Below are 55,409 nucleotides of genomic sequence, written 5' to 3'. Positions count from 1 at the left end.
TGCCACCCAGTATGGCCTCGTCAATCGTGATGGGCAGCGTAATATGGATGTCGTCGCCGTGGCGATCAAAGACCGGATGACTGGCCACCGAAACAGTTACCAGAGCATCGCCCGGAGGGCCTTCGCCATATCCCGGGGCCCCTTTGCCCCTCAGGCGGATGGTTTGACCCTCGGTAATTCCAGCCGGGATCTTCACTTCGATCCGGTCGCCGTCTGGCAAGGTCAGTTTCTGACTGGCACCGAACACGGCATCCAGAAAGCTGATCTGCAGCGAATAGTTCAGGTTGTGCCCCGGCGCGTGAAACTCATGGCCGCGCTGGCCGCCAAACCCGCCGCGCCCGCGCATGAATTCGGCGAAGATGTCGGACATGTCGTCCGGGTCTGCCTGACGTCCGCGATACGGGTTGCCAGCGGCTTCGGCATATTCACGGTAATACTGCTGTTGCGGGCGTTCCTGACCCGAGGCGTCAATCTCGCCATTGTCGAAACGCGCGCGGGTTTCCGGGTCTTTCAGCAGATCGTATGCGGCGGCGGCAGCTTTGAACTTTGCCTCAGCCTCGGCATCACCGGGCTTTAGGTCCGGATGGCATTCCTTGGCAATGCGCCGATAGGCTTTCTTGATCTCGGCGGCGCTGGCGTCTTTGGCCACGCCAAGAACGGAATAGGGATCGTCGCTCATCTCACACTCATGGCTCAGGGACAGGTCTGATCTTGATGAATGTCTTCTACCATGCGATTTCAACGGGTCAAAAGGAAGAGGCGATTGAATTGCCTCGTAAAATCCTGCAGGTCTGTTAACATCTGCATGTTTCTAATTGTTGATTGACGGAGATCGTCACATGTCGCGTAGAATTAAATCGGCTTTGGCCTTGCTGGCGGGGAATGCCATTGGGTTGTTGCTTGCCTCGCTGATACTGTCAGGATTTGCGATCAAGCCGATCTCTTTCATCGTCGTTGTAATCGTCTTCACCGTGGTGCAGCTGATTGCCGAACCCCTGATCCTGAAGCTGGGTGAAAAGAAAGCGCCTGCGCTGAAGGGCGGGATTGCTTTGATCGTGACCTTTGTAGGCCTGTTGGTGACTGATCTGATAACCGCTGGGCTGACCGTAGGTGGAGTTGCGAACCTGTTGGGAGCAACGCTGTTGGTCTGGCTGGGGGCGCTGATCGCCAGCGTTGTGCTGCCGATCTACGTGTTCAAAGAACTGCGCGAAGCCAAGAAGTAATCACAGCGCGTTCAGGCTGGCCTCGATGGCTTGCCACAGTTCTTCTACAGGTTCGCATCCGACGGACAGGCGGATGAAAGCGGGATCGACATCGTCGCCCCATCGCGCGCGACGTTCGGCTGAACTGTGGACCCCTCCGAAAGAAGTGGCGGGGCGCAGAAGGGGGCAAGCGTTGATGAAGGCTTCGGCTTTCTCTTCACTTTCCAGTGTCAGGGACAGCAGAAACCCGAAGCGTGCCGTCTGTGACTGTGCCAGTTTGTGGGATGGATCGCCCGGCAGACCTGGATAGCGGACCTGTTTCACTGTGGGATGTGACGCCAAACGTTCGGCCAACACCTGCGCCGAGCTGCACATACGGTCAAAGCGTACATCCAGCGTTTCCAGCCCGCGATGCAGCAGCCACGCCTCATGCGGTCCGGGGATTGATCCGGACACTTTTCGCCATTCCTCGACCCGTTCCATGATATCGTTGTTGCGGCTGGCCACATGGCCCATCAGCATGTCGGAATGCCCGCCCATCGCCTTGGTATCTGACGATACAACCACATCGATGCCCAGTTCCAGTGGGCGTTGACCCAGCGGGGTCATCGTCGTGTTGTCGGCAATGGTCACTCCCCCGGCTGCGCGCGCCTGTTCAGCAACCACTGCCAGATCGATCATATCCAAACCGGGGTTCGAGGGGCTTTCTACAAAGACAACATCGAACCCGTCAAAACCGCCGTTGGTAAAGGCGGCAGTGGGTCGTTCCTCAACGGTCACGCCCAGACCTGAAAGGAAACGATCCGCCAGCAGGCGTGTCACGTAGTACCCGTCCGACGGGATCAGCAGGCGTGATCCGGCCTTCAGGGTCGCGAACAACGCTGCCGAGATCGCTGCCATCCCCGAAGGGAATGTCAGGCAGGGTGCGTCCTCCAGATGGGCCAGAACATGTTCCAGATGCTCCCAGGTTGGGTTGTCGACGCGGCCATAGGTGCGCAAACCTTCCGTCACGCCGGGCAGGTGGTACATGCTGCTTTGGGTCAGTGGCAGGGTTACCGGCTCACCGGCGTTCAACGCGTTGCCGCGCAGGTGCAGCATCTCTCCGGTTTTAGAAGCCATAGCTCAGCGCCCCGGAATTTCGTCGCGGGGCGGGGCGGGTTCCCAGTTCTCGATGATCTCGACCGCCTCTTGCGCGGTGTCGACGAACCGGAACAGGTCGAGGTCTTCTTCCGAGATGGTGCCGGCATCGGCCAGCGCTTCCCAATTGATGACCTTTTCCCAGAATTCGCGGCCAAACAGCAGGAAGGGCACGCGGTCCATCCGCCCGGTCTGGATCAGGGTCAGGGATTCGAACAGTTCATCCATGGTGCCAAAACCGCCGGGGAAGATGGTGATGGCGCGGGCGCGCATCAGGAAATGCATCTTGCGAATGGCAAAGTAATGGAAGTTGAAGCTGAGGTCCGGCGTCACATAGAGGTTCGGCGCCTGTTCATGCGGCAGCACGATATTCAAGCCGATCGAACACCCACCCGCGTCCTGCGCGCCACGGTTTCCGGCCTCCATCACACCGGGACCACCGCCGGTGACGATGACGTTCTCACGGCATCCGGTTTCGTTTGACTTTTCGGTCATTAGCCGCGCGAACTCACGCGCCTCATCGTAATATTGTGACAACCCGGCCAAAGTCTCTGTTCGCGCCGTGTGTTTCTGCGACGGTTCCGGAATGCGCGCGCCGCCGAACATCACAATGGTCGAGGTGATCTCGCGCTCGGTCATGATCATCTCGGGCTTCAGCAATTCCAGTTGCAGACGCACCGGGCGCAATTCGTCCCGGCACAAGAATTCGTCATCGGCAAAGGCAAGGCGATAGGCAGGTGAACGCGTCTGCGGCGTGTCCGGAACCTCACTCGCGGTCGAGCGGTCGGTCTGCGCGTCGCGGAACGGATTGTGGCGGTCTTCTCTCATAGGTGATCGATCCCTGCTTGCGTGTTCATGAAACAGCTATAGGGTTCGCGATCAGAGCGCCAGTCACGGAAAGACAAGAATGAATTGGAAAAGTGAAATTTCAAAAGCCCGCGACCGTATCGCCGGATATGCACAAGTGACCCCAGTGATGGAAAGCCGCATTCCGGGCTATCCGATCGAGCTAAAACTCGAGCACATGCAGCACACTGGCAGTTTCAAGGCACGGGGCGCGTTCAACACATTGCTCAGCATGGACGTGCCACAGGCAGGCGTTGTGGCCGCGTCCGGGGGCAACCATGGTGCGGCGGCTGCTTATGCTGCGCAGACGCTGGGCTATCCCGCCAAGATATTCGTACCGGAACTGGCAGGTCCGTCGAAAATCGCGCTGATCCGGCAAACTGGCGCGGATCTAAGCGTCGTGTCCGGCGAATACGCCAACGCGCTGACCGCGGCGCAAGAACATGAGGCAGCTACTGGTGCCATGCAAATTCACGCCTATGACGCCCCGGCGACAGTGGCGGGGCAAGGGACCTGTTTTGCCGAATGGGATGCTCAGGGGGTGCAGGCCGATACGGTTCTGGTTGCTGTGGGTGGCGGAGGTCTTATTGCCGGTGCGCTGGCGTGGTTTGACGGCGCGCGCAAGGTCGTTGCAGTCGAACCTGAAACCTCGTGCGCGCTGAACGCTGCGTTACAGGCGGGTAAGCCGGTGGATGTATCTGTCTCGGGTATCGCTGCAAATGCGCTGGGCGCGCGGCGGATCGGACAGATCTGTTTCGATCTGGCGCAAGGCATGAGCTCGGTTCTGGTATCGGATGACGCGATTGCGGATGCGCAAAAGGCGCTTTGGCAGAGCCACCGCATTTTGGTGGAGCCCGCAGGCGCAGCAGCCTTGGCTGCATTGACGTCGGGTGTCTACCAGCCTGAACCGGATGAGCGTGTTGCCGTTCTGCTGTGCGGCGCAAATATTGCACCGGACCCGTTTGCAGGGTGAATTATCGGCTTGTGAACGGGTAGGGCGGATTTTATCTATAATCCATGTCCGCTACGATTTCCGACACGATCTACCAAAACCTGAGCCAGCAAATCATCACCGGAGAGCTTGAGGCCGGGGAAAAGCTGCGGCAAGACCATATTGCCCGCCAATTTGACACCAGTCACGTCCCTGTACGTGAAGCCCTGTTGCGGCTTGAGGCGCATGGATTGGCCCGGCATGAGCCTCGCCGCGGGATGCGCGTCACCGCGCTGGACCCGGCAGAAGTGCGTGAGGTGATAGAAATGCGAGTGGCGTTAGAGACCCTTGCGTTGCAGCAATCCGTGCAGAACATGTCTCCGGTCGCGTTGGACAAGATCGATCGCGCACGCATCGCCTGTGATGAGGCGCAGACGATGCCGCAATGGGAAGCTTTGAACCGAGCGTTCCATCGTGCCATTCTGACACCTTGTGGCCTACCCCGGCTTTTGCACGCCATTGACGATCTGCATATCGCAAGCGCGCGCCACCTGTTCGCACATTGGCGATCAAAATGGGTACAGCAGGTAGACAAGGATCACGCCGCGCTGGTTCAGGCGCTCAGGCGCAGGGATCTGAGCACCGCCAAGGGCATCCTGACCCGCCATATACGCCGCGCCAGCTGACGAAAGGCCGTTTCAGACGCAAAATGATCCATGTTCGTCGCATTGCACCATTGTTTCCACTTGCGTATAGGCCAAACCGACACGAACAGATTCTGTAGGGAGACGCCCCATGTCCAACGCGCAACTGGAAGCCGCCATCGAAGCCGCCTGGGAGGCGCGCGACACAATCACGCCCGCCACCACCGGCGAACAGCGTGAAGCGATCGAGGATACGCTGAACGCGCTGGACAGCGGATCGCTGCGTGTTGCGGAAAAGCTTGAAAATGGCGACTGGCAAGTGAACCAGTGGGCCAAGAAAGCGGTTCTGCTGGGCTTTCGCATCAAGGATATGGAAATCCAGTCCGGTGGTCCGCAGGCTGGCGGCTGGTGGGACAAGGTGGACAGCAAGTTCGCCGGTTGGGACGCAAACCAATGGCAAGCCGCCGGGTTCCGCGCCGTGCCGAACTGCGTTGTCCGCAAGTCTGCCTATATCGCACCCGGCGCTGTTCTGATGCCGTCTTTTGTGAACCTGGGCGCTTATGTCGATGAAGGCACCATGGTTGATACATGGGCCACCGTTGGATCCTGTGCGCAGATCGGCAAGAACGTTCACCTGTCGGGGGGCGTCGGCATCGGTGGTGTCCTTGAGCCCATGCAGGCCGGACCGACCATCATCGAAGACAATTGCTTTATCGGTGCCCGTTCCGAAGTGGTCGAGGGTTGTATCGTACGCGAAGGTTCGGTTCTGGGCATGGGCGTGTTCATCGGCAAATCCACCAAAATCGTGGATCGCGAAACCGGCGAAGTCATGTATGGCGAAGTGCCGCCCTATTCGGTGGTTGTCGCCGGTTCGATGCCTTCAAAGAACAACATCAGCTTGTACTGCGCCGTGATCGTGAAACGGGTGGATGAAAAGACCCGCTCGAAAACGGGCATCAACGAATTGCTGCGCGACTAAATGGGCGCATATTCTTAAAGAAGGGCTGTAGCTTGTGCTGCAGCCCTTTTTTTGAGCCTTATGCCTTCACCGGATAGCGGTCTGGTTCTTCAAAAACGTCAATCACACGAGAACCCGCTTTGATCTTGCCACCGTGTTCGACACCCGAAGGGATCGAATAGCTGTCGCCCGGGCGGTATATTCTGGTCTCGGTGCCGATGGTCAGTTCGACCTCACCCTCGACGACAGTGCCCCATTGGGCTTTGTGAGAATGTGCGGGCAGTTCAAAATCCTTGAGAAAAGTAAAAAACGCCACCAGCCCAGCATCCGACCGGATCACAGCGGTCTGAACTACATCTTCGGGGAAAGGGACGTCGAGGCTGGGAAATGCTGTGATGAAATCGGGATATGTCATGAAATGGTCCTGTGTTGTCATGGTTCGGCTGTTTACCGGTACTATGGACGCCAGATTGCCCGTCTGCAATTCTGGGCTTCTTGACCGTCGGCGGGCACGCAGCTATGGCCCTGCGCATGGAAAAGCAAAAGAAACCTTCGCGTCAGCAAGTTTATACTCTTCTGGTCCAGATCGGTCGCAAGGATGGTGACGGGCTGCCCGAAGGGGCGACCGGCGCGGCGTTGATCTGCTATGCCAGCGGAGTCGACGAGGCCGAGGCCGTGCGCGAAACGGTGGCCATTCTGAAGCAAGCCGATACAGCGCCGCTGGATGTCACCGGGTATGGCACTTTGGCGGAACGCGAAGCGCAAGGGCATGACATAGAGCCGGACGAGCGTGCCCTAATGCAACGCGCATTGGACGAAAACGCCGTGATCGTCGCGCAGATGACACCGTTTTATGGCGACGAGGCTGAAGCCTAGTTTCGTGTACCGAACCACTTGCGGTAAATTTCGTCGTAAGTTCCATCTTCGCGCAGTGACAGCAAAGCCTGATTGACGTCCTCGACCAGCGGCGATCCGGTCGGGAAGGCGATGCCATAGTTTTCGCGCAGGAAGATGCCGCCTGTCATGGACGCAATACGCCGCCCCTCATGCGAGGCGAAATAGGACAGGACTGGCGCGTCAAATACGACTGCGTCAAGTTCCTCGGCCTTGAAGGCGTCCAGCATCTGCTCCAGTCCGGGATAGCCGGTGAATTCGATCTCACGCCGGTTTAGAAAACTTGCCGCGGTCGAGTTGGAAATGGTGCCGACATTTTTGCCGTAAAGATCGTTGACCGAGTTCACGCTGCCGGTAATCGCGTCTACCGTCATGACCGAGGTTATGCGTGCGGTGAAAACCGACACAATGAACAGCGACGACACAACCAGCACGACCCCCAACATTCGCCCAAATGGGGTGCGGGGCATCCGCTCTTCGAAGCCGCCATTCACAACCAAGTTGAGCGCCCACCAGAATGACGGGAACCAGGCTTCGTTCAGTTTGCGGTCGAAATAAGGTTGGGCGCGGCGCTCAAAGCTCCACATCAACATGCCGCCGCCCAGTAGAATGGCAAAGGCCAGACCGATAGCAATGAAGAGTTCTTTGGACAGCAACGCCTGCAACAGCGAGGGCCGACGAACCGCGTCTGACGGCACCATGATCTGCAGCCCGGCCTCAAAGATCGGCTGACTGAAATCCATCTGTGTTTCACGCATCGCCGTGATCGAGATATTGGCGATGGCTAGGTCGGCAGACCCGTCTTGTACGGCACCCAGCATTTCGGAAAAGGCGTCCACACGGTTGACGGAATAGTCCCAGCCCAGCGACTCGGCCAGTGCCGCAAGCAAGTCCATCGAGAAACCCGTTTCATCCCCGTCCTCGACATAGGAAAACGGGGGGCGTGTCACGGTCGTGACGGAAAGGGTCTGTGCCAGGCTCTGCTGTGCGATGACGGCGAAAGTCAGGCAGATCAGAGCGTAAAACGCGCGTTTCATTTTCTTTTCACCTGTTTCGCGGCCCTGTAACGCGATTGTGTGACACACGGCAAGGTGGTCGCTGGGTAAATTGCCATGTTTTGTTGGGGTCTCGCTTTGACACGTCCGGCGTCGGAAGATTGATTTTTTTGTGGATTGGGGTTGGAAAACCGGGCAATTCGTTGAATCTGTGCGCGAACCCGCGAAAGACAAAGCTCCAGAGGCCTCCGCATGACCGACCCCGTTCAATTGACAGCCGACCTGATTCGTTGCCCATCGGTCACACCGGAAGAGGGCGGCGCGCTTGAATTGCTCGACTCGGTTCTGACTGGGGCGGGCTTTGAGTGCACACGTGTCGACCGTGGCGGCATCAGTAACCTGTTCGCGCGGTGGGGCCAGAAAGGCCACGCGCGCAGCTTCGGGTTCAACGGCCACACAGATGTTGTTCCGGTAGGCGACGAAGAGGCTTGGACGATGCCGCCTTTCGGGGCCGAGGTGCGGGACGGTGTGATGTACGGGCGCGGTACCACCGATATGAAATCCGGGGTCGCGGCGTTTGCTGCGGCTGCGATAGACTTCGTGCGCGACACACCGCCGGACGGGGCCGTCATCCTGGCGATTACCGGCGATGAAGAAGGTGATGCGCTGGATGGCACCACCGCCTTGCTCGACTATATGAGCAGCGCAGATGAGCGCATGTCGGTCTGCCTGGTAGGTGAGCCCACATGCCCGAACACGATGGGCGAGATGATGAAGATCGGCCGTCGCGGTTCGATGACGGCATGGTTCACGATCACTGGCGTTCAGGGGCATTCGGCCTATCCGCATCGGGCTAAGAACCCACTGCCTGCGATGGCGCGGCTGATGGATCGGTTGGCAAGTCACGAACTGGATCAGGGCACGGATCACTTCGACGCCTCAACTTTGGCAGTGGTCACGATCGACACGGGGAACGCTGCCACCAACGTGATCCCAGCCCGGAGCAGTGGCGCGGTCAATATTCGTTTCAACGATCTGCATTCCGGTGCGAGCCTAAGCGATTGGTTGCAATCAGAGGCGGATCAGGTGGCTGCCGAGTACGGCGTTGAGGTGGACGTAAGAATCAAGATTTCTGGGGAAAGCTTTCTGACCCCGCCGGGGCCACTGTCTGATCTGGTGGCCAAGGCGGTCGAAGCGGAAACCGGTGTCACGCCCGAGTTGTCCACAACAGGAGGCACATCGGATGCGCGTTTCGTCAAAAATCACTGCCCGGTGGTTGAGTTTGGGCTGGTCGGGCGCACCATGCATCAGGTGGATGAATGCGTCGAGGTGGCACAGGTCGAACAGCTCAAGTCGATCTACACGCGCATCCTGACGGAATACTTTGCCTGACCCATGCCGCGCACATTGGTGATCATGGTCAAGGAACCCCATCCGGGTCGGGTGAAAACACGGTTGGGTCGCGACATCGGCATGGTGGGTGCAGCATGGTGGTTCCGGCATCAGACCCGGTCGTTGATCCGGCGTCTGCGGGATCCACGCTGGCAGATCGTATTGGCGGTGTCCCCGGATGCAGAGGGTCTGAACAGTCGGGTCTGGCCGGCTGATTTGCCGCGCGCCGCACAGGGGCGTGGCGATCTGGGGGATCGGATGGGGCGAATGCTGCGGGGCATGCCCAAAGGTCCGGTTTGCCTGATCGGTGCCGATATTCCGGGAATTTCGCGGGCTCACATTGCCAGCGCTTTTGGTGCACTGGGGCGGTCTCAAATGGTCTTTGGCCCTGCACCGGATGGCGGTTACTGGTTGGTTGGCGCGCAACGCTATGCGGCTTTGCCAGCAGGTCTGTTTCGCAATGTGCGCTGGTCGACGGAACACGCTTTGGCGGACACGTTGGCCACGGTTCCCGGCGCGCGGGTCTCGTTGCTGGATCACCTGCGCGATGTGGATACGGTGGCCGATCTGAAAGCCTGAAGTTTTTTGATCATGACGCGGTCGCAAACGCGTGATAGGCCGAAGATATGACTCGCATCCCCACCAAGCAGGAGGTCCTGGACTGGATCTCGGCGAACCCCACTCTGACGTCGAAACGCGATATTGCCAAGGCCTTTGGCATCAAGGGCGCAGATCGGATTGATCTCAAGCGCATCCTCAAAGAACTTGAGGCCGAAGGGCATCTTGAAAAGCGCAAGCGCAGCTATCGCGACCCGGATCGCCTGCCGCCGGTCAGCGTTTTGCAGGTCAGGGCACCGAACCAAGATGGAGACCTGTTTGCCCGTCCGCTGGAGTGGCATGGTGAGGGGGTCGAGCCCATCGTGCTGATCATTGCCCGCGCCAGTGATCCGGCGCTGGGCGAGGGCGACCGCATTCTGGCGCGTCTGACCGTGGTGCATGAAGAAGATCATAACTATGAAGCTCGCCTGATCCGCCGCATCGGAACCAACCCGCGCAAAATCGTCGGCATCTTCCGCAAGGGCGCCGAAGGGGGGCGGATCGTGCCCATCGACAAGGCCGGATCCACCGAATGGCTGGTTGCCGACGGGGCACTGCTGGGCGCTAAAGACGGCGAGTTGGTCGAAGCTGAGCAGGCGGGACCCAAAAACCGCATGGGTCTGCCGCGTGCGCGCATTGTTGAACGTTTGGGTGATCCGACCGCGCCCAAGGCTGTGTCACTGATCGCGATTCATCAGCACGGCATTCCGGATGACTTCCCTGACAAGGTGATTGCCGAGGCGGACAAGGCCAAGCCAGTTGGTTTGAAGGGCCGCGAAGACCTTAGGGAAATGCCTTTGCTCACCATCGACCCTTCGGACGCGCGGGATCATGACGATGCATGCTATGCGCACGCCGATGACGACCCGAAGAACCCGGGCGGGCACGTGATCTGGGTCGCCATTGCAGATGTCGCCGCTTATGTGCAGCCCGGAACTGCCCTGGATCGTGAGGCGCGAAAGCGGGGCAACTCAAGCTATTTTCCTGATCGGGTGGTTCCGATGCTGCCGGATCGTTTGTCGGGCGATTTGTGTTCCCTGCACGAGGGTGTGCCGCGTGCCTGTATCGCTGTGCGGATGCAGATCGACGGAGATGGGAACAAGATTGGACATCGCTTTGTCCGCGGACTGATGCGGTCGGCTGCCTCGCTGAATTACTCAGAAGTACAAGAGGCCATTGACGGCACTCCGAATGATCGCACCGGGCCGTTGCTGGAGCCAGTGTTAAAACCGCTCTATGCCGCGTACGCTGCCTTGAAAAAGGCCCGCGCGGTGCGGCAGCCGCTAGAGCTTGATTTGCCCGAACGTAAGATCGTTCTGTCAGAAACCGGCGAAGTGACGAGCGTGGCGTTCCGCGACCGTTTGGATGCCCATAAGCTGATCGAGGAGTTCATGATCCTCGCCAATGTCGCCGCTGCTGAAACCCTGATTGCCAAGCGCCGCCCGCTATTGTTCCGTGTGCACGAGGAACCCGCGCCTGAGAAGCTTGAAAGCTTGCGGGAAACAGCACAGGCGGCGGGTTTGAACCTGGCCAAGGGGCAGGTATTGCAGACCCGGCATCTGAACGCATTGTTGAACGCGGCTGCGGGGACAGAGGACGCCGAACTCATCAATCTGACCACTCTGCGGTCAATGGCGCAGGCTTATTATAACCCCGAGAACTTCGGGCATTTCGGATTGGCGCTGCGGAACTATGCGCATTTCACATCACCCATCCGCCGCTATGCCGACCTGATCGTACATCGCGCTCTGATCTCGGCCCATGGCTGGGCCAAGGACGGGCTGACTGAAGATGAAATTATGCGCTTGGACGAAATCGCCACGCACATTTCGGACACAGAGCGCCGTTCGATGATGGCGGAACGGGACACAACCGATCGTTATCTGGCCGCCTATCTAAGCGAGCGGGTGGGCAATGAGTTCTCTGGCCGGATCAGCGGCATCGCCCGTTTCGGGGCCTTCGTGAAGATGGACGAAACCGGCGCGGACGGGCTGGTGCCGGTGCGGTCTTTGGGGCGCGAGTTCTTTCATTTCGACCGCGAGGCCGGGACACTGATGGGGTCGGACACCGGCCTGATCATCGCGATCGGTCAGCGTGTCACCGTTCGCTTGACCGAAGCAACACCTGTTACTGGCGGTCTGGAACTGGAACTTTTGTCGATCGACGATCAGGCGCTGCCGCGCGGACGGGGTCATTCCAAGCGGGCGACCCGCCGAAAGGCTGTCAGCACCAAGCGCAAGAAGGACAAGATCAAGCGCAAGGTGGAACGCAAGCGCCGTCAGAGGTGATAGGTCAGCGCCCGGGCGATCAGCCACCCGTGGCGGTTCGGATCTATCTGATGCGGGTCGTCGAACAGAACGGCGCGGGTCCCGTCAATGCGATCTTCATTCGGGAAGGCAGAGGTGAAATCACCCATCAATCGGCTTTGACAATGCACGAACAGTGCAAAACTGGCCGACTTGTGTGCCCCCAGCCGGATCGTTGATCCTTTGGGCGCAAGATACGCAGGTTGGCCCCAGCGCAGCTCCTCTCGCAGCGGGGTGGCCGCGGGCAGAGTTGTTGCCGTATCAATGATCAGGTCACGCAGCGCAAAGGCCCCTGCGCGCGCGGGCGGTGCCAGGGCCTCGAATGCTGCGGCGACTTTGGGGTTATCAAAAGGTTTCAAACGGGTATCGCCTGTTCCATCCGGTCCACGTAACTGTTCAACACCTTATCCTGTTTGATGCGCTGGGTCAGCGGGGTATCCGCAGGCGTTGCGCGCATTGCAGCCAGCATCGGACCGACGCTCATATCCGCAGACGTCGGCCTGTCCCCCAGCAAGAACGAGGATTGCCAAAGATAGGCCGAGATCGCCTCAAGATCGCGTTCAACCCTGTCCAACCGTTCGGACAGCGAGAACCGCCCAATCCCTTGAGACGTAATCCCCTTCAGAACAGATTTTCGGATTGCGTTGGACGCAGGCTTGCGGATCAGGGCCGGTATCCCGGTAAAGAAGGTTTCGCGTAGGATCGGCCACACGTCGTCATTGCCCCAACGGTCCAGAACGATGTGAAAATACAGGTGTTCTTCGGCCATGCGTACCAAAGCGCGGGAATGCGCCTTTTCCACATCGGTCAGCCCCTGATCGAAATTTGCGCCGTTGGTTTCCAGCCAGTCGCGGATCAGGTCGCTGTCGGGGATCAGACGCTCGGGTGTGCGCAGAACGGGTAGTTTCTGATGCGGCATCTTTCGGGGATCAAGCATGTCAGAGCGCTGCCATTTCCGGCCGGAATGTTGCAGCATCAAAGCCGTCTTGACGCAGAACGGGCTGGCACTGAACAGGCCGAAGGCAGAAGGATAGGTGAGAAGGGTCAGCATCACTGGGCTCCGTTTGTGGGGATGCTTGATACGTAGTCGGCACTGATGACAGTTTCTGACATTAGGTTTAAGCTAGGGTGCATCATGTCTCGCACCGCCCGACTCTTCCAATTGATGCAGGCCCTGCGTTCTGGCCCGTCGCCCAAAACCTCAGCGCAACTGGCGCAGGATCTGGATGTGTCTGCCCGGACCATCCATCGCGATATCGATGCGCTGCGTGGTCTGGGGGCCGTGATCGACGGCGAAGCGGGGTTTGGGTTTACTCTGATCGAGGATGCAACATTGCCCCCGCTGGGCTTCACCGATGATGAGCTTGAGGCGCTGGTTCTGGGCCTGCGTGAAGTTCAGGTTATTGGTGATCCGGCTTTGGCAGAAGCTGCCAATGCTGCCCTTCGAAAGTTGCAGGGCCGCTTGCCCGCGCGTCAGTCGCACCGATTGAGTCACGCAATTTTGGCGGCCACCCGGTTTGACCGACCCCCGGCACCGACGATTGACGCGGCAACACTAAGACAGGCGGCTTGGGATGAGCGTGCAGTAGAGTTTTCCTATACCGACGCAAAGGGAGAGGCCACGCGGCGGCGCGTAGATCCGCTTAGCATCGTCTATATGGACCGTTCGAACGTGTTACTCAGCTGGTGTCATCTGAGGCAGGATTTCCGCGTTTTTCGCCTCGACCGGATGCAGGATATGTGTGTGACGGATCAAAGCTTTAGGCCAAACCGGGTGCCGATGCTGCGCGATGTGCTGGCCCGCATACGCGCAGACCGGGAAGCACAAGACTGCGAGGCAGGTACCTGAGCGCTTTGTGATTTACCGATTTTGCGCTACCCTAAGGGTGAGCAGTAATCAGGAAAAATCGGTATGCATAAATGCGTAGGCGGCGTCATGACCGTCGCATTATGGGCATCCATGGTGCAGGCGGACACAACAAAAACTGGAAAATGGTCGGGCGGCAATATGCTTGGCGAAACGATACAGCTGGCCTCGGCAGACTTGGCTGTTTCGCTTCGACCCGTTCCGCGACCATCAATCGAGGCGCTGCAGGTGTCTGCGGCGGCGGCAGCGCGGTTTCAGGTTTGGCTGAGCGCGTTTCAGGATAGGGCGCGACAGCAGGGCATATCGCAAGGAACGCTGTCTAAGGTGTTTTCGGACATAACGTTTGACGAAGACATTATCGCGCGGGATCGAAATCAGGCGGAATTCTCGAAACCGATCTGGGAATATCTCGATTCCGCCGTCTCGGATACGCGCCTGTCCAATGGTCGGGCCGCAATGCAACGGCACCGGCAGGTGCTGAAGCAGATCGAGGCTGAATACGGAGTCGAGAAAGAGGTGGTCACGGCAATCTGGGGGCTGGAAACCTCGTTTGGGTCCTACCGTGGCAGTAGCCGCACGCTCAGGTCTTTGGCGACACTGGCTTTTGATGCACGGCGTGCTCAGTTCTTCGAAACTCAGTTAATCGCTGCCCTAAGGATCGTGCAGGAAGGCGATGTAAGCGCCGCAAATATGTTGGGCAGTTGGGCGGGCGCGATGGGCCACACGCAGTTCATGCCGACCTCGTATTTGGATCATGCGGTCGACTTTGACGGAGATGGCCGTCGCGACATTTGGTCAGACGATCCAACGGATGCATTGGCCTCGGCGGCGTCGTATCTGGCACAACACGGCTGGACTAAGGGGCAACCTTGGGGTGTCGAAGTGCGATTGCCTGCGGATTTCGATTACGCTTCGGCCCGGCGCGACTTCACCCGGATGCCGTCCGCATGGGCTGCACAGGGTGTTGTGGGAACTGACGGCAACGCTGTTGCGGATCATGGTCAGGCCGCGATTCTGCTTCCCGCAGGCGGGCGGGGTGTTGCCTTGATGATCTTCGACAATTTCAAAGTGATCGAGGCGTATAACGGGGCCGACGCGTATGTGATCGGAATCGGGCATCTGTCCGACCGGCTGGCCGGAGGTGTACCGTTTCGATCCGACTGGCCGCGCGCTGACCGCGTGTTGAGTTTCACCGAAAAAAAGGAACTGCAAACCCGCCTGACCAATGCCGGGTTTGATACAAAGGGTATAGATGGGCGGGCTGGGCCGAACACGATCAGCGCGGTGCGCGCATACCAACTGGCGCAAGGTTTGCGGCCAGATGGGTATCCAACTGAGGAACTATTGGAGCGGCTGCGATAAGGCAGTCGTAAAACCCAGGCCCGGCTCAGTTTCAAACGCAGGCGCTGACTGCGTCTTTTACGATTTGGCATTGTGAAGCCTCCTGTCTGCCACCACTCACACGGCAGACAGGAGGTAGACCCTGCGGGATGGCAGGTTGCGATACAGGCCGAGGTAATATTCTTCCGAATCGCATTCGAATATTTGAAGTTGACGTGGGTGAAATCAAGTTTTTTGTCGCGCGTAAACTTATGGTAGCTGTTGGCAAGAGGTCTCGTAACTATTGACGACTGTCTTCTCAAAGGTGGCAACGTGCAGAGTTCTACGTCTGGGTTTGCAGTAAGAAACGTAAGTTTGAAGCCAAATAAGAAAAGGGACGCTGTTCAAAGCGTCCCCTGACTTTACAATTGCGAAATGGCTTACGAGGCCGCTTTCATCAATCCTTGTGCGATAATCTCGGCCTGTGCCTCATCCAGCGATTTACGGATTCGCACGAACATCTCGTCGATATCTGCGGGGGTCAGGATCAGCGGGGGTGATATGATCATCCGATCGCCGACATGGCGCATGATCAGGTTGTTGGCAAAGCATCGGTCGCGACAGATATAGCCGACAGTGCCTGGCTCGGACGCGAATTTGGCGCGGCTGGCCTTGTCTGGTGTCAACGCGATTGAGGCCATCATGCCGACGATCTTTGCCTCACCGACCAACGGGTGTTCGGCCAGAGCCTCCCATTTTTCCTTCAGGTAAGGGGCAGCTACATCGCGTACATGCTCGACGATTTTCTCTTCTTCAAGAATGCGCAGATTTTCCAAAGCTACGGCAGCGGCGACCGGATGGCCGGAATAGGTGTAGCCGTGGTTGAACTCGGTGCCGCCGATCACTTGGGCAATCTCGTCGTTTACGATTGATCCGCCGATGGGCGCATAACCCGAGCTCAGGCCCTTGGCGATGGTCATGATGTGCGGCTTGATCCCGACGGTTTGCGAACCGAACCAATTGCCGGTACGGCCAAATCCGCAGATGACCTCGTCGGCGATCAAAAGGATGTCGTACATGTCACAGATACGCTGGATTTCCGGCCAATAGGTATCCGGCGCGACGATCACGCCCCCTGCGCCCTGCACGGGTTCGGCGATAAAGGCTGCAACGCGGTCTTCGCCCAGTTCCAGAATGGCTTCTTCCAGTTCGCGTGCGCGGGCCAGTCCGAATTCCTCGGGCGACATGTCACCACCTTCGGCCCACCAATTGGGTTGGTTGATGTGGTGAATGTTTGGAATCGGGATGCCGCCTTGCGCGTGCATTCCTGCCATACCTCCCAACGAGGCCGAGCCCACGGAAGACCCGTGGTAGGCATTATGGCGGCTAATGATGATGTTCTTATTCGGCTGGCCTTTTTCGGCCCAGTAAGTTCGGACCAGACGGATATTGGTGTCGTTGGCCTCGGACCCGCCCGCCGCAAAGAAGACGTGGTTCAGATCGCCAGGCGCCAGCTCGGCAATCTTTGCGGCCAATGCAATGGCTGGAACGTGTGTCGTTTTAAAGAACGTGTTGTAATAGGGCAGTTCACGCATCTGACGTGCGGCTACTTCGGCCAGTTCGTCGCGACCGTAACCGATATTGACGCACCACAAGCCAGCCATGGCGTCAAGAATCTCTTCGCCCTCGCTATCGGTCAGATAGACCCCCTTGGCGCGAGTGATCACGCGTGCGCCTTCCTGACCCAGCGCGTCGTTGGCAGAAAATGGATGAAGGTGATGCGCGGCGTCCAGTGCCTGTAGTTCGGCGGTTGGCATATGGTTGGTGATGGTGGACATCTGAGGCTCTCCCACAAAAGCAGTGGTGATCACAATATGATCAAATTTTTGACTGTCAATCGAATCGGACGAAATCAGCCTGATGTGAGCGACTCCGAGATCAATTCCATACCCTGTTCAATGTCCTGAGCGGTAGCTTTTGCCGCCTTTTCAGCGTCTCCGTTTCGTAATGCGCTGATTATATCCTTATGCCGATCAGGCAGGCTTTGCGTGCCAAAGCGACCGCACACCACACGCAGAGACGGGCCAAATCGCAGCCACAGTCTTTCGGCAAGATCACTGAGAATCGCTGCATTGGCGTGGGAATATAGCGATTCATGAAAGGCCTGGTTCAAACGCAGATAGCCCCCAACGTCGCCATCTGCGATCATATGATCCAGCTGTTTGTCGATACGCTCAAGATGATCTATGTCGTCTGCCTGTAAATTCGCAGTGGCGAGTCTGGAAAGCTCTGATTCTATTGAGATTCTGGCGAAAATCATCTGCTCAATGTCGTCGGAGGTCAAAAGCGGAACGCTAACGCGGCGGTTGCCTTGAAATACCAAGGCCCCGTCCGAAATCAGCCTACGGATTGCCTCGCGGACCGGGGTCATTCCAACACCCAGCGAATCAGTCAGACCCTGGATTGTGACGGGTTGCCCAGGGACCAATTCCCCAAACAGGATCTGCGACCTGAGGGTTTGATAAACCTGCTCGTGCGCGGGCTGTTTCCCGCTTTCGGCTTGCGGCGAAGATGCCTTATTTTTGATCAAATCCAATTGGTTCATCCTATTTCGACTAACCCTGACTTGTCAGGTGACAGGCCTCGTGAAACCATACGCTGGATCGGGGGAAAACGCAAAACTTGATCAAATCCAAAAAAACGGGAAAATAGCCGTACACTTGCAGGGAGAAGAATATGACAATCAAAACGCTGACCATGACAGCGGTCATCGCATTGGGGACTTCAGCGGCTTTCGCTGAAGAGGTGCGTGTCTACAACTGGTCCGACTACATCGACGAAGAGCTTCTGAGCAAATTCGAGGAAGAAACTGGTCTGACCCTCATCTACGACGTGTTTGACAGCAACGAGGTTCTGGAAACCAAGATGCTGGCTGGTGGTTCGGGCTATGACGTGGTGGTGCCTTCTGGCACGTTCCTTCAACGTCAAATTCAGGCAGGGGCGTTTCAGGAACTGGATGCGGCCAAATTGTCGAATGCGGGCAACCTTTGGGACGTTATTCAAGAGCGAACTGCTGGATATGACCCAAACAACGCCTATTCGATTAACTATATGTGGGGCACCACGGGCATTGGTGTGAATGTCGACAAGGTCAAAGAAGCCTTGGGCGACGATGTGGCACTGAACAGCATGGATCTGGTTTTGAAGCCAGAGAACATGGAAAAACTGGCGGCGTGTGGTGTTCATTTCCTTGATGCGCCAGCCGAAATGATACCAATGACCTTGCAGTACATCGGTGAGGACCCCGACAGCCACGATCCGGATGTGATCAAAAAAGTTGAAGACGTTCTGACAAGCGTTCGCCCTCATATCCAGAAATTCCACAGTTCGGAATATATCAACGCGCTGGCGAATGGCGATATTTGCGTTGCCGTGGGTTGGTCAGGTGACATCCTGCAGGCACGAGACCGCGCAGCCGAAGCCGAGAACGGTGTGAACATCGAATATCATCCGTTCGCGGAAGGATCGCTGATGTGGTTTGACCAAATGGCGATCCCGGCGGATGCACCGAATCCGGAAGGCGCGCATAAGTTCCTGAATTTCATCCTGGATGCCAACAACATGGCTGCCGCGTCCAATTACGTCTACTACGCCAACGGCAACGAAGCTTCGCAGGAGTTCCTCGAGGAAGACGTGATCGGCGATCCGGCGATTTATCCGGATGAGGCCACGATGCAAAACCTGTACATCACGACGCCATATCCCGCGAAAACGCAGCGCGTCGTGACTCGTCTTTGGACCAAGATCAAGTCAGGTACCTGATCGGAGTGAACAAGCGCGGGGCGGTCAGGAAACCGCCCCGCTGCAATATTGTCCTTTAAGACAAGCGGGGGCTGCTTTGAATTCTGACGTCTTTGAGCCATGGGAAGACCCACAGGCGAAACCTTTGATCCAGTTCCAGAATGTGACCAAGCGCTTCGGCGAGTTCACAGCGATCGACAACCTGTCGCTGGATATTTTCGAACGTGAGTTCTTTGCGCTGCTCGGCCCGTCAGGGTGCGGCAAGACAACGATGATGCGGATGCTTGCCGGGTTCGAGACCCCGACCGAAGGCCATATTCTACTGGGCGGTCAGGATATCGACCCGATCCCACCGAACAAGCGGGCCGTGAACATGATGTTTCAGTCATATGCCCTTTTCCCGCATCTCAGCGTCTGGGAAAACATCGCGTTTGGTCTGCGCCGGGACAACATGCCGAAACATGACCTGGATGAGCGTGTTGAAGAGATGTTGCGTCTGACACGGTTGGAGCAGTTTGCCCGCCGTAAGCCGCATCAGATTTCAGGTGGACAACGACAGCGCGTGGCTTTGGCGCGCTCGCTGGCGAAGGCTCCAAAACTTCTGCTGTTGGACGAACCGTTGGGCGCGCTCGACAAGAAACTGCGCCAAGATACGCAGTTCGAATTGATGGATATTCAAGAGAAAACGGGCACGACTTTCGTGATCGTCACCCACGACCAGGAAGAAGCCATGACCGTTGCTAGCCGCGTGGCAGTGATGGATCAGGGGCAGCTGATGCAGGTTGCCACGCCCGACCGGATTTATGAAAACCCGGCTTCGGTCTATGTCGCTGATTTCATTGGAGATGTGAACATTATCGAAGGCCGTGCAGCCCCATCGGGGGAGGATACTTATCAGATTGATTGGGCCGAAGGTCAGGCCCCTTTGACGGCGTCATCGTCAACCGGATTCTCGAACGGTCAGTCTTGTCATCTGGCGATCCGCCCTGAAAAAGTGACTATCTCTGCCGAGCGGCCGGCCGATGCGGTCAACGCCGTTCAGGGCAAGGTTCATGACATTGCCTATCTGGGCAATCTGTCCACCTATCACGTCGAACTGCAAAATGGCACAATCATCAAGGCGCAGACGGCCAACACCCGCCGCATCTCGCGCCGTTCGTTCACCTGGGAAGACCCGGTCTGGCTGTCCTGGACAGCGACGGCTGCGGTTTTGTTGGCCAACTGATGCGCCGCGCTGTTCTGATCGCCATCCCTTATGTCTGGCTGTTGGCATTGTTTCTGGTGCCGTTCTTCATTGTCTTGAAGATTTCACTGTCGGACACGGCGCTTGCCATTCCGCCCTATACTCCGACTTTGGACTTTTCAGCCGGTTGGGCGGGGATCAAAGATTTCTTCAGTCAGCTGGATTTTGAGAATTATGTCTGGCTCACCGAAGACGATTTGTATTGGAAAGCCTACCTGTCCAGCGTCAAGATCGCTTTGATCTCGACCTTCCTGACGCTGTTAGTTGGCTACCCTATTGCCTATGGCATGGCACGTGCACCCCAGGAATGGCGTCCGACGCTGATGATGCTGGTTATCCTGCCCTTCTGGACCTCATTCCTAATCCGGGTTTACGCGTGGATGGGTATTCTTTCGAACGAAGGGTACCTGAATCAGATTTTGCTTTGGACGGGTCTCATCTCGACCCCGCTGACGATCCTGAACACCTCGACCGCTGTCTATATCGGCATCGTTTACACCTATCTGCCCTTCATGATCCTGCCTATCTACTCGGCTTTGGAGCGCTTAGATGGATCACTGATCGAGGCAGCCGAAGACCTGGGATGTTCCCGTTTGCAAGCGTTCTGGCTGGTGACGATTCCGCTGTCCAAACCAGGCATAATCGCGGGTTGCTTCCTAGTGATGATCCCGGTGATCGGTGAGTTTGTGATCCCTTCGCTTCTGGGCGGTTCAGGTACGCTGATGATTGGTAAGGTTCTGTGGGAGGAGTTCTTCTCGAACCGAGACTGGCCGGTGGCCAGTGCTGTGGCCATCGTGTTGCTGTTGATCCTGGTGATTCCCATTGTGCTGTTCCAGCGGAACCAGCAGAAACAGGCGGAGGCCGACGGATGAACAGATTAAGTTGGTTCAATACGGTTTCGCTGACGTTGGGATTTGCGTTCCTGTATATCCCTATGATCATCCTGATCGTTTTCAGCTTTAATGAAAGCAAGCTGGTCACGGTCTGGGCCGGGTTTTCTACCAAATGGTACGGAGAGCTTCTTCAGAACGAGGCGTTTTTGGATGCTGCCTGGGTCACGATCCGGGTCGCGGTGTTTTCGTCGACACTGGCAACGATTCTGGGAACGGCTGCCGCTTATGTGCTTGTCCGAAGCGGGCGGTTCTTTGGCCGGACGCTGTTTTCCGGCATGATCTATGCACCGTTGGTGATGCCCGAAGTGATCACCGGTCTGTCACTGTTGCTGCTGTTTATCGGGATCGGTCTGGATCGAGGAATCCTGACTATCGTTCTGGCCCATACGACCTTTTCGATGTGTTTCGTTTCGGTTGTTGTGTCCTCGCGCCTCATCACTTTTGATCGCTCGTTGGAGGAAGCTGCGCTGGATTTGGGATGTTCACCGGCGCAGGCGTTCCGCCTTGTCACCCTGCCGATCATCGCACCGGCGGTGATCTCGGGTTGGTTGCTGGCCTTCACCTTGTCGCTGGACGATCTGGTGATTGCCTCTTTCACCTCGGGGCCGTCGGCCACGACATTGCCGATCAAGATCTTCTCGGCCGTGCGCCTTGGCGTCAGTCCGGAAATCAACGCGTTGTCCACGATCATGATTGCCGTGGTGACAGTTGGGGTGATTACGGCCTCGCTTGTGACCAAACGGGCGATGGTCAGGCAGCGGCAGGATGAGATGGCCGCGGCACGCACCGAATGAAGCGGGTATTTCCCGACTACGCTTATAGCGACGCACCACGCGACGGCTGTTGGTGGGACGAAACAGTGCCTGCCTTGGATTGGCTAGAGTTTCAGGGCAACACGAAGGTGGATGTCGCGGTTGTTGGTGGCGGGTTTACTGGCGTTTCCGCTGCCCTGCATTTGGCTGAAGCCGCTTCAGTTGCGGTCTTCGAAGCTGGTCCGCCGGGGTGGGGTGCATCGGGGCGAAATGGCGGTTTCTGCTGTCTCGGTGGGTCCAAACTAAGCCCAGCGGCAATGGAGCGGCGCTTTGGGCGTGATGCAACGCGGGCCTATGCAACTGCGGAAGAGGATGCGGTGAACCTGGTCGCCGCTCTTCTTGACCAGCATGGGATAGCAGCGGACAGACATTCCAGCGGAGAAACCCAATTGGCGCATTCGAACCACGCCATGGACGTGTTGCGCAGAAACCAAGATGAGATGGGCGTGCTGCATGATGCAGCAGACTTACCCGGGTTGGGATTGGGCGGTCCCTTTTTGGGTGGGTACACGCACCCGGTTGGCTTTGGCCTGAACCCTCGCAAATATTTGTTTGGGCTTGCGAAAGCAGCGGAAGCTTTGGGTGTGCGCCTGTTTCAAAACAGCCCGGTGCAGCGTATCGACAAAACTGCATCAGGATTTGCTTTGAAAACACATACTGGGCAGGTCCACGCAGAAATCGTGCTGATCTGCACCAACGGGTATTCCAGCGAAGACATTCCGGATTGGATGTCGGGGCGGTACATGCCTGCCCAGTCTACGGTTATGGTTACGCGACCGCTCAGCCAGGCCGAGCAAATGGCACAGGGCTGGACGTCGGACCAGATGTGTTACGACACGCGTAACCTTCTGCATTACTTCCGCCTGATGCCGGACGGGCGATTTCTGTTTGGCATGCGGGGCGGGCTGCGGTCCTCAGTGCAGACAGAAGCATCCATACGGGCAAAGGTTCAGCAGGATTTCAAAAAGATGTTTCCGGCCTGGTCACAGGTTGAAGCCACGCATCTTTGGTCCGGATTGGTGTGCATGTCCCGTGCGCTGACGCCTTATGTCGGTCCCATACCCGAGCAGCCGGGCATGTACGCTGGCTTTGCATACCACGGCAACGGCGTCGCTATGGGAACCTATTGTGGCCGAGCCTTGGCAAGGCTGGCGTTGGGGCAGAATGCCGGCTTGCCCACGCTCATGAGTCAAACACCTCAGCGGTTTCCAATGGGACGTTGGCGGCGGGCAATCATGCCGCCAGCCTATGCCCTGATGGCTCTTGCGGATCTTAGATAAAGCCGACGATCACAAAGCAGCCGTTTCCAGCCTCAGACCTTCTGCATAATCGGGCGCGCCATTCTCCGCGCGCCACAGACAATAGCTTGCCATACGCCAGGCGTACCAGGGTTTGAGGTGCTGATAGCGGGCTACGATTTCCGCATTATCATAGGCGGACAAAAACTGGTTTTCCTCTGCTTTTGAAAGAGGTGCCCCCCGGTACAGCCGTTGCATGGCAGGCGACAGGAACAAGGCAAGGTCTTCGGTTGGGTCGCCACGGGCAGGGCATTGCCAGTCGATCAATGTCAGGCCGTCAGTTGCAACCAAAATGTTGCCTGCAACAGGATCACCGTGGATCAAACATGTCCGTTCCGTGGGCGCGACCTCTATCGTTGGTTGCTGTTCAAACAACCTGTGCTGTGCCTCCGAGGTGCAGCCTTGTAGAATGCGACACCCGTGGGCCTTTAGATCGGCACTGCCGTTACATCCGGCCGGGGCCGGGACAGAAAGCACAAGGTCATGCAATCGTCGCAACAACCTGCCAACCGTATCGGTGCCCTTCTGCCAGGGTGTTCCGGGGGCGTGGTCATAAAAGACCCAATGTGCGTCCTTGTGCCGCCCTGCTGCACGCAAACGCGGCACGAAGCCTTCCGGGCCAAGGGCCTCCAGGCACCGCGCCTCGAGTTCAGCGTCATTACGAAACAGCGGATTGCGAAGCGTGGTGCTGTAAAGCTTCAGCACCTTGTCGCCTCCGTCCTCTAGAACTTTCCAAACTTGATTGGTGCGTCCACCATACAGCGTTTCAAAACGCGGGCATGTGCTGACTAGCCCCTGAGCGCAGAGGTGGTCAACCAGATCGCGAGGAGGTGCAGGCGTTTCGGGCAGAGGTTCCGTCACTTCTTTTAGCGAGTCGATTTGCAAAGCTTTGGACGCTCCTGTGCCGCAGATCAAGCACCAGTTCGAACGGCGTTCACCTTGCCTGCGGAAATCACCTGCCCGCCGCTGAGGGTCAATAGCACTGAGTTGCCCCCAACCTGTGCTTCTACAACGCGGTTATAGGCAGCAGCTGGCGTTTGAGACAGCGGTTCTCCATTCTTGTGGCTTTCCAGTGTAGCAGTGTAGTTGCCGGTGCCTATCGGATCGCCCGATGCGGTCACGCCGGCCCACACAAACTCGGATTGTGCTGGGGACACTGTCATTCTATCGAGAACGGTTCCGTTTTCGTCGCGTATTACCAGTTTGGCAGTGTCGGCCTTTGGATCAGCCTGAGCAAACAGTGTCTTGGGCTGACCGTCAAAATGGAAAGCAGTTGTTGATCGGACGTCCATGCCGACCCAGCTTGCAAGCTCATTCAGATTGACGCTGCCCAAAGTGCTGGCCAAAGACGACAAGTGATCATTGGTTTGAACTTGTTGTTCGACCATCGAGAACTGGGCCAGCTGCGATGCGTACTGAGTCGAGTCCATGGGTTCTAACGGATCCTGATTCTGTGCTTGGGCAGTGAGCATTAGCAAGAAGGTCTCAAAGTCAGATGTGATCGCAGAGGTCTGTGTATTCTCTGCGGATTGCTGAGAGGTCGATGCTTGTGTGGTGGTGACGGGAGTGATCATCGGTCAAAACCTCATGTCGATGCCCCGGCCTGGGACCTGAATTTGTTGCAGAGATACGATTTGAGCATCCGAATCGCTTTGCGGGTCATCGAACGCAGATCCGGACTCGGGTGTATCGGTGCCAACCGCCTGGCCATCCGCATCGGAAGATGTGCCCAAATCAAAGTTCAATTCACCGTATCCCAGTTTCTGAAACTCTTCCGCAAGTACGGATAAATGGCGTCGCATCAGCTCCAGGGTCTCGGGGCGTTCGGTGGCAATTGTCATATGCATGCCGTCGTCGCGCCCGTTCAGAACAATGGAAACTCGCCCCAACTCTTCAGGGTTCAGCGCTATCTCCATTGCTCCGGATCCCGCACGACCCTGAATCGACGCCGCAAGTTGACCAGCGATTGCTCGTGCGATTTCGGCGCGGGCAAAAGTTGACTGTCCAGAAAGGTGTTGCGTCGTTTCACGCGGAGCGGTTTGGAGTGGTTTGTCCTTGGCAACAACTGTGGTTTCAGCGCCCTGATCAAAGACCGCGTGTTCCTTCTCGACAAGCTCTGCCATCATTTGAAGCTGTGCAACAGGCGGCGCGTGGGCCGGTTTTGTTGATTTGATTGTTGCGGGCGTGACCTCAGACCGCTGCGTGGGCTCAATGCTTTGAGATGTTGGGGCGGTTTCCGGGGCGTTGAACGTGCCTTTTGCCATAGTCAGGTGGTCAATCGGTCGGCTCTCCTTTGCGACCGCGACAGGCGTCACGTGCTGGTTCAAAGCAGGCAGTACCTGACCTTTCTTGGATCGCGTTAATGCGGGTGCAGGAGCATCAACCGGGTCGGGCTGGCTTGTTGTCGATGAAAACTTTGGCCGTTCCGGGTCATTTTCAGCGGATGCACTAGGATCACCTGCCGATGCCGGTGTGTTACTTGAAAGCCCTCCTTCAGCCACAGGCTGACTATACGCGACATGTGTTGAAGAGCTCACCAGTTCCACTACACGAAGAGGTTCTAAAAGCGGGGCAGCTTCGGGTTCCGCCATATCTATGCTTTGTGCTTCTGCGTCCGGCGTTTCGATTTCAGGGGCGGCAAGGGACAGGTCGGTATCGGGCAGATCGTCGGCTTTTCCATCTTGGCCCAGGATGTCCTCAAAGCGTGTCACCCCGCTGGCCTGCCCCATTTCATTTTGTGACGAGGTCGGTTTTGCAGGGGCTATTGACGCCGTAGTGGCCAGCATAATTGAGTTGGGCATTTTGCTCCGGCTCCGTGTGATTGGCCAGAACTCTGCACTCAGGAAGTTACGTTTATTTTAACTGCTTTCGCTTTTGATCGAGAAAGTTCGAAGCAAATTTCGGAGAAAGCTATGCAAGTTTCCACCCACGCGCAGGCGGGCCAAATTCCTTTGGCCCAGACCCAACTCAAAGAAGCAGCCGTTGAACTGGAGGCGGCCTTTTTAAGTGAAATGCTAAAATCCGCTGGGCTGGGAGAAACGCGCCAGAGTTTTGGCGGTGGGGCAGGGGAAGACCAGTTTGGCTCGTTTCTTGTTCAGCATCAGGCGCAGCAACTCGCCCGGTCCGGCGGCGTCGGTCTTTCTGAAATACTGCTCAAGTCGTTGATGGAGAAAGCTGATGACATCTGACGTCAACATGACGCTGATCAAGTCTTTGGAAGAGGTTCTGGATCTTGAGCGCGCGGCGCTAGTGCAAGGGGATCTTGATCGATTGACGCATATGGTTCCGGAAAAAGAGAAGCTGATCGGCGCAATAAATGATCTTCAAGTGCAGGACAGCGACGCATTGATTCGGGTGCAGCAGAAGGTCGCGCGTAATCAGGCCTTGCTGAACAGTGCGGCCGACGGAATCCGCGCCGTGGCCAGCCGCATGGCTGAACTGCGCCGGGTTCGGCAGGAATTCAGTACCTACGGCGCTGATGGTCAGCGCAGCGAATTCGCGATGCGTGGAACAGTGAAATTGGAAAAAGGGCATAGGCAGGAGTTTGATTCAAATCCGAAATTTCCCGCCTTGAGGTTTTAGCACTCCGTTAGGGGATCTGGTTCAAGAGTGAGGCTGCACCTGAGAATGGCAGGTGGCGCGATTGGCCAAGCGGCGCATCGCATAGGTCAGAACGACACCAATGCCCGCAGGTTTTGCGGGGTGAACACGGGCAAAATGGCTCAAACGGAAAAGGATGACAGCAATGTCCAGCATTCTGACAAACAATGGCGCGATGGTTGCGCTGCAGACACTGAAGTCGGTAAACAAAAATCTGGCGATGACGCAGAACGCGATTTCGACCGGTAAGGATGTCGCGACGGCCAAGGACAATTCGGCAGTTTGGGCGATATCCAAAGTGATGGAATCGGATGTCAAAGGCTTCAACGCCATCAAGGACAGCCTGGCGTTGGGGGAATCGACCGTTGCTGTGGCCGGAACGCGTCGGAAACCGTGACCGATCTGCTGACACAGATGAAGGAAAAGATCGTTGCAGCGCAGGAAGACAACGTTGACCGCGGCAAAATCAACGATGACGTGACTGCTCTGAAAGACCAGATCAACTCGGTTGTCAGCGCCGCGCAGTTCAACGGTCTGAACCTGGTGGACGGCTCGGCAGGCTCTGCGTCGATCCTCGCGTCCTTGGATCGGGACAGCCTTGGCAATGTCACGGCATCGTCGATCACTGTAACAGGTCAGGACTTGTCCACTGGTGGTTACACCGCAGCCCAGGTATTTGACGGTTCAACCGGGGCGTCTACTGGCAATGACCGAGTTGGTGCGACTATCGACAACGGTGCGACTTCAGCAACCGCTCTGGTTACGGATGAATCCAGCGGGGCCTTCGCGGCGGGTGACAAGGTAGTTGTCGCAATTGACGATCAGGTTGTGTCGTACACAGTTTCCGCAGCCGATGCAGCCGCGACCACAACGGGCGACCTGGTTGCCGTGGGTCTGAAAGCAAAGATCGAGGAGTTGGGGATTTCCGGCCTGACTGTTGACTACGATTCTGGCACTCAAGGCACTCTGTCCATCACCAATTCGACCGGCGACGACATCTCGTTCTCGGCTCAATACGTGAACGCTGGTTCGGGTGGTCTGGGTGCGTTGACGGGCATTGACGTCTCGACCGGCGCTGGCGCGACTGCCGCTTTGGCAACGATCGAAACGCTGATCGATACCTCGATTGACGCATCGGCTGCTTTCGGGTCTTCGCAGGGTCGGATCGAGACCCAGAAAGAGTTCATCTCGAACCTGGCTGACTCGTTCAAGTCCGGCATCGGCTCGCTTGTCGATGCGGACATGGAGGAGACTTCTGCGCGGCTGCAGGCGCTGCAGGTACAACAGCAGCTGGCTACTCAGTCGTTGTCGATCGCCAACCAGGCACCACAGTCGATCCTGTCGTTGTTCCGCTAAATCACAAAGCGGGTCGGGGCATGATTTTAGTGCCCCGACCCTGATCGCCTGACGACGGCCCTTTGGAAGGATTTCAAGTGATACCGCAAACGCTCGCCCACCGCACTTACGCTCAAACCGCCGCGCCGACACGAACGCCCCGGGATACCGAATATGAGGCAATTTCCAGGATCACGCGGCGTCTTAAGGCCGCAACAGCCCGCAAGGCGACAGATTTCTCGGCGTTTGTTCAGGCCGTTCATGAGAATCGACGGCTTTGGGGGGTGCTGGCAACAGGCGTTGCCGATTCCGCGAACGCTTTGCCAAACGATCTGCGGGCGCGGATTTTCTACCTTGCCGAGTTTACCGAACAACACAGCAGTCGTGTGTTGGGAGACGGCGCAACGGTTGAGCCATTGTTGGAAATCAACACGGCTGTATTGCGCGGGTTGCGCCAGATGGGGGCGACCTGATGAGCGGTTTGGTCCTAAAGCTTGCCCCGAAAGAAAGAGTACTGATCAACGGCGTGGTTATTGAGAACGGGGATCGTCGGAGCAGGTTTTCAGTCATGACGCCACAGGCAAACGTTCTGCGGCTGCGGGCTGCGATCCATCCTGACGAAGTTAATACGCCTGTGCGCCGTGTCTGTTATGCCGCGCAGCTGGTTTTGTCAGGTGACATGGAGCCGGATCAGGCACGTCAGCAATTGCTGCGTAGCGTGGAAGAGTTGAGCCAGGTGTTCACGGATGCGGACAGTCGCAAGGTGCTGTCTGAGGCCACGGATGCCTTGGTGGCCGAGCATTACTACAAATGTCTTAAGTCCCTGCGTTCGCTTCTACCACGTGAAGAGCGGCTTATGGCCTATCAGCAATGACCTTTCAGCCAGTTATCCCAACCGGTGGAATTGTAGGCTGGCGGTTTCTTCAGCGTACGTACGACAACCAGTTCCAAAGTTTCTCGTCTTCCTCGGTGAATGAGCGGGAGACGCGGTATTTTCTTGAGAATATCGGCAAGGTGGAATCTGCAGAACAGCTGGTGTCGGATCGCAGGTTATTGCAGGTCGCCTTGGGCGCGTTTGGATTAGAAGGCGATTTGGACAATCGGTTTTTTGTCCGCAAAATCCTTGAGGACGGAACGCGAGCCGATGACGCTTTGTCCAACCGTCTGGCGGACAAACGGTATCGAGAGTTCTCTGACGCTTTCGGGTTTGGGCCCGGGGACGTTCGGAAAACAGCGTTGAAAACCAACATGGAAAAGATTGCTCAGGCCAATGTGACGACACGGTTTGAAGTCGCCGTAGGCGATTCGGACGAGACAATGCGTATCTCGCTTTACGCGCAGCGCGAGCTGGCCGATTTGGCCAAAACGGCTTCAAGCGCAGATACCAAGTGGTTTGACCTGATGGGCCTGCCCCCCTTGCGCAGCATGATGGAAACGGCGCTTGGCCTGCCTCGGTCCTTTGCTCAGCTGGATATCGACAAACAACTGGTCGAATTCAAAGACCGGCTGTTGCAGCTGACGGGCTCGGAAGATTTGTCTCAGTTTTCGGATCAGAAAGCACTCGAGCAACTGACCGACACTTACTTGGCCCGAAGTCAGATTGCGCAGCTTCAGAATACGATTTCACCGGGGCAGACGGCTCTGATCCTGCTTGGGGCTGGTTAGAAAGAGTGTTTGGTCCAGAACTGGATCGTCCTTTTTTGGGGCAGGATCATGTGTGTGCAGACAACATTTTCACGTAGGTTTTAACTGTCCAGAATGGCATCCGCCGCAGTACGTAAAGCATATGACACAACAGGTTGAGACACGTTGTGCAGCTCTACCGCACCCAAAGGCAAAGCGTTCGAGCAGGCGGGCTCGATATCTTCGGACACGACAATGCGATGCCCTTTGGTTTTCCCGAACTCTCCCAAACGTGCGGCGATATTGGCGGCTTGACCGATGACTGTGAAATCAAGGCGTTCGCGTGAACCCACATTTCCATAGGTCACGCGCCCATAGGACACGCCGATCGAACAGTCACAATGCGTGTCAGAGCCGTCCTTACGCAGCTCCCCCAACGTTTCAACGATTTTGACCGCTGATAGTTGTGCGTTCATACGTGCGGTTGCGGCGTTCTCGTCCGCAGCTGGAAAGACGGCCAATACGGCGTCGCCAATAAATTTCAGTACTTCCCCACCGTTTTCATGAACGATACCGGAAACCGTTTCAAAGAACGCATTCAACACATTGATGTAGTCGCTGCGCCCCAGCTTTTCTTCCAGGCTTGTCGAGTTGCGCAGATCGCAGAACATGATCGCCGCGTCGATCTCATCCCCGTCCCCGCGCCGGATCTCTCCTCCTAAAACACGGGCACCTGTGCGTTTGCCGACATATGTTTCCAACAAAACCTGTGCGTTTTCTCGTTGCATGAACACTTCATAGAATCGCGCGATAACCGAAGAGCACTCGAAAACAAGGCCCAGGTTTTCTGTCGTAAACCCGTCTGGGTGATCGCAGGTCAGTGTCAGTACATTTGTCCGCCCATCGGAAAACGGCAGCGGCATGGCGACATAGTCGGTCGCGCCTTTGGCCCGTAAATCCTCCATGATCGGGAAACTATTGTGCGGGTTGTCATCGTTCAGCCGTTGCCGCACGCCCCCCAAACCGTTCGAGACGTGGCGCAGCGGGCTGTTTATGAAGGCCGGGTGATCATGGATTTCGTATGTTGGCGCCCGGGTCAGAATCTCTTCTTCGCCTTTTTCCCAGATATAATGCTTGCCCACGATCAAGGGGTGTAGGGACCATGCCAAAATACTCAGACGCTGTATCGCGATACCGTGCTCCAGCATTTTTTCAGCCAAAGCTTCTGTAAAGCTCTCTGGTGTCGTCGCTGTCGACGCACCGCGCATCAGCCAATCAATCAGAGGCCCGCTGATGTTGCCATCGTCAACTTCGCGCAGGCGGTTGTCGCCCAAATCTATCCGTGTATAGGCGCTGGGCGTAAACCCGATGCAGCCTTGTATCGCTTTGCTTTCTGGCAAAGTGTCTTCGTAGGCCCAAACGGAATTGGTCAGTGTTTCACCGGGCAGGCTAATGTCGTGATAAGTGGCCGTGCCTTTGAACGGGCAAAAAGTTTGCAATTCAGTTTCTGCGCTCAGATCTACGCAAACGTCTGCGCGCGGCACATAAACCGTGGGCGGCAGGCGTGTTTCATACATAACCTTGGCATTTGTGCTTTCAGCCAAAAGGACGTCATCGCGGTAAATCGCAATCCTGCCGCTCAGAGGTTCGACAGAGATTCCATATCCATTCATCTTTGGTGCGGCGTGGACGTTCATAAGCGACCTCCCTTGCCTTTGGTATATTCAGAATGGGCGCTCCCATCCCACTTTCCAAGAGGCCGAAACTGGATTTTACCGGAAACGAGCGTTGGCGTCCAAGTGATCAGACCATCTGAATGACGTCTTTTTCTATGGACAGCATATAGCCTTTCTTGGCGATATTCTTGACCAAAAGTTCACTGACCATTTGATTTCCAAGCGCGTCGCGCAGCCGTTTGATCCGCGTTGCGCCTGCGGCTTCGTCGCAGTCGGCTTCGTCGCGACCGGAAATCACTCCTTCGATCTGGGCACCGGACAGAACCTCGTCATCCAGCCGGGATTCCGCCAGAACGGATAGGGTTTCCATGGCGGCGGGTGTCAGTTTGAAATCCATATTGTTGAGGTAAACGGTGTTCTCCTCGCGACTGATCAGCAGGGATGTCACCTGAATGCCAGTGCGTTCAATCTGAGCCATGCGTCGGTTCAGCAGAACCAGCATCACCAGAAACACCAGCGCCGAGATCATCATCGCGCTGGCAAAAACCAGTAGTACGTAGATGACCATTCGGTAACTGGACAAGGTGTCGGCAAAGGCGGTGCCGGACTGGGCCAGTATTTCAAGCAACCGGATTTCTGTTTGCGAGGTCAGATCGGCCTCGACAAACAGCCGTTCGACCCGCGCGTTGAAGGCGTTTGCGTCTGGCAGCGTCCAGAACAGGAAAACGGCAGCGGTGATCAGGATAGCAACGATGGCAGCGATGCCCAGCACAACCAGCCGGACGCCCGACCGGCGCGCATCAGAAACGGAGATAGAATTGTCCGGCATTGTCCTTCCTCTGATCCAGCCCTTCTGGCCCAAAAACGGATTGCACCTCTAGCAGTGTCCACCCCGATGCGTTCAGGCGCTGTGCGATTTCAGCCCGGGCCCGGCCCTTGTCGCAGGCCGAGACCTGAATGACCCCGTAATGCAGGCGCAGCGGGTTGTCTTTCTTGGCCTTGTAATCCGCATAGCAATCCGCCGCAGACACGGCAGAACCAAGCGATATCAGGGCCGCAAAGGTCAGAGAAGAGAGGATCTGTTTCATAGGCCGCATCCTGCGCATGAGTTGCCGCGATATTCAATAACCCAAGGGGTTTGCGGGCTCTGATATCGGATAACACAGGGCTGTTATTGCCTGTCTGGACCCACCGCCCCAGTGTCAGGGCAGTCAGGACGCGGTCCGTCATACGGTCGCCCAATCAACGAAAAGGATGCGCATCATGCATAAGAAATTCATCGCTCTGATCATTGCGACCGCTGTTGCCATTACTGGTGTCTCGGCTTCTCAGGCGAAGGCGGCGGATGCCAAGGACATTCTGGGTGGCCTGGCGGCCATCGCGATCATCGGCGCGGGAGTTCATTATTATAACAAAGAAAAGCACAAAGACCGGGCGGCTCGTTATCAGGCATATAACCCGAAACCCTACAAGCCACAGCCCGTGCGCTCGTTGCCGCCGCGCGTGGCGCGGTACGATCTGCCGCAGCGCTGCCTGCGCAAGTATAACGGGTATTCACAGGACCATTTGTTGCTTGGTCCGAAGTGCCTGAAGAAGCACTACAAACATGCCCATAGCCTGCCGAAAGAGTGCAAGGTTGGTTTCTGGAACGGCAAAAAGGTTAAGCGGGCATATGAGCCTGCATGCCTGCGCAAGAAAGGATACCGCGTCGTTTATCAGTAACATCGGTCGAGCAGGAGCGGCGCCCATGAAGCGTCGTGTTAGAGAGGGTGGTTTGGGCCACCCTCTCTTTTTTCTTGCGGTGTCGCGTGAAACACGTTTTTCCAGTGAAATGACAAAGCCGAATTTCGAACTTGAGCAGGCGCTGCTGGAGCGGGGCCATATTCGTATCGCCGGAGTGGATGAGGTCGGGCGTGGCCCTTTGGCCGGGCCTGTTGTGGCTGCAGCCGTGATTCTGAACCCAAAGGATATTCCCGAGGGGTTGAATGACTCCAAGAAGCTGACCGCAAAACGTCGGGCCGCACTGGACGCAGAGATTCGCTCCAGCGCTGAATTTGCCATTGCCGAAGCGACCGTTGCCGAGATTGACGAGATTAACATCCTGAGGGCTTCGCATTTGGCGATGGTGCGCGCGGTTGAGGCACTGACACCTGCCCCTGATTTCCTGCTGATCGACGGCAACATGATTCCGCGTGGCATGAAAATCCCGTCGCAGGCCGTCGCGAAGGGGGATGCCCGTTCGGTGTCGATTGCAGCTGCTTCGATCCTTGCGAAAAACTGGCGGGATCAGGTGATGGTGGATTTGGCGCAACAGCATCCGGGTTATGGATGGGAAACCAACGCCGGTTATCCGTCAAAACAACACAAAGAAGCGCTGCAAAATCTTGGCGTGACCCCACACCATAGACGTTCGTTCAAGCCGGTGCACAATATCTTGTATCAAGAGTAAATCGTAAGTTGCTGATTCAAAAAAGAAATTGACGGCGAATCGTCTTTGACTCATCCTTGTCTCAACCAAATGAGCGCAAAAGCGCCGTGGATACTTGAGGCAGTGATATGACAACGACCACCAAAAAGGGCGCAAAAGCGCTCCCTTTAAACACGATTCTTTCCGGGGACTGCATCGAAGTGATGAACAGTCTGCCCGAGGCGTCGGTTGACCTGATTTTCGCGGATCCGCCCTATAATCTGCAGTTGAAAGGCCAGTTGCACCGCCCGGATAACTCTCAGGTGGATGCGGTTGATGATCACTGGGATCAGTTTTCCAGCTTTGGTGCCTATGACCAGTTCACGCGCGAATGGCTGAAGGCGGCACACCGTCTGCTGAAGCCCAATGGCGCGATCTGGGTTATTGGGTCTTATCACAACATCTTCCGCGTGGGCTCGGCCCTGCAGGACGCGGGGTACTGGATTTTGAACGACGTTGTATGGCGCAAGTCGAATCCCATGCCGAATTTCCGGGGCAAGCGCTTTACCAACGCGCATGAGACTATGATCTGGGCCAGCAAGCGCGAAGGTGCGAAATACACGTTCAACTATGAAGCTTTGAAAGCGCTGAACGAAGGCGTGCAAATGCGCAGCGACTGGGTGCTGCCGATCTGCACCGGGCATGAGCGTCTGAAGGACGAAAACGGCGACAAAGCGCATCCGACGCAAAAGCCGGAGTCGCTGCTGCACCGCGTGTTGATTGGCTCGACCAATCCGGGCGATGTGATTTTGGATCCGTTCTTTGGCACAGGTACAACCGGTGCAGTCGCCAAAATGCTGGGTCGCGAGTTCATCGGAATCGAGCGTGAGGAAAGCTATCGCAAAGTGGCCGAGAAACGCATCGCCAAGGTGCGCAAGTTCGATCGCGAAGCGCTGGAAGTCAGCGCCAGCAAACGCGCCGAACCGCGCGTACCCTTTGGCCAACTGGTCGAGCGTGGAATGCTGAGACCGGGCGAAGAACTCTATTCCATGAACCAGCGCCACAAGGCCAAAGTGCGCGCCGATGGCACGCTGGTCGGTCAAAACGTCAAAGGCTCGATCCATCAGGTTGGCGCACATCTGGAAAACGCTCCATCTTGCAACGGCTGGACATACTGGTGCTTCAAGCGTGATGGAAAAACGGTTCCGATCGACGTTCTGCGTCAGCAGATCCGGGCCGAGATGAACTGATTTCACGAACACCGCCGGTGCCTGTGGCCTGACACAAGGCACTAAGCCTTGCCCCGCCGATCCTACGGCGGGGTCTTTTGTTTTGGCATCAAGAGTGGTTGCATGACAGTGACCCTGACACTGCAAGAAAGATCACGGCCATGACCGAGACGACCGCGCAGCCCCGCCGCAGCCTGTTTTTTACACAGCCTGATACATATGATTTGGACAACAAGTATACCGAGGCGGCATTAGAACGGCACAAGCGCGAAGGGTTGGAACTGGCCGTGCGTGCCCGTTGGGTGGCGATGGCGCTGACTGGGGTTCTTCTGATTTTCCTTAACCCGCAGTGGGAAGTGCTTTGGTATCACTTCATCCTGTTGCTGATCTGCGCCAACGGGTGGCTGATACGCCGTGCGGGTCGCGTTGGGCAGTCGCGGGTTGAGTTGCTGCTGATCTTTGTCGACCTGCTGATCATGACGCTTGGAATGATTGTGCCTAACCCGTTCAGCGAAGATGTTCGACCGTTGGCGATGCAATATCGGTTCGACAACTTCCAGTATTTTTTCATCATTTTGGCAGCTGGGACTTTGGCCTATTCTTGGCGGACGGTGATTGCCATCGGCTCCTGGACCGCGATGATGTGGACGGCGGGGTGGATCATTGCCTGGTGGGTGGCCACCCCCATTCCAGGTATCAGCGAAAAGGTTGCGACGGCCTTGCAAGGGTATCCGGATGTGGCGGAATTGCTAAATCCCAACAGCTTCATGGCCCCGCAGCGTATCCAGCAAGTCGTCGTTTTTATCATGGTTGCGGTGACATTGGGTGTCTCGATGCGGCGATTGAACCAGCTGTTGATGAGCAACGCCGGTTTGGAGCGGGAACGGGCCAACCTGTCGCGATATTTCTCTCCTAACGTGGTGGATGAGCTCAGCCAGAACGACGAGCCGCTGAAACAGGTCCGTAAAGAGAATGTGGCAGTCTTGTTCATCGACATCGTGGGTTTCACCAAATACGCCGCCGGGCGTGATCCCTATGAGGTCATCGAGGTGCTGCGAGGTTTCCACGCCCGTATGGAGACCGAAGTGTTCCGGCACCATGGAACCCTGGACAAGTATCTGGGTGACGGCTTGATGGCGACTTTTGGTACGCCGGTGCCGACGCCCTTGGATGCGAGCAATGCCTTGGGCTGCGCGCGCGCGATGGTAAAAGTGATCGACCGCTGGAATCTGGATCGTCGGCGTGCCGGAGAACCTGAAATCCAAGTTGGGATTGGGGTGCACTATGGCTCGGTCGTTTTGGGGGATATTGGCGCCAACCGGCTGGAATTTGCAGTGATCGGTGATGCGGTTAATGTGGCTGCCAAGCTGGAGGCACTGACGCGCGAGTTTCAGGCAAACATAGTTGTCAGCGATGCTGTGCGGGAACGGGTAGCCGAAGAAAACCCCACTGTGCCAGGTGCGATGGAAGGCTTCACTGCACATCGCGATCAATCTGTCCGCGGGGTAGAGACGCCGATGAATATCTGGGTGATGAAGAACTGAAACCCTCCCGCCCATCAGAACAGCATCGAAGATGCCGTGCTGACAGTTGGGCCAGACAGCGCGCAGACGCGCGCTGCGGTCACGCTTTGGGCATCTGGTTCAAAGCCTTGTTATAAGGGTGCCAATCCGTAATTTCGGGATAGTAGTGACGTCTCCATTCCCGAACACGCGGATTCATCACCCGCCGCCAAAGCGGAGGGATCATCGCTGCAACGGTCATCACTGGATAGCCATACGGCAATTGTGGGGCTGAGTCCGGTCTGTGATGTTGCAACAGCGGAAACCGACGGTTGGGTTTGTAGTGATGGTCGGAATGGCGCTGCAGATTGATCAGCAGCCAGTTTGACGCCTTATGCGCCGCATTCCAGGAATGACACGGCAAGACATGTTCGTACCGACCGTCGCCCAGATATTTTCGTGTCAGGCCGTAGTGTTCGACGTAGTTGACCAGCTCAAGCTGCCAGATCGCGACACCGGCTTGCAGCAGAAACAGGGCCAAACCAGCCCACCCTCCGATCAGCGCAGCCAGCGCCAGCATCGCGCCTTGCAGGGCCCAGTATCGCCAAAACGGGTTGGAACGATCCGTCCATGGCCGGTCTTTGCGGGCCAGCTTGTCGCGTTCGGCGTTGAAGGCTGACATCAGACATTGCCATAGAACGCGGGGATAAAAGCGGTGGAACCCTTCATTGTAACGGGCTGTCACCGGATCGCGTGGTGTGCCCACGTAACGGTGATGGACCAGCAGATGTTCGGACCGGAAATGAGAATACAGTACCATGGCCAAAAGGATATCCCCCAGCCATCGCTCGCCCCGACTTTTCTGGTGCATAAGCTCGTGACTGTAGTTGATCCCGATTGTACCGGACAGGACGCCCATACCGAAAAACAGGCCAATCTTTGCGGGCGTCGACAGATGGTTGGTGTGGGTTGCATACCAGATCAAACCAAACAGCGTCAGGAATTGAAGCGGCACCCAAAGCTTGGTCAGCAGGATGTACCAGCGCAACACATCATCAGATGTCTCCGGATCGGCGTTTTGCTCGTTCAGGCCGGTGATCCGGTCCAGAACCGCAAAAGCCCACCACGTTGAAAGTGGGATCAACAGGACCCACCAGCTTCCGGCAATTGCGGTGAACCAGATCAACGGGATCAACAGCAGGGACACCCAGAAAGGGGAGGCGGATTGCCAGCGGGACAATGTGCCTGTTGCGATCATTTTTTCTGCTCCGACGTTATGGGCCTAGCCTATCCGCGACCCGGCGGATTGCACAGCGGTCTTAACGTTCTCTCCACAGATCGTAGGCTTTGCGCATCACTGTCGGCAGGTCGCTGGGTTTGAAACTGTGCTTGTCTAGCATGGTTAGGTGTTCGGGCACGAATTGATCCTCTAGATCGACAGTCCAAACTCTGAGAATCAAATGGAAATGCGTAAAGGTATGGCGCACTTCTGCGGGCAGGATCGTCCACTTTGCCGGGAACGGGGCGCGTTCGGTTGGGGCATCGTTCCACTCTGATCCGGGCCAGCCTAGCATTCCGCCCAGCAGCCCCTTGTCCGGTCTGCGTTCCAGCACCATGGCCCCGTCTGCCTTGCGCGCAATATAGACGTGGCCATAGCGGGTGGGCTTGGGTTTTTTAGGTGTCTTTCGGGGCAAGTCGATCATGGTACCCGCGATGCGGCCCTGGCAGGGGTCACGCAACGGACATATGCCGCAGGCCGGAGATTTCGGCGTGCAGATCGTGGCCCCCAGATCCATAACCGCCTGAGCATAGTCACCGGGTCGCGTAGTCGGTGTCAGGGCCTCGGCTTTTTCTTTCAGCAAAGGTTTAGACCCTGGCAAAGGATCGTGGATGTCATAAAACCGGGCCATGACCCGTTCGACATTGCCATCTAGCACTGTTTCGGGCTGATCAAATGCAATGGCCGAGATCGCAGCGGCGGTATAAGGGCCAATGCCGGGAAGTTTCAGCAGCGCATCATGGGAATCAGGAAACTGGCCATCGTGGTCTTGCGCCACAGCTCGGGCGCATTTCAACAAGTTGCGGGCGCGGGCATAATATCCAAGCCCAGCCCATTCCCCCATCACCTGTTCATCCGGCGCAGCGGCCAGCGCGTGAACTGTTGGCCAGCGGGTTGTGAAACGCAGGAAATAGTCCCGCACTGCCGCCACGGTGGTTTGTTGCAACATCACTTCGGATAGCCAGACCCGATAGGGGTCAGGGCGCACCCCGACCGCCCGATCAGCAGGGCTGACGCGCCATGGCATGTCGCGCGCGTGGCGGTCATACCACTCCAAAAGCGGGGTGCTGACGATGAATTCAGGGGAGTCACGCAAGTTTTATTCATCTCCTTGTCGGGTTTCGCTGGCACCCGATGGTCTGCCTATTACAATAGCGGTGTAGGAGTGGGAAACCAGATGCAACGCAGACGTTCCTCGACCCGCGGGTTCAAACGCACCGCGTCCTTGCTGAATGATCAGATCCGGCGCGCCGGTGAAAGCCGTGGCTTTGCCGTGTCGCGGTTGTTGACCCATTGGGCCGAGATTGTAGGTCAGGACACCGCTGCCATCGCGCGCCCGGTCAATGTGGGCTATGGCAAGGGCGGCTTTGGTGCGACCCTGACCGTGCTGACCACCGGCCCGCAGGCACCGATGCTGGAAATGCAGAAGGAACAACTGCGCGGTAAGGTCAACGCGGTTTACGGATACAACGCCATCAGCCGCATCCGCATCACCCAGACTGCTCCGACCGGTTTTGCCGAGGGGCAGGCCAGTTTCGACCACAAGCCGAAGCAGGCAAAACCCCAGATTGCTCCAGACGTTGCCGCCGAAGCCGACAAAGTGTCACGCGACGTGAATGATGAAGATTTGCGCGCAGCCCTTGAACGTCTCGCTTGCAACGTTTTATCCAAACAGAAACGCTGAGAAAGGGCCGAGAATGAGCCGTATTGCAACCGTAATCTGTGCGGCCGTCGCCGTAGCCGCTGGAGGCTATTGGCTGTCGCTGTCAAATTCCAATTCGTCCAACCTGTTGGTGAGCACTGCTGAGGCGCAGGAGGCTGAGATTGATACCTCGACCGTTATCGAAATGGTGCAGGGTGCCGAAGACGCACCGGTCGAGATCATCGAATATGCTTCTTTCACCTGCCCGCATTGTGCGAGTTTTCATCAGGGCGCGTACAAGCAGCTCAAGAAAGACTTTATCGATACCGGAAAGGTCAAGTTTACCTATCGTGAGGTTTATTTTGACCGCTACGGTCTGTGGGCGTCGATGGTCGCACGCTGCGCCGGACCCGAAAAGTTCTTTGGCCTCACCGACGTGATCTACGAGAAGCAGTCCGAGTGGACACGCGCGGGCGGTCCGGCTGAGATCGTTGACGAGCTGCGCAAGATCGGCCGTTTGGCCGGGATCGACGGCGATCAGCTGGAAGCATGTCTACAAGACGGCACCAAGGCGCGTACACTGGCCGCGTGGTACCAGGAAAACGCTGAGCGTGACGGCATTCAAGCCACCCCGTCCTTCATCGTGAATGGCAAAAAGGTCGACAATCAATCCTACGCGGATTTCAAAAAGCTGATCGAAGCCGAGCTTGGCAGCTGATCTTTTGCCGGTCGGCTCCCGATGGGGTCGGCCGGATCTACTTAGGTGACGGGGCCGTGGTCAACAGCATCTCTTTGACCTTTTCGCCTTCTGGTATCTGAAGCCGGACCGGCAGCGTGATCACCTTAGTTCGGAAAGCAGGTGGCAGGCGCACGGCGTCTTTTTCTGTGGTCACCATCTGAGCACCCAGAGCGCGTGCGTCGTTTTCCAGCCGGGTCATCAGGGCCTGGGTTAGGGGCTGGTGATCGTCCAATGCTTCGGCCCGTATCAAATCGGCACCCATACGGCGCAGAGTTTGAAAGAACTTTTCCGGGTGTCCGATACCGGCAAAGGCCAGCGCCCGGGTTCCTGTCCAGTCCATACCGGTTTGCAGCGGTTCGATTGCCCCGGTGACATGAGGCACCGTCAGGTGGTCTTGCCATTGTTCGGCAAAGGTCTTTTGTGCGGTCTCGTCGCCAAGCGACAAAACCAGATCGGCGCGTTTCAGGCCTACATCCACGGGTTCGCGCAAGGGACCGGCGGGCAGACACAAGCCGTTTCCAAACCCGCGCTGCGCGTCGACGACGATAACCGAGAAATCCTTGCTGACCGAAGGGTTTTGGAACCCGTCATCCAGAACAATCACGGTCGCGCCTGCAGCCGCAGCCGCACGTGCGCCTGCAGCCCGGTCCTTGGCCACCCAAACCTCGCCGAACATTGCCAGCAGCAGCGGCTCATCTCCGACCTCGGCGGCTGTGTGTTTGGCCGGATCGACCTGCACCGGGCCTTCCAAAGACCCCCCGTGCCCACGCGTGACGACATGCGGCTCGTGCCATGCGTTTCTCAGTTGTTCGAGCGTCCAAATCACCGTGGGAGTCTTACCGGTACCACCTGCATTTAGGTTGCCGATACAGATCACTGGTACCCCGGGCTGCGCACCAGTTTGCGAGGCGATCCGGCGGGCTGTTGCTGCCGCATAGAGGTGACCGAGCGGCGCCAGAAGGCGCGCCCTCAGATCCCGTTGCTCAGGGGAAGTGTTCCAGAAATCAGGTGCCCGCACGTTCTGCACTCCGCTGATCCAGAATATCCTGCACCATGTCGATCAGGGCGTCCGCCTGGGGTGCGCCTTCGGTTATCATCTGCCATCCCGCCAGCGCCATCCCGGCCGCAAGATCCGGTGCCAAAAGTTCGATAAGTGCATCCCCCAATTCGGTCGCTGTCTTGACCTGTTTCGCAGCGCCCGCCCGCTGCAGCTGAGAATACAACGCGTCATGGCGGTGCACAAAGGGTCCGTGAATGATGGCTGATCCCAATGCAATAGACTCGGACGGATCACGCCCACCGGCGCCACGTTCCAGAGAGCTGGCCATAAAGGTCACAGCGGATACACGGCACCAAAGGCCCAGGTTTTCTGGGTCAGCGGTCAGGATCACTTGGGTGCTGTCTTCGATTTCGTCGCCGTCGTCCCAATTGACGCAACGCAAATCCATGGTCTCAAGCCGCCGCTTTAGCGGCCCTGCTTCCGTTTCGTCAGCGACATGCAGAACCAGAACAAGACGGTGCAGCATCCGAAGCACCTGCCGATGGGCCGTTAGAACCGAAATGAATTCTTTGTCTTGTACCCAAGCCGCCAGCCAAACCGGACGCCCTGCAAGGGTGTGGTTGGTTTCAATCAACTCGTCTTCGGGCCAGGGTCGCGGGTTTGGGCTGATACGCAGGGGTGGAGCCTCGTGGACCTTGGACGATTGAACACCAAGTCTGCGTATATGGCGTGCAGTCTCTGGCGATGCCGTCATGATTTCTTGAAAACAGTCAAAGGTTGCCCGGGTGATGTCCGGCAACCAACGTGCACTTCGCGGCAAGGAGACGCTGAATTCGGCATCGAATAATATCAGCGGGATGTCCTGATCACTTGCTCTGATTAAAATGTTGGGCTTCAGATCACCGCCGACCCAAAGACCCATTGTCGGATGCCAATGCTCCAGGAAACCACGCACAGCCCCGCTTTGGTCCTGAGGCAGGTTGGTCAGATGGAAATCGCAACCTGGCCAACTGTCCAGATCTGCGTCCGGTGGACCGGTCAGGACAAAGCTCAGTTCGGATCGAACCTGAAGCAAGCGTTGGCAAAAGTCGCTCACAGCGCGCAAGTGACCCGGCGTGGCGACTTGAATCCAGAGCAACTCACCTTCAGGACGAGGTAGGTCGATGCGCTGACCGACGGTGTTGCGCATTCCCCAGGACAGAACCCTGTAGGCCGCCAAGCTCAGGGATCCCGGCTTGCTCATGCCCCAATCCCGGGTCCGCTCGGATCCAGCCGCTTTGAAAGCTCTTCATGCAGCGCCGCGTTCGCTGCGATTACTCCGTTCAGCCGAGGAGTGGCGTTGTTGAACACCAAAGATTGCCCAGCCCGGTCGGTACACACACCACCGGCCTCTTGGATAATCAGATCACCGGCGGCAATGTCCCATTCCCAGCTTGGGCGCAAAGTCAGCATCGCGTCAAACCGCCCCTGTCCAACCAGAGCCATGCGATAGGCCAGAGACGGGCGATATGCGCGCCCGAAGTCAGGCACATGCCCGTCGCGCCAGTGCCGTGTATCGAGAGTCGGCTTAGCTGCCAGAACTTCCGATTGCTGCAAGTCGACATAGGCCGAGGTTTTGATTTCCTCACCATTCAGCGTTGCCCCCATTCCCCGGGCGGCAGCATAAAGCAAATTCCGCATCGGCAAATAGATGACAGCGGCCGTCACTTTGCCTTCATCGGCGACGGCGATCGAATGCGCCCATGTGCGCGCACCCTCGGCAAAGCTGCGCGTGCCGTCAATCGGATCGATGATGAAGGCGTTGCGGCGCTCCAGCCGCTCGGACGTGTCCTCGGACTCCTCGCTCAACCAGCCATACCCCGGTCGTGCGGCACGCAGCCGATCCCCAAGCATTGCGTTCACGGCCAAATCGGCCTCGGTCACTGGACCGGCGCCATCGGGTTTATCCCAGCGCTGCGCTTGCGTCCCGGAATATCGTGTGGCGATCTTGCCGGCCTCGAGTGCTGCGTCAATGAGCAGGGACAGGTCAGTTGCCGGCAAGTGTCATTCCTTCGATCAGCAACGAGGGGACCACGCGTGACAGATATGGACGGGCGTCATTCGCCGGAATAATCCGTCGTAACATGTCCCGCAAATTACCTGCGATAGTGCATTCATTGACCGGATGTTTGATCTCGCCGTTTTCCACCCAGAACCCAGAAGCCCCGCGTGAATAGTCACCGGTGTTGGGGTTGATCGTCGACCCGATCATGGATGTGACCAGCAAGCCGGTACCCATATCACGCACCAGATCAGCGCGGCTTTTGTCGCCCTGCGTCAGGCTGAGGTTCCAGTTGCTGGGAGAAGGCGGGCCGGACACGCCACGCGCAGCGTTGCCTGTTGACACCATGTCCAGCTTGCGCGCGCTGGATAGATCCAGCGTCCACCCGGTGAGGACACCGTTTTCAACAATTGCCCTGCGTTGTGTCGGCAAACCCTCGGCATCAAAAGGGCGAGAGCCCGAGATGCGCGGGCGGTGCGGGTCTTCGATCAGCGACAAATGCGCGGGCAGAACCTCTTGCCCCAAGCAATCCTTGAGCCAAGACGCGCCGCGTGCGATCGCTGCACCATTGCTGGCAGCCAATAGATGGCCGATCAGTGAAGACGAGATGCGTTCATCAAACAACACAGGGAAACTGCCGGTTTCAGGCTTGCGCGCGCCCACCTGCTGCACGGCGCGTTCACCTGCGGTGCGCCCGATCTCAACCGCGCTGCGCAGGTCGGATTGAAACGTCCGACTGTCGCCGTCATATTCCCGTTCCATCCCGGTGCCTTCGCCCGAGATCGCAACGCAAGACACTGACCGGCTGCTGCGCTCATAGCCGCCGGAAAAGCCGTTTGTGGCGGCCAGATGCACGCGGTGGGTTCCATAGCTTGCGGCCGCATCTGAGACCTGAGTGACACCTGAGACAGCCAATGCCGCAGCTTCGGCTGCCAGTGCATCCTGCATCAGGGTTTCGGAGGATGGGGCCGGGGTCGGGTCAATGAGTTCCAGTGACTGCGTATCCCAGTTGCTCAGAAGCTGGTCGCGATCAGCCAATCCAGAATACGGGTCTTCGGGGGCTTCTTTGGCCATGGCAACGGCGCGTTCCGCCATAGCGTGCAGGGTTTCCGGGCGGCTGTCGGAACTGGATACGATGGCAGACCGTTTACCCAGAAAGACCCGCAACCCCAAATCCGTGCCTTCCGAGCGTTCCGCGTGTTCCAGCGCGCCGCCCCGCACCTCGACCGCAACCGAGGAGCCGTCAAGCACGATGGCATCCGCCGCCTCTGCGCCTGCTTTGCGGGCCACATCAAGCAATTGCTGGCTGATTTCTTCTGGTGTGCGGGTCATAAGGCCTCCGGGTTTATTTCCAAGGACCTAGCCTTGGACTGCCCGTCTCGCAAGACCCGTGACCGGATTGTGTGATGGGGATTTCGACAGACCCACCCCGGTTCAGAGATTTGGGCGAGGAACGGTGGAAAGAGGGCCGCAAGATACGCGGCCCTTTTCAAACATTATTTGATACGCTGGCCATTCGCTAGGATCTGACCATCTTCGGTGAATTCGATGGTCGAATTCAGTGTGTCCGGTTCTTCGCCCGGAACTGCCATCAGGCCCATCATCATCCGAGCACCCAAGGCGTCATTGTCTGAAATTATACCCATGCCGATCAGGGTGTCGATCAACTGGTTGGCACCAACAAGTTCCAGGTTCGCAACGCCGCTTGGGCTGGGCAAGCCATCGAATTCTTCGGTGTTCGAGTTGTCGAACGCAAAGTCGCCGTCACCTGTCAGTTTCGTACCGACCAGAGACACCAGCAGTTCATTGATTTTCAGAGAATGCAGCTCACCCGGAGCTTCCTCGGACTCGAGGTCAATTTCCGGGTCGAAGATGTTCATCAGAACCTTTGCCGTGCCGGTGGCATCCAGCGCGATTGTCGCGGGATCACGCGGAAGTGCGCCTGCAGGATCGAATATACCCCACAGTACGTCCGACATCGTGAAATCGGTCAGATTAAACCCCAGACCAAACGGCTGAACTTCGTCCGACTGCTGAACCGGGAACTCAAAGTTAAGCCCGGCATTGGCCATTGAGATTTCAATCGGGAAGGGCAGGTCTGCTGTAGTCACTGCCAGCGTCGTGCTGTTTTGGTCGATGTCATAGACCAGCTTTTCGGCATCGATGGTGGCTGCAAAGCGCCCACCTTCCGAAGTACTGTTCATCGAAAATGCCTGGCCTTCGCTGGTTCCACTCAGATCCGTGTTGCCCGACGCGTAGGTAAAAACTCCGTCGAACGCAAAACCGGCTTCGTAAAAGGACTGCGGATCCGAAAGATCAATGTCTTTCGGAAACACGTTTTCGCCTTCAAATGCCAATTGGTCCAACTGCCCATTGATCAATCCGGTTTCACCGCTTTCAGGGTCCTGAAAGTTCATGTTGTAGGTCAGGCTGGCTGCATTGAATGTCTGTGTGAGATCGCGGTTTTCGCCGATCTGCATCCGCGAGCTGCCGTTCAGATCATTCGCCGCGACCGCCAGGTCAAAGACGTCATCCGGAACCGTTTCGCCGTCAACCGCGATCGAGTCCAGTGAAATACTAAGCATATCGGCATTGTAGTCATAGGTCATGTCTTCGGGGGCGCCCGATACGACCATGTTCAATTGGCTATGAGAATAGGTCACCGTAGCTGCAAAGTCGCCTTCTTCGGCCTGACCCGTGATTTTCATGGGAAAGTTCTCGGGTATGCCGACCGACACAGTCCCGTCGCCGTTTTCGGTCAGCGTCATTTCGGGCATGACCATTTGGAATTGCCCTTCCTCTTCGGGCAGTGCCATTGAAAGCGTCATGTTCGAAATCGTGGTCACACCGTCCGCCGAGCTTTCGTCGCCCGTGATGGTATAGCCCATCGAGGTAAAATAGCCTTGCCAGTTGGACCAGACATCATCAGCCGTCAGGTCGGCAAGCGCGCCCTGAGTGGCAACGGCATAAGCCAAAGCTGCACCGCAGCTGCGGCGGAGAAAAACGGACATAAGGTAACCCTTCTTGATCAATTTGTGGCGCATGGTCGGGTTTGTGACGGGTATCGTCAAGGGGGGGCAAGGGCTGGACCCTTTCCCCGTTTCCGGGCTACGGCTGTAGCCGAAAGCAATTGCAGCGCGTGAGGAGGGGCAGATGCAGGGTAAAACGGTTCTTATTACAGGGGCCAGCCGGGGAATCGGGGCTGAAGCAGGGCGCGTTTTTGCCGCAGCCGGGGCCAATGTGGCTTTGGTGGCGCGCAGCCACGACCAGATCGATGCTTTGGCAGCCGCTTTGGGCGATCAGGCCATCGCTTTGGCGTGTGATGTCAGCGACTTTGCGCAGGTCGAGCAGGCCGTGGCCACCTGTGTCGACCGCTTCGGTGGCTTGGATGTTCTGATCGGAAACGCCGGTGTGATCGATCCGATCTTTCATCTCTCGAACGCCGATACTGAGGCATGGAGCAAGGCCATCGACATCAACCTCAAGGGTGTCTTTTATGGAATGCGCGCCGCGCTGCCGATCATGCGGGCCGCTGGCGGGGGAAGCATTCTGACCATCTCGTCCGGGGCCGCATCAAACCCGGTTGAGGCATGGAGCCATTATTGCGCGTCCAAGGCCGGGGCCAAAATGCTAACGGAATGTCTGCATCTGGAAGAGGCCCATAACGGTATTCGCGCCATGGGCCTGTCACCGGGGACGGTGGCCACGGATATGCAGCGGTCGATCAAGGCCAGCGGCATCAATCCGGTTAGTCAACTGGATTGGGATGTGCACATTCCCGCAGACTGGCCCGCGCGGGCGCTGCTCTGGATGTGTTCCGATGATGCGAATGAGTTTTTAGGCACCGAAATCTCGCTGCGGTTGGAGGATATTCGCAAACGGGTTGGGCTGATATGATCAATTTGATCAAAGAGGATGGCCTGTGGACAGTCACAATCAATAACCCGGGCAAGGCCAACGCTCTGACCGGAGGCATGCTTACCGAACTGGCCGAGATTGCTGAGGCCGCGACCGAGGCGAAGGCGTTGATCCTGACAGGGGCGGGCAAGGTGTTCAGTGCCGGTGCCGATCTTGACGAAGCGCGCGCCGGTCTGGCCACGTCGGATGTCTGGGAACGTCTGTCTGGCGCCATTGCTGCACTGCCCTGCCTGACTGTTGCTGCACTGAACGGAACTCTGGCTGGCGGGGCCAACGGTATGGCCTTGGCCTGCGATTTGCGTATCGCGGTGCCCTCGGCCAAGTTCTTCTATCCGGTGATGAAGCTGGGGTTTCTGCCGCAACCTTCCGACCCCAAGCGGTTGGCGGCTTTGGTGGGACCGGCACGTACCAAGCTTATTCTGATGGCGGGCCAGAAAATCAGCGCACAAGAGGCATATGATTTTGGTTTGGTGGACCGGATTGTCGAACTTGATCACCTGATGCAGACCGCGCGCGATCTGGTGGCCGATAGCGTCAACGCCGACCCGAAGATTGCCGCCGGAATCGCAAGGTTGTGTTCATGAGGCTGTCGGCCCTGCGCCTGCGGGTCGCTGATCCGCTCAATTTGGCGGCCTTTTATCGCGACATTTTGGGTATGTTTGTCAGGGAAGAAGGGGCTAACGTTCGTGTAGGTTATGCGGGCGAGGATGCAGATCTTCTGTTGCTGCCCGGCGGCGGTGGATACACCCATGACCGAGGCCAGCGTTATTGGAAGATCGGCATAACCGTACCGGATGTTGATCTTGCGGCGACCCATCTGCGCGCGCGGGATGTCCCGGTAAGCGATCCGAACCAGTTCCTGGATATCGGCTACATGTGTCATCTGACCGACCCCGAAGGATTTGTCATCGAGCTGTTGCAACAGGATTTCGAAGGCAACCGGCCTCCGTACGCCGCTGATCCCGATGCGCCGTTCGCGCAGGCGCGGATCGGTCAGATCACGTTGCGGACCGGGGATATCGCAGCTGAAGACACGTTTTGGCGCGGGCAAGGTATGTCATTGTTGTCCATGCAAGAGGTTGCTCCTTACGGCTTTGATCTGCATTTCTATGCCTTCACGCAGGAAACGCCTCCAAATCCCGATCTGTGGTCGGTTGAAAACCGGGAATGGCTTTGGAAACGGCCCTATACAACGCTGGAATTTCAGCACGTTGCGGGGGCTCAGTTCGCGCCTGTACCAGATTATCAGGGCATTGAAATCGAAGGCGTGCCTGAACCTCTGAACGACGCCTTTGGTGATCCGATCCTGCCGGGTTGATCACCGTCCGCGCCGTTTGCCTGGAACCTTTGACCGAAAGCCGGGTGGGCGTTTGCGAACCCAGTTCAGGAACTTTTCAAGCCTTGGATGCGCGCGCAGGGCTTCGACCGTGTTGTAATTGCGCGCCAGTTCGGCCTCGGTCAGTGTGGCATGGACCTCCTTATGGCAGATCTGATGCAAAAGAACGGTTGGCCCGCCCTTGCCTCCTTTGAGTTTTGGGATCAGATGATGCAGGCTGCCGCCTCCGTCGGGGATCGGGCGGTCGCAAAGCGGGCAGATCGGATCGCTGTTCGTCATGATGGTTAGAAACTTGCGCCTGAAAGTGGCGAAGGCAAGAGGATGTGAATGGCGCAGGCAGTGGTAATCGGAGCAGGCCCCGCCGGTTTGATGGCCGCCGAACAACTGGCCGCTGCAGGGCATTCCGTGCTGGTGGCCGAGGCTAAACCGTCAGTCGCGCGTAAGTTCCTGATGGCTGGAAAATCTGGACTGAACCTGACCAAGGAAGAGCCGTTCGATACCTTGATCCGCGCATACGGCGAGGCTGCGGATTGGTTGACTCCGATGGTTTCCGCTTTCGATTCCGATGCGGTTCAACACTGGGCGCGCGATCTGGGTCAGCCGTTGTTTACAGGCTCAACAGGCCGGGTTTTTCCCGAGGTTATGAAAGCCTCCCCCCTATTGCGCGCCTGGCTGGCCCGGTTAGGAAACGCAAAAGTAGAGGTCAATACCCGCTGGCGCTGGACAGGCTGGGAGGGTGAGGCGCTGAAGTTCGACACCCCCGACGGGGTGCGCAGCGTTTCGACTGATGTCACCGTACTGGCGCTGGGTGGGGCAAGTTGGGCGCGCCTTGGCTCGGACGGTCAGTGGACAGAAGCTCTTGCAAGTAGAGGTGTGGCTCTGGCTCCATTCGAGCCAGCAAATTCTGCTCTTTCCTTAGATTGGAGCGATCATATGCGACCACACTTTGGGGCCGCGTTGAAATCGGTCCGCTGGATGGCAGGCGATTCTGAAAGTCGAGGCGAAGCCGCAATTTCTGCAAAGGGGCTGGAGGGCAGCGGGCTGTATTCGCTCACCCCAGCCTTGCGTGTCGGGCAGTCGTTGTTTGTGGATTTGGTGCCCGATCTGGATCACAAAACCCTGCAGGCGCGCTATGCCGCGAAACGGTCGAAAGTTACTCTGTCTCAGTGGTTTAGAAAGTCACTGAACCTGTCGCCTCAAAAAGCCGCAATTTTCCATGAGATGATGAAACGCAGCGGCACAGCTCAACCAGATCAGTTTGCAGTGTTAAAGAAACTGCCCATCCTGTACGCCGGTCTGCGCCCGATGGATGAAGCAATCTCGACGGCAGGGGGCGTTAAAAGCGCGTCGTTGGATGGCGGCCTGATGCTGACCGCGTTGCCGGGTGTGTTCTGTGCCGGAGAGATGTTGGATTGGGAGGCCCCGACAGGGGGTTATTTGCTGACAGCCTGTCTGGCTACCGGACGGTGGGCTGGTCTGGCAGCCGCAGATTGGCTGGAAAAGACCCGGTAGTTCAACGTGATCGCGCCAGCATCGCAAGGCGGATCATGGCGCGTTCCACCAAGGCCATAGCGGGTGCCGTTTGACCTGCAGACCTAAGCGATAAATCCGTGTCGGTCAGAACCGTCAGCGCAGTTTCCAGCTTCGGTGCGCCCCATCCCTGCGCCTGTCGCAGAATACGGTCCCGCCGCTTGCCATAAACCGGCGGGCGCAGCTTGCCGATACCCTGTGCCGCGCCGCCCGGATCCGAGGCGCAGGCATAAAGCGTTCGAAAATGCCGGGTCGCCCCAATGCACAATGTCACACCATTAGTCCCTTGCGCCTGCAAGCGCCGGATCAATGGTCCGATCTCGCCCGCGCGGCCTTCGGCTACCACATTAAGAACATCGTCCAATGCGGCTTCGGTCGAGCGTGGGGCGCATGCTTCGACGTCTTCGATGGTCAGTTCTGAACTGTCCCCACGCTTGTAAAGCGACAGTTTCTCAACGGTTTGGGCGAAATCGCCGGGGCTGAGGCTGACTGCCAGCTCGCTGATGGCAGACATGACATCGCGGGGTATGTTCTTCAGGCCTGACTTGGTCAGAATCCGTTCCACCTCGGCGCGGGATGGCGGGTCGTCATAGATGCCTACCGCATAGGCTGCGGGGTGTGCTTCGAACGCTTTGCGAATTTTCGAACTGGGTTTCAGTTGCCCGGCCGTAACGACGATCTGGGAGTCTCCGGGGGCCCAATCTTCAAGCGCGGCCAGAATCGAAGGTGCTGCGGTTTCGGTGGCCTCTTCGACAAATACCGCGCGGGGGCCGGGAAAGAACCCAACGGCCTTGATGGCATCCAGCAACAACGCGGGATCACCGCGCAGATCGCTGCCGGGCAGGCGTGTCAGGCGCATTTCCTCTTCGGCACCGGGGCCAAGCAAAGCTGTCAGAACCTGCTGACGCTTGAGCGCGACCCGCATCGCATCCGCGCCATAGATCAGCAACCCGGTCTTGTCCGCGTCCGGCTTGGAGAAATATCCATCAGCCTCGCGCGGGCTCAGCTTCATGTGGCCAGATCCGGTTTTGAATTCAATCGGTTCACGATCTGGCTCGATAGAATCACCATCAGGCGGTCTTTGGCGTCGCGCTCATCAGCCAGGGTGGAAACGGTCGAACCCGCGGCGGAATAGGCCACAAAGTCGGTCGCAGTACCCGAAGCTACGATCTGTCCGGTTGCATTGGACCGCAGCGTATACTGGGCCCGCCCGTCAATCGTGTACCGTTGCGTTTCATTCGTCGTGGTAATCGCAGCCCTACGCGTCACGGTTGTGACCCGCACGTCCAATTTGTACTTGCTGACCGCATCAGCGCTGCGGCCCAGTTGCTGTTCCAGATTCTGGACCAGAAGATAGCTGTCGACATTGTTCGGCTCGGACACAGCAACCTTGCCGTAGAGTTGCGAACCCGTTCCCCCAGGTGCGTAGACCGGTTGGAAGCCACAGGCCGCGCCAAGGAAACAGGCGGCCAGCGGCATCAGCAAAAGGGTTCTGCGGTTAAACAACGACATTCACGATCCGACCTGGAACTACGATCACTTTCTTGGGCGCGTTGCCATCCAGCGCCCTTTGCACAGCTTCGGTGCTGAGCGCGATTTTTTCAACCTCGTCCTTGGCCAGATCCTTGGAGACGCTGATTTCCGCGCGACGCTTGCCGTTGATCTGGATGGGAAGGGTAACGGTGTCATCAACCAGCATCGCCTCATCAGCGACGGGCCAGGCTGCGGTGGCAACCAGACCTTCACCACCCAACATGTTCCAAAGCTCTTCAGACAGGTGCGGTGTCATCGGCGACATCAGCTGTGCCAGCGTTTTGGCGGCTTCGCGTTTGGCCCCAGAGCCTGCCTTGGATTTGGCTAGCGTGTTGGTGAAAGCATACAGTTTGGCAATCGAGGCGTTGAAGCCAAAGGATTCGACGCCGCCCGAGACATCGTGGATCGCCTTGTGCATCTCGCGCAGCAGGGTTTCGTCTTCGCCATTGGCCGGAACGTCCGACTCGACGATTTCAGAGGTGATGCGATGTACGCGGCTCAGGTGTTTAAAGGCAGCCTCTGCACCCGAAGCAGTCCATTCCACGTCCCGCTCGGGCGGCGAATCGGACAGTACGAACCAGCGCGCGGTGTCGGCTCCGAAGGCCGAGATGATGCTAACCGGGTCCACCACGTTTTTCTTGGATTTCGACATCTTGGCCGAGGGGATGATCTCGACCTCAGTGCCATCTGCCAGTTTGCCGTCGGTAACGTCCTCGGGCAGGTGATAGACCGGGCGGCCATTGGCGTCGCGGGTCTGGTAAATCTCATGCGTCACCATGCCTTGCGTGAACAGCGCATCGAAGGGCTCGATGGCTTTTTTCGGCAGGTGGCCGGTGATCTGCATTGCCCGGGCAAAGAAGCGGGAATACAGCAGGTGCAGAATCGCATGTTCGATGCCGCCGATATACTGGTCGACATTCATCCAGTATTCGGCCTCGGCCAGATCGGTTGGCGTCTCAGAACGGGGCGCGGTGAAACGGGCGAAATACCACGACGAATCGACAAACGTGTCCATCGTATCGGTTTCACGCTTGGCCGGAGCCCCACATTTCGGGCAGGCGCAATCCCGCCACGTCGGGTGGCGGTCCAACGGGTTGCCCGGTTTGTCGAAAGTGACATCGTCGGGCAGGCGGACCGGCAGGTTTTCTTTTTTCTCGGGCACCACACCGCAGCTGTCGCAGTGCACAACAGGAATCGGGCAGCCCCAATAGCGCTGGCGGCTCAGGCCCCAGTCACGCAGGCGGTATTTGGTCACGCCTTCGCCCCAACCGGCCTTTTCGGCGAAATCGACGGTGGCATTGATGGCTTCGTCGCCGGTTGCCTCGGTTAGGCCCGCGAAATGGTTCACCCAGCGAACTTTCTCGGTTTTTGGCGGGACAAAGGCGATTTTTTGGACTGGCGTGTCATCGTCCAGGGCAAAGAAAGTATCGATCACCGGCAGGTCGTATTTGCGGCAGAAATCAAGGTCGCGCTGGTCATGCGCCGGGCAGGCAAAGATCGCGCCCGTGCCGTAATCCATCAGGATGAAGTTCGCGATCCAAACCGGCAGTTCCCAGTTCGGGTCCAACGGGTGCTTGACGCGAATACCGGTGTCATAGCCCAGCTTTTCGGCGGTCTCGATGGCCTCTTCCGTAGTGCCGCCTTTGCGACATTCGGCAACAAATTCAGCAACTTCGGGGTTTTCGGCCTCGAGCTGCTTGGCAATCGGGTGATCCGGCGAGATACCAACAAAGGACGCGCCCAGCAGCGTGTCGGGGCGAGTCGTGTAAACCGTGATTGGGTCGCCACCATCGGTGCGTTCGAACCCAAATTGCAGGCCGCGCGACTTGCCGATCCAGTTTTCCTGCATCAGCCGCACCTTGGCGGGCCAATTGTCCAGCGTGTCCAACGCGTCCAGAAGTTCTTCGGAATAGTCGGAAATCTTGAAGAACCATTGCGTCAGTTCGCGGCGCTCGACCAAAGCGCCCGAACGCCATCCGCGCCCGTTTTCCACCTGCTCGTTCGCCAGAACGGTCATGTCCACCGGATCCCAGTTCACCACCGCGTTCTTGCGGTAAACCAGCCCGGCTTCGAGCATGTCCAGGAACAGAGCCTGCTGCTGGCCGTAGTATTCAGGATCACAGGTGGCGAATTCGCGTGACCAGTCAATCGACAGACCCAAAGGCTTCATCTGCCCGCGCATGTCGGCGATGTTGCCATAAGTCCAATCTTTCGGATGGCCACCAATAGCCATCGCGGCGTTTTCGGCAGGCATCCCGAAGGCGTCCCATCCCATCGGGTGCAGTACGTTATGCCCTGTCGCCAGCTTGTGACGCGCAATCACGTCACCCATCGTATAGTTGCGCACGTGTCCCATATGGATTCGGCCGGACGGGTAAGGGAACATCTCAAGCACATAATACTTTGGCTTGTCCGCCTTGTGGTTGGCGGTGAAGATTCCGGCCTTGTCCCAGGCCTCTTGCCATTTTGCTTCGATTTCGTTGGCCGAATAGCGCGACATTGTGCGGTCCTTCGTGAATGAAAACGCCGGGTAGGAACCCGGCGTGGTATTAGTGTGATTTTCGGCGGGTTGCTAGAACTTGTTGTCCGCAATGCGAAGCTGACGCGCACGAGACAGAATAGCGTCCTCTACAGCGCGGGTCGTTGCAGCGCTTACAGGTGCCCCGCCGTTGGCTTGCAGAGCAACGGACAACGACCTGGCAGCCAGTGCTGGGTCACTGATGTGAACAGTAGCCCGGTATGAACGCCCTCCACCCGGCGGTGTGCCGTAACCCGTTACAATGACACCGGTAAACGGATCGACTTCTTGCACGGGCAGGAAACTCAGCACATCAAGTGAAGCCGCCCAAAGGTAGCGATTCACATTGGTCACCTGCTCGGCTGTGCTGCGGTCGAAAATGTCCCAAATTGTCGAACGGTTAGGATCGTTCAACTCGCGCTCATCTGAATTGCCGCCGGCGAGGTTGGGCGTATAGGTCGTCGAGGCGCTTTGATTCTGTCCACATGCCGAAACAGCGGCGGTCAGCATGATCAATCCCAAAATCGTCGGCAGGCGCATTGTAAACCGGTCCTGTTTCACTTGTTCTACGGTATTCAGGGGATACTCCTAGCCAAGGACCCCCTCTGCAACAACCCTATTCTTATGAATTCCTGGCGGGTGGCCGGTATTGGGGGGGAGCGGACTGTGGCATCCTTGCACCAATCTGACCCCAATGACGCCGCAGCGCTTATGCCAAGCTTGCGCAAAGGGGGCAAAAAGAGCGAAACGGTGTCCGTGCTGAGACATATGCCGAGGCATGTGTCGAGTAGATAACTCTTTTTGAAACCGAGGGAAACAAGATGAAAAAAGTTCTCTTCGCATCGACGGCGCTGATCGCGACCGCAGGCGTTGCAGCAGCTGAAGTTAACTTCAGCGGTTACGGCCGTTTTGGTATTGGGTACGTTGAAGATCGTATCGGTTCCGTTCCGAACGTGAACACAAATGTGACCACAACCACAATTTCGGGCGGTGTAATTAACGTCAATCCCGGTCAAACCACTGTCGGCACTGCAATTGTTGACACTGACGACGCAATCCTGGTTTCGCGTTTCCGTCTGAACATCGACGGCATCGTTGAAACCGACGGTGGCGTTCGCTTCGAAGGTCGTGTTCGTCTGCAAGCTGACGAAGACAGCGGCAACGGTGAAGCAAACTCGGCCGGCCTGAACGGCGCGCGCTTCTCCGTCATCTACGGCGGTCTGCGTGTTGACGCGGGCAACGTTGCAGGTGCATTCGACAACTTGGCAAACTACTATGGCAACGAAGTTGGTTTGGAACTGTTCGCAGGCCAGTATTCGGGTGTTAACTACAGCTTCCTGGGTTACTCGTCGACCGGTTCGGGTG

The 55,409-nt window shown here is 57.4% G+C and carries 58 protein-coding genes and 1 pseudogene (2 of these 59 running past the window's edge); 32 read left to right on the top strand and 27 right to left on the bottom strand.

The window, feature by feature from the left end; all coding sequences use genetic code 11:
- Positions 1 to 679, bottom strand: partial view of a DnaJ C-terminal domain-containing protein gene (locus GS632_RS00835; RefSeq protein WP_171721985.1) — the 5' portion only. It extends 242 nt beyond the left edge of the window; the window shows 679 of its 921 coding nt (coding positions 1–679); it begins with the start codon at positions 677 to 679; the stop codon falls past the left edge of the window.
- A gap of 160 nt (positions 680 to 839) precedes the next feature.
- Here GS632_RS00835 and GS632_RS00830 point away from each other — a divergent pair, with 160 nt between their 5' ends.
- Positions 840 to 1,223, top strand: a complete 384-nt coding sequence (locus GS632_RS00830) for a hypothetical protein (RefSeq protein WP_171095725.1) — start codon at positions 840 to 842, stop codon at positions 1,221 to 1,223.
- On the opposite strand, the gene GS632_RS00825 is transcribed toward GS632_RS00830, so the two are convergent.
- Both GS632_RS00825 and GS632_RS00820 read right to left on the bottom strand, forming a co-directional pair.
- On the bottom strand, positions 1,224 to 2,321 hold the full coding sequence (locus GS632_RS00825) for a cystathionine gamma-lyase (RefSeq protein WP_171721984.1): 1,098 nt from the start codon (positions 2,319 to 2,321) through the stop codon (positions 1,224 to 1,226).
- Between the two features lie 3 nt (positions 2,322 to 2,324).
- On the bottom strand, positions 2,325 to 3,167 hold the full coding sequence (locus GS632_RS00820; protein WP_171721983.1) for a TIGR00730 family Rossman fold protein: 843 nt from the start codon (positions 3,165 to 3,167) through the stop codon (positions 2,325 to 2,327).
- Positions 3,168 to 3,246: 79 nt separating this feature from the next.
- Between GS632_RS00820 and GS632_RS00815 the strand changes: the two genes are divergently transcribed.
- The 3 genes from GS632_RS00815 to dapD all read left to right on the top strand — a co-directional run bounded on the left by GS632_RS00815 (position 3,247) and on the right by dapD (position 5,739).
- Positions 3,247 to 4,158 carry a threonine/serine dehydratase gene (locus GS632_RS00815; RefSeq protein ID WP_171236124.1) on the top strand — a complete coding sequence of 304 codons (912 nt, stop codon included), beginning with the start codon at positions 3,247 to 3,249 and terminating at the stop codon, positions 4,156 to 4,158.
- A gap of 44 nt (positions 4,159 to 4,202) precedes the next feature.
- Positions 4,203 to 4,802 (top strand): GntR family transcriptional regulator, encoded by a 600-nt coding sequence (locus GS632_RS00810; protein WP_171180376.1) that lies wholly within the window; start codon positions 4,203 to 4,205, stop codon positions 4,800 to 4,802.
- 109 nt (positions 4,803 to 4,911) lie between these two features.
- Positions 4,912 to 5,739: a 2,3,4,5-tetrahydropyridine-2,6-dicarboxylate N-succinyltransferase gene (dapD, locus tag GS632_RS00805; protein ID WP_171721982.1), complete on the top strand. Its 828-nt coding sequence runs from the start codon at positions 4,912 to 4,914 to the stop codon at positions 5,737 to 5,739.
- A 58-nt stretch (positions 5,740 to 5,797) separates the two neighbouring features.
- Here dapD and GS632_RS00800 read toward each other — a convergent pair whose 3' ends face one another.
- Entirely contained in the window at positions 5,798 to 6,133 is a 336-nt protein-coding gene (locus tag GS632_RS00800; protein WP_171180425.1) for a cupin domain-containing protein, read from the bottom strand.
- A gap of 116 nt (positions 6,134 to 6,249) precedes the next feature.
- On the opposite strand from GS632_RS00800, the gene GS632_RS00795 reads away from it, so the two are divergent.
- The gene (locus GS632_RS00795; protein WP_171180372.1) at positions 6,250 to 6,594 is read left to right on the top strand and encodes a hypothetical protein; all 345 of its coding nucleotides are present in this window, start codon (positions 6,250 to 6,252) and stop codon (positions 6,592 to 6,594) included.
- On the opposite strand, the gene GS632_RS00790 is transcribed toward GS632_RS00795, so the two are convergent.
- Complete coding sequence (locus tag GS632_RS00790) at positions 6,591 to 7,649, bottom strand: transporter substrate-binding domain-containing protein (RefSeq protein WP_171180370.1); 1,059 nt, start codon at positions 7,647 to 7,649, stop codon at positions 6,591 to 6,593. The two genes, GS632_RS00795 and GS632_RS00790, sit on opposite strands and share 4 nt — an antisense overlap.
- Positions 7,650 to 7,859: 210 nt before the next feature.
- On the opposite strand from GS632_RS00790, the gene dapE reads away from it, so the two are divergent.
- The 3 genes from dapE to rnr are packed head-to-tail and all read left to right on the top strand — an operon-like array spanning position 7,860 to position 11,884.
- The gene (dapE, locus tag GS632_RS00785; protein WP_171721981.1) at positions 7,860 to 8,999 is read left to right on the top strand and encodes a succinyl-diaminopimelate desuccinylase; all 1,140 of its coding nucleotides are present in this window, start codon (positions 7,860 to 7,862) and stop codon (positions 8,997 to 8,999) included.
- A gap of 3 nt (positions 9,000 to 9,002) precedes the next feature.
- Positions 9,003 to 9,578: a TIGR04282 family arsenosugar biosynthesis glycosyltransferase gene (locus GS632_RS00780; RefSeq protein WP_171180366.1), complete on the top strand. Its 576-nt coding sequence runs from the start codon at positions 9,003 to 9,005 to the stop codon at positions 9,576 to 9,578.
- A 47-nt stretch (positions 9,579 to 9,625) separates the two neighbouring features.
- Positions 9,626 to 11,884, top strand: a complete 2,259-nt coding sequence (gene rnr / locus GS632_RS00775; protein ID WP_171721980.1) for a ribonuclease R — start codon at positions 9,626 to 9,628, stop codon at positions 11,882 to 11,884.
- Here rnr and GS632_RS00770 read toward each other — a convergent pair.
- Positions 11,875 to 12,261 carry a DUF1801 domain-containing protein gene (locus GS632_RS00770; protein WP_171721979.1) on the bottom strand — a complete coding sequence of 129 codons (387 nt, stop codon included), beginning with the start codon at positions 12,259 to 12,261 and terminating at the stop codon, positions 11,875 to 11,877. The two genes, rnr and GS632_RS00770, sit on opposite strands and share 10 nt — an antisense overlap.
- Positions 12,258 to 12,953, bottom strand: a complete 696-nt coding sequence (locus GS632_RS00765) for a glutathione S-transferase family protein (protein WP_171721978.1) — start codon at positions 12,951 to 12,953, stop codon at positions 12,258 to 12,260. Before GS632_RS00765 ends, GS632_RS00770 begins: the two co-directional genes overlap by 4 nt.
- Positions 12,954 to 13,037: 84 nt before the next feature.
- On the opposite strand from GS632_RS00765, the gene GS632_RS00760 reads away from it, so the two are divergent.
- The gene (locus tag GS632_RS00760) at positions 13,038 to 13,751 is read left to right on the top strand and encodes a YafY family protein (RefSeq protein ID WP_171620110.1); all 714 of its coding nucleotides are present in this window, start codon (positions 13,038 to 13,040) and stop codon (positions 13,749 to 13,751) included.
- Positions 13,752 to 13,838: 87 nt separating this feature from the next.
- Positions 13,839 to 15,131, top strand: a complete 1,293-nt coding sequence (locus GS632_RS00755) for a lytic murein transglycosylase (protein ID WP_253284405.1) — start codon at positions 13,839 to 13,841, stop codon at positions 15,129 to 15,131.
- 398 nt (positions 15,132 to 15,529) lie between these two features.
- Here the strand turns inward: GS632_RS00755 and GS632_RS00750 are convergent, their stop codons facing one another.
- Positions 15,530 to 16,927, bottom strand: a complete 1,398-nt coding sequence (locus GS632_RS00750; protein WP_171721976.1) for an aspartate aminotransferase family protein — start codon at positions 16,925 to 16,927, stop codon at positions 15,530 to 15,532.
- Between the two features lie 74 nt (positions 16,928 to 17,001).
- On the bottom strand, positions 17,002 to 17,685 hold the full coding sequence (locus tag GS632_RS00745; protein WP_253284404.1) for a GntR family transcriptional regulator: 684 nt from the start codon (positions 17,683 to 17,685) through the stop codon (positions 17,002 to 17,004).
- Positions 17,686 to 17,825: 140 nt separating this feature from the next.
- Here GS632_RS00745 and GS632_RS00740 point away from each other — a divergent pair, with 140 nt between their 5' ends.
- From GS632_RS00740 to GS632_RS00720, 5 genes are all read left to right on the top strand, one after another.
- Positions 17,826 to 18,911 (top strand): polyamine ABC transporter substrate-binding protein, encoded by a 1,086-nt coding sequence (locus tag GS632_RS00740; RefSeq protein ID WP_171180349.1) that lies wholly within the window; start codon positions 17,826 to 17,828, stop codon positions 18,909 to 18,911.
- A gap of 76 nt (positions 18,912 to 18,987) precedes the next feature.
- The gene (locus tag GS632_RS00735) at positions 18,988 to 20,115 is read left to right on the top strand and encodes an ABC transporter ATP-binding protein (RefSeq protein WP_171238712.1); all 1,128 of its coding nucleotides are present in this window, start codon (positions 18,988 to 18,990) and stop codon (positions 20,113 to 20,115) included.
- Positions 20,115 to 21,005, top strand: coding sequence for an ABC transporter permease subunit (locus GS632_RS00730; RefSeq protein WP_171236111.1), 891 nt, complete (start codon positions 20,115 to 20,117; stop codon positions 21,003 to 21,005). Before GS632_RS00735 ends, GS632_RS00730 begins: the two co-directional genes overlap by 1 nt.
- Positions 21,002 to 21,820 carry an ABC transporter permease gene (locus GS632_RS00725; protein ID WP_171180347.1) on the top strand — a complete coding sequence of 273 codons (819 nt, stop codon included), beginning with the start codon at positions 21,002 to 21,004 and terminating at the stop codon, positions 21,818 to 21,820. Before GS632_RS00730 ends, GS632_RS00725 begins: the two co-directional genes overlap by 4 nt.
- The gene (locus GS632_RS00720; protein ID WP_171721975.1) at positions 21,817 to 23,118 is read left to right on the top strand and encodes an FAD-binding oxidoreductase; all 1,302 of its coding nucleotides are present in this window, start codon (positions 21,817 to 21,819) and stop codon (positions 23,116 to 23,118) included. Before GS632_RS00725 ends, GS632_RS00720 begins: the two co-directional genes overlap by 4 nt.
- A 9-nt stretch (positions 23,119 to 23,127) precedes the next feature.
- Here GS632_RS00720 and GS632_RS00715 read toward each other — a convergent pair whose 3' ends face one another.
- Genes GS632_RS00715 through GS632_RS00705 form a run of 3 tightly spaced genes read right to left on the bottom strand, consistent with a single transcriptional unit; the run spans position 23,128 to position 25,937 of the window.
- Complete coding sequence (locus GS632_RS00715) at positions 23,128 to 24,021, bottom strand: phosphotransferase family protein (protein WP_253284403.1); 894 nt, start codon at positions 24,019 to 24,021, stop codon at positions 23,128 to 23,130.
- A gap of 26 nt (positions 24,022 to 24,047) precedes the next feature.
- A complete protein-coding gene (locus GS632_RS00710; protein WP_171721974.1) occupies positions 24,048 to 24,710 on the bottom strand; it encodes a flagellar hook capping FlgD N-terminal domain-containing protein in 663 nt (220 codons plus the stop codon).
- A 3-nt stretch (positions 24,711 to 24,713) separates the two neighbouring features.
- Entirely contained in the window at positions 24,714 to 25,937 is a 1,224-nt protein-coding gene (locus tag GS632_RS00705; RefSeq protein ID WP_171721973.1) for a flagellar hook-length control protein FliK, read from the bottom strand.
- Between the two features lie 111 nt (positions 25,938 to 26,048).
- Between GS632_RS00705 and GS632_RS00700 the strand changes: the two genes are divergently transcribed.
- The 6 genes and pseudogenes from GS632_RS00700 to GS632_RS00675 all read left to right on the top strand — a co-directional run bounded on the left by GS632_RS00700 (position 26,049) and on the right by GS632_RS00675 (position 29,736).
- A complete protein-coding gene (locus GS632_RS00700; protein ID WP_171236107.1) occupies positions 26,049 to 26,324 on the top strand; it encodes a rod-binding protein in 276 nt (91 codons plus the stop codon).
- Positions 26,314 to 26,718: a flagellar export chaperone FlgN gene (locus GS632_RS00695; protein ID WP_171721972.1), complete on the top strand. Its 405-nt coding sequence runs from the start codon at positions 26,314 to 26,316 to the stop codon at positions 26,716 to 26,718. The genes GS632_RS00700 and GS632_RS00695 overlap by 11 nt, the downstream gene beginning before the upstream one ends.
- Positions 26,719 to 26,881: 163 nt before the next feature.
- A pseudogene (locus GS632_RS00690) lies at positions 26,882 to 28,092 on the top strand (flagellin).
- Between the two features lie 77 nt (positions 28,093 to 28,169).
- Positions 28,170 to 28,544 carry a flagellar biosynthesis regulator FlaF gene (gene flaF / locus GS632_RS00685; protein ID WP_171721971.1) on the top strand — a complete coding sequence of 125 codons (375 nt, stop codon included), beginning with the start codon at positions 28,170 to 28,172 and terminating at the stop codon, positions 28,542 to 28,544.
- A complete protein-coding gene (gene flbT, locus GS632_RS00680) occupies positions 28,544 to 28,945 on the top strand; it encodes a flagellar biosynthesis repressor FlbT (RefSeq protein WP_171721970.1) in 402 nt (133 codons plus the stop codon). Before flaF ends, flbT begins: the two co-directional genes overlap by 1 nt.
- Positions 28,942 to 29,736 carry a DUF1217 domain-containing protein gene (locus GS632_RS00675; RefSeq protein ID WP_171620091.1) on the top strand — a complete coding sequence of 265 codons (795 nt, stop codon included), beginning with the start codon at positions 28,942 to 28,944 and terminating at the stop codon, positions 29,734 to 29,736. Before flbT ends, GS632_RS00675 begins: the two co-directional genes overlap by 4 nt.
- A gap of 80 nt (positions 29,737 to 29,816) precedes the next feature.
- On the opposite strand, the gene GS632_RS00670 is transcribed toward GS632_RS00675, so the two are convergent.
- The 3 genes from GS632_RS00670 to GS632_RS00660 all read right to left on the bottom strand — a co-directional run bounded on the left by GS632_RS00670 (position 29,817) and on the right by GS632_RS00660 (position 32,458).
- On the bottom strand, positions 29,817 to 31,391 hold the full coding sequence (locus GS632_RS00670; protein WP_171236100.1) for a DUF427 domain-containing protein: 1,575 nt from the start codon (positions 31,389 to 31,391) through the stop codon (positions 29,817 to 29,819).
- 106 nt (positions 31,392 to 31,497) lie between these two features.
- On the bottom strand, positions 31,498 to 32,199 hold the full coding sequence (locus tag GS632_RS00665) for a helix-turn-helix domain-containing protein (protein ID WP_171238703.1): 702 nt from the start codon (positions 32,197 to 32,199) through the stop codon (positions 31,498 to 31,500).
- Positions 32,171 to 32,458 (bottom strand): hypothetical protein, encoded by a 288-nt coding sequence (locus GS632_RS00660; RefSeq protein WP_171180322.1) that lies wholly within the window; start codon positions 32,456 to 32,458, stop codon positions 32,171 to 32,173. Before GS632_RS00660 ends, GS632_RS00665 begins: the two co-directional genes overlap by 29 nt.
- A 175-nt stretch (positions 32,459 to 32,633) precedes the next feature.
- On the opposite strand from GS632_RS00660, the gene GS632_RS00655 reads away from it, so the two are divergent.
- The 4 genes from GS632_RS00655 (at position 32,634) to GS632_RS00640 (ending at position 36,550) form a co-directional block, all read left to right on the top strand.
- The gene (locus tag GS632_RS00655) at positions 32,634 to 33,092 is read left to right on the top strand and encodes a hypothetical protein (RefSeq protein ID WP_171721969.1); all 459 of its coding nucleotides are present in this window, start codon (positions 32,634 to 32,636) and stop codon (positions 33,090 to 33,092) included.
- 109 nt (positions 33,093 to 33,201) lie between these two features.
- Complete coding sequence (locus tag GS632_RS00650; RefSeq protein ID WP_171721994.1) at positions 33,202 to 33,819, top strand: ribonuclease HII; 618 nt, start codon at positions 33,202 to 33,204, stop codon at positions 33,817 to 33,819.
- A gap of 107 nt (positions 33,820 to 33,926) precedes the next feature.
- The gene (locus GS632_RS00645; protein ID WP_171188606.1) at positions 33,927 to 35,027 is read left to right on the top strand and encodes a site-specific DNA-methyltransferase; all 1,101 of its coding nucleotides are present in this window, start codon (positions 33,927 to 33,929) and stop codon (positions 35,025 to 35,027) included.
- 140 nt (positions 35,028 to 35,167) lie between these two features.
- On the top strand, positions 35,168 to 36,550 hold the full coding sequence (locus GS632_RS00640; protein ID WP_171238701.1) for an adenylate/guanylate cyclase domain-containing protein: 1,383 nt from the start codon (positions 35,168 to 35,170) through the stop codon (positions 36,548 to 36,550).
- 79 nt (positions 36,551 to 36,629) lie between these two features.
- Here GS632_RS00640 and GS632_RS00635 read toward each other — a convergent pair whose 3' ends face one another.
- A complete protein-coding gene (locus GS632_RS00635; protein ID WP_171721968.1) occupies positions 36,630 to 37,766 on the bottom strand; it encodes an alkane 1-monooxygenase in 1,137 nt (378 codons plus the stop codon).
- 61 nt (positions 37,767 to 37,827) lie between these two features.
- Positions 37,828 to 38,883, bottom strand: coding sequence for an A/G-specific adenine glycosylase (mutY, locus tag GS632_RS00630; protein ID WP_171721967.1), 1,056 nt, complete (start codon positions 38,881 to 38,883; stop codon positions 37,828 to 37,830).
- Between the two features lie 81 nt (positions 38,884 to 38,964).
- Here mutY and GS632_RS00625 point away from each other — a divergent pair, with 81 nt between their 5' ends.
- On the top strand, positions 38,965 to 39,471 hold the full coding sequence (locus tag GS632_RS00625; RefSeq protein WP_171188610.1) for a DUF721 domain-containing protein: 507 nt from the start codon (positions 38,965 to 38,967) through the stop codon (positions 39,469 to 39,471).
- Between the two features lie 13 nt (positions 39,472 to 39,484).
- Entirely contained in the window at positions 39,485 to 40,147 is a 663-nt protein-coding gene (locus tag GS632_RS00620; protein ID WP_171238698.1) for a DsbA family protein, read from the top strand.
- Between the two features lie 37 nt (positions 40,148 to 40,184).
- On the opposite strand, the gene lpxK is transcribed toward GS632_RS00620, so the two are convergent.
- From lpxK to GS632_RS00595, 5 genes are all read right to left on the bottom strand, one after another.
- Complete coding sequence (lpxK, locus tag GS632_RS00615) at positions 40,185 to 41,186, bottom strand: tetraacyldisaccharide 4'-kinase (protein WP_171721966.1); 1,002 nt, start codon at positions 41,184 to 41,186, stop codon at positions 40,185 to 40,187.
- Positions 41,173 to 42,411 carry a 3-deoxy-D-manno-octulosonic acid transferase gene (locus GS632_RS00610; protein WP_171620083.1) on the bottom strand — a complete coding sequence of 413 codons (1,239 nt, stop codon included), beginning with the start codon at positions 42,409 to 42,411 and terminating at the stop codon, positions 41,173 to 41,175. Before GS632_RS00610 ends, lpxK begins: the two co-directional genes overlap by 14 nt.
- Entirely contained in the window at positions 42,408 to 43,208 is an 801-nt protein-coding gene (locus GS632_RS00605; RefSeq protein WP_171236090.1) for a 3'(2'),5'-bisphosphate nucleotidase CysQ, read from the bottom strand. The genes GS632_RS00610 and GS632_RS00605 overlap by 4 nt, the downstream gene beginning before the upstream one ends.
- Entirely contained in the window at positions 43,195 to 44,541 is a 1,347-nt protein-coding gene (locus tag GS632_RS00600) for a TldD/PmbA family protein (RefSeq protein WP_171721965.1), read from the bottom strand. Before GS632_RS00600 ends, GS632_RS00605 begins: the two co-directional genes overlap by 14 nt.
- A gap of 164 nt (positions 44,542 to 44,705) precedes the next feature.
- On the bottom strand, positions 44,706 to 46,220 hold the full coding sequence (locus GS632_RS00595) for a DUF2125 domain-containing protein (RefSeq protein ID WP_171620077.1): 1,515 nt from the start codon (positions 46,218 to 46,220) through the stop codon (positions 44,706 to 44,708).
- 142 nt (positions 46,221 to 46,362) lie between these two features.
- Here GS632_RS00595 and GS632_RS00590 point away from each other — a divergent pair, with 142 nt between their 5' ends.
- The 3 genes from GS632_RS00590 to GS632_RS00580 are packed head-to-tail and all read left to right on the top strand — an operon-like array spanning position 46,363 to position 48,445.
- The gene (locus GS632_RS00590; RefSeq protein ID WP_171236087.1) at positions 46,363 to 47,106 is read left to right on the top strand and encodes an SDR family oxidoreductase; all 744 of its coding nucleotides are present in this window, start codon (positions 46,363 to 46,365) and stop codon (positions 47,104 to 47,106) included.
- A complete protein-coding gene (locus tag GS632_RS00585) occupies positions 47,103 to 47,711 on the top strand; it encodes an enoyl-CoA hydratase/isomerase family protein (protein WP_171620075.1) in 609 nt (202 codons plus the stop codon). Before GS632_RS00590 ends, GS632_RS00585 begins: the two co-directional genes overlap by 4 nt.
- A complete protein-coding gene (locus GS632_RS00580) occupies positions 47,708 to 48,445 on the top strand; it encodes a VOC family protein (protein WP_171721964.1) in 738 nt (245 codons plus the stop codon). The genes GS632_RS00585 and GS632_RS00580 overlap by 4 nt, the downstream gene beginning before the upstream one ends.
- On the opposite strand, the gene GS632_RS00575 is transcribed toward GS632_RS00580, so the two are convergent.
- Positions 48,446 to 48,742 carry an HNH endonuclease gene (locus tag GS632_RS00575; RefSeq protein WP_171180292.1) on the bottom strand — a complete coding sequence of 99 codons (297 nt, stop codon included), beginning with the start codon at positions 48,740 to 48,742 and terminating at the stop codon, positions 48,446 to 48,448. It abuts the gene before it with no gap.
- A 48-nt stretch (positions 48,743 to 48,790) separates the two neighbouring features.
- On the opposite strand from GS632_RS00575, the gene GS632_RS00570 reads away from it, so the two are divergent.
- A complete protein-coding gene (locus tag GS632_RS00570; protein WP_171721963.1) occupies positions 48,791 to 49,975 on the top strand; it encodes a TIGR03862 family flavoprotein in 1,185 nt (394 codons plus the stop codon).
- A gap of 1 nt (position 49,976) precedes the next feature.
- Here the strand turns inward: GS632_RS00570 and holA are convergent, their stop codons facing one another.
- From holA to GS632_RS00550, 4 genes are all read right to left on the bottom strand, one after another.
- The gene (gene holA / locus GS632_RS00565) at positions 49,977 to 51,005 is read right to left on the bottom strand and encodes a DNA polymerase III subunit delta (RefSeq protein ID WP_171620071.1); all 1,029 of its coding nucleotides are present in this window, start codon (positions 51,003 to 51,005) and stop codon (positions 49,977 to 49,979) included.
- Complete coding sequence (gene lptE, locus GS632_RS00560) at positions 51,002 to 51,505, bottom strand: LPS assembly lipoprotein LptE (protein ID WP_171180286.1); 504 nt, start codon at positions 51,503 to 51,505, stop codon at positions 51,002 to 51,004. The genes holA and lptE overlap by 4 nt, the downstream gene beginning before the upstream one ends.
- Entirely contained in the window at positions 51,492 to 54,026 is a 2,535-nt protein-coding gene (leuS, locus tag GS632_RS00555; protein WP_171721962.1) for a leucine--tRNA ligase, read from the bottom strand. Before leuS ends, lptE begins: the two co-directional genes overlap by 14 nt.
- Positions 54,027 to 54,098: 72 nt before the next feature.
- Positions 54,099 to 54,584 (bottom strand): DUF3576 domain-containing protein, encoded by a 486-nt coding sequence (locus GS632_RS00550; protein ID WP_171180282.1) that lies wholly within the window; start codon positions 54,582 to 54,584, stop codon positions 54,099 to 54,101.
- A gap of 281 nt (positions 54,585 to 54,865) precedes the next feature.
- On the opposite strand from GS632_RS00550, the gene GS632_RS00545 reads away from it, so the two are divergent.
- Positions 54,866 to 55,409 carry the 5' portion of a porin gene (locus GS632_RS00545; protein WP_171238685.1) on the top strand. It continues 515 nt past the right edge of the window, so the window shows 544 of its 1,059 coding nt (coding positions 1–544); it begins with the start codon at positions 54,866 to 54,868; its stop codon lies beyond the right edge, outside the window.

Source organism: Ruegeria sp. HKCCD7296 (assembly GCF_013110775.1).
Lineage (GTDB): Bacteria > Pseudomonadota > Alphaproteobacteria > Rhodobacterales > Rhodobacteraceae > Ruegeria.
The sequence above is the reverse complement of the archived record's forward strand: the minus strand, read 5'-3'. Positions and strand labels throughout refer to the sequence as shown.

Coding starts and splice junctions, on each gene's coding strand:
- GS632_RS00830 (WP_171095725.1), top strand. CDS start 840: ATGTCGCGTAGAATTAAATCGGCTTTGGCCTTGCTGGCGGGGAATGCC.
- GS632_RS00825 (WP_171721984.1), bottom strand. CDS start 2,321: ATGGCTTCTAAAACCGGAGAGATGCTGCACCTGCGCGGCAACGCGTTG.
- GS632_RS00820 (WP_171721983.1), bottom strand. CDS start 3,167: ATGAGAGAAGACCGCCACAATCCGTTCCGCGACGCGCAGACCGACCGC.
- GS632_RS00815 (WP_171236124.1), top strand. CDS start 3,247: ATGAATTGGAAAAGTGAAATTTCAAAAGCCCGCGACCGTATCGCCGGA.
- GS632_RS00810 (WP_171180376.1), top strand. CDS start 4,203: ATGTCCGCTACGATTTCCGACACGATCTACCAAAACCTGAGCCAGCAA.
- dapD (WP_171721982.1), top strand. CDS start 4,912: ATGTCCAACGCGCAACTGGAAGCCGCCATCGAAGCCGCCTGGGAGGCG.
- GS632_RS00800 (WP_171180425.1), bottom strand. CDS start 6,133: ATGACATATCCCGATTTCATCACAGCATTTCCCAGCCTCGACGTCCCT.
- GS632_RS00795 (WP_171180372.1), top strand. CDS start 6,250: ATGGAAAAGCAAAAGAAACCTTCGCGTCAGCAAGTTTATACTCTTCTG.
- GS632_RS00790 (WP_171180370.1), bottom strand. CDS start 7,649: ATGAAACGCGCGTTTTACGCTCTGATCTGCCTGACTTTCGCCGTCATC.
- dapE (WP_171721981.1), top strand. CDS start 7,860: ATGACCGACCCCGTTCAATTGACAGCCGACCTGATTCGTTGCCCATCG.
- GS632_RS00780 (WP_171180366.1), top strand. CDS start 9,003: ATGCCGCGCACATTGGTGATCATGGTCAAGGAACCCCATCCGGGTCGG.
- rnr (WP_171721980.1), top strand. CDS start 9,626: ATGACTCGCATCCCCACCAAGCAGGAGGTCCTGGACTGGATCTCGGCG.
- GS632_RS00765 (WP_171721978.1), bottom strand. CDS start 12,953: ATGCTGACCCTTCTCACCTATCCTTCTGCCTTCGGCCTGTTCAGTGCC.
- GS632_RS00760 (WP_171620110.1), top strand. CDS start 13,038: ATGTCTCGCACCGCCCGACTCTTCCAATTGATGCAGGCCCTGCGTTCT.
- GS632_RS00755 (WP_253284405.1), top strand. CDS start 13,839: ATGACCGTCGCATTATGGGCATCCATGGTGCAGGCGGACACAACAAAA.
- GS632_RS00750 (WP_171721976.1), bottom strand. CDS start 16,927: ATGTCCACCATCACCAACCATATGCCAACCGCCGAACTACAGGCACTG.
- GS632_RS00740 (WP_171180349.1), top strand. CDS start 17,826: ATGACAATCAAAACGCTGACCATGACAGCGGTCATCGCATTGGGGACT.
- GS632_RS00730 (WP_171236111.1), top strand. CDS start 20,115: ATGCGCCGCGCTGTTCTGATCGCCATCCCTTATGTCTGGCTGTTGGCA.
- GS632_RS00725 (WP_171180347.1), top strand. CDS start 21,002: ATGAACAGATTAAGTTGGTTCAATACGGTTTCGCTGACGTTGGGATTT.
- GS632_RS00720 (WP_171721975.1), top strand. CDS start 21,817: ATGAAGCGGGTATTTCCCGACTACGCTTATAGCGACGCACCACGCGAC.
- GS632_RS00710 (WP_171721974.1), bottom strand. CDS start 24,710: ATGATCACTCCCGTCACCACCACACAAGCATCGACCTCTCAGCAATCC.
- GS632_RS00705 (WP_171721973.1), bottom strand. CDS start 25,937: ATGCCCAACTCAATTATGCTGGCCACTACGGCGTCAATAGCCCCTGCA.
- GS632_RS00700 (WP_171236107.1), top strand. CDS start 26,049: ATGCAAGTTTCCACCCACGCGCAGGCGGGCCAAATTCCTTTGGCCCAG.
- GS632_RS00695 (WP_171721972.1), top strand. CDS start 26,314: ATGACATCTGACGTCAACATGACGCTGATCAAGTCTTTGGAAGAGGTT.
- flbT (WP_171721970.1), top strand. CDS start 28,544: ATGAGCGGTTTGGTCCTAAAGCTTGCCCCGAAAGAAAGAGTACTGATC.
- GS632_RS00675 (WP_171620091.1), top strand. CDS start 28,942: ATGACCTTTCAGCCAGTTATCCCAACCGGTGGAATTGTAGGCTGGCGG.
- GS632_RS00670 (WP_171236100.1), bottom strand. CDS start 31,391: ATGAACGTCCACGCCGCACCAAAGATGAATGGATATGGAATCTCTGTC.
- GS632_RS00665 (WP_171238703.1), bottom strand. CDS start 32,199: ATGCCGGACAATTCTATCTCCGTTTCTGATGCGCGCCGGTCGGGCGTC.
- GS632_RS00660 (WP_171180322.1), bottom strand. CDS start 32,458: ATGAAACAGATCCTCTCTTCTCTGACCTTTGCGGCCCTGATATCGCTT.
- GS632_RS00655 (WP_171721969.1), top strand. CDS start 32,634: ATGCATAAGAAATTCATCGCTCTGATCATTGCGACCGCTGTTGCCATT.
- GS632_RS00650 (WP_171721994.1), top strand. CDS start 33,202: ATGACAAAGCCGAATTTCGAACTTGAGCAGGCGCTGCTGGAGCGGGGC.
- GS632_RS00645 (WP_171188606.1), top strand. CDS start 33,927: ATGACAACGACCACCAAAAAGGGCGCAAAAGCGCTCCCTTTAAACACG.
- GS632_RS00640 (WP_171238701.1), top strand. CDS start 35,168: ATGACCGAGACGACCGCGCAGCCCCGCCGCAGCCTGTTTTTTACACAG.
- GS632_RS00635 (WP_171721968.1), bottom strand. CDS start 37,766: ATGATCGCAACAGGCACATTGTCCCGCTGGCAATCCGCCTCCCCTTTC.
- GS632_RS00625 (WP_171188610.1), top strand. CDS start 38,965: ATGCAACGCAGACGTTCCTCGACCCGCGGGTTCAAACGCACCGCGTCC.
- GS632_RS00620 (WP_171238698.1), top strand. CDS start 39,485: ATGAGCCGTATTGCAACCGTAATCTGTGCGGCCGTCGCCGTAGCCGCT.
- GS632_RS00610 (WP_171620083.1), bottom strand. CDS start 42,411: ATGAGCAAGCCGGGATCCCTGAGCTTGGCGGCCTACAGGGTTCTGTCC.
- GS632_RS00600 (WP_171721965.1), bottom strand. CDS start 44,541: ATGACCCGCACACCAGAAGAAATCAGCCAGCAATTGCTTGATGTGGCC.
- GS632_RS00595 (WP_171620077.1), bottom strand. CDS start 46,220: ATGTCCGTTTTTCTCCGCCGCAGCTGCGGTGCAGCTTTGGCTTATGCC.
- GS632_RS00590 (WP_171236087.1), top strand. CDS start 46,363: ATGCAGGGTAAAACGGTTCTTATTACAGGGGCCAGCCGGGGAATCGGG.
- GS632_RS00585 (WP_171620075.1), top strand. CDS start 47,103: ATGATCAATTTGATCAAAGAGGATGGCCTGTGGACAGTCACAATCAAT.
- GS632_RS00580 (WP_171721964.1), top strand. CDS start 47,708: ATGAGGCTGTCGGCCCTGCGCCTGCGGGTCGCTGATCCGCTCAATTTG.
- GS632_RS00575 (WP_171180292.1), bottom strand. CDS start 48,742: ATGACGAACAGCGATCCGATCTGCCCGCTTTGCGACCGCCCGATCCCC.
- GS632_RS00570 (WP_171721963.1), top strand. CDS start 48,791: ATGGCGCAGGCAGTGGTAATCGGAGCAGGCCCCGCCGGTTTGATGGCC.
- holA (WP_171620071.1), bottom strand. CDS start 51,005: ATGAAGCTGAGCCCGCGCGAGGCTGATGGATATTTCTCCAAGCCGGAC.
- lptE (WP_171180286.1), bottom strand. CDS start 51,505: ATGTCGTTGTTTAACCGCAGAACCCTTTTGCTGATGCCGCTGGCCGCC.
- leuS (WP_171721962.1), bottom strand. CDS start 54,026: ATGTCGCGCTATTCGGCCAACGAAATCGAAGCAAAATGGCAAGAGGCC.
- GS632_RS00550 (WP_171180282.1), bottom strand. CDS start 54,584: ATGCGCCTGCCGACGATTTTGGGATTGATCATGCTGACCGCCGCTGTT.